This window comes from Sphingopyxis sp. SCN 67-31 (genome assembly GCF_001725095.1).
On sequence record NZ_MEFH01000055.1, the window covers coordinates 54,944 to 109,184 of the forward strand.

The following is a 54,241-nucleotide window of genomic DNA, read 5'->3' on the forward strand; positions in this document are numbered from 1 at the left end:
GGGCTCAATCCCGATTCGCTGCTCGTGCCCGTCGCGCGGCTGGGCGGCATCACCCGTGCGATCGCCACCCCCGCCTATGACGACAAGGGGGACCGCGAACTGCCGTTCGCCGGGCAGGCGGCGGCGGTCGTGCTCGACGGCCGCCCGATGCTGATGCGGCGCGGGGTCGCGATGGTGCTCGAAATGGGCGAGGGCGGCGCCGAGCGAACGGGCGGCGCACGCGGTGGAGAGTTGGCCCTGCTGCACGCGCTCTTTGCGGAGGTGCGCGATTTCAAGGCGCGCCGCGCCGCCTATGACCGCGGCGAAACGCGCGCCTACATGCTGTCGCGCGCCGATATGGAGGCGTTGATCCCCGTCGTCGACGGCCGGATGCCGCTGCTCGTCACCGTCAACCGCGCCTCCGACATCCGCGACGCGCTTGCGATGGCCCGCGCCGAAGGCGTGAAGCTGATCCTCGAGGGCGTCGCCGAGGGCTGGCGCGTGGCGGGCGAGATCGCCGCGGCGGGCGTCCCGGTCCTCGTCACTCCGGTCCAGAACAGCCCGGCGTCGTTCGAAGCGCTCGGCGCGACGCTCGCCAACGCTCGCCGTCTCGCCGAAGCCGGCGTGCTGGTCGCGATCGAAGGCAATGGCAATCATCGGGAGCGCGAATTGCGCTACAATGCCGGCAACGCGGTCGCCAGCGGCCTCGACTGGCGCGCCGGACTGGCCGCGATCACGATCAATCCGGCGCGCATCTTCGGGCTCGCCGACCGCGTCGGCTCGCTCGAATCGGGCAAGGACGGCGACGTCGTCGTCTGGGACGGCGATCCGCTCGACACGCTGACGCGGCCCGTCGCCGTGCTGATCCGCGGCGCCCGCCAGCCCATGACGTCGCGCGCCACCGAATTGCGCGACCGCTATCTTCCGACCGTCCGGTCTTCCGCCGAAGGAGAAATCCCATGAACGTGAACAAGCTGCTTTTGCTGTATTCGGGTATATTGACCGCGGCCTTCGCGTTCGCGGTGGTGAGCGAGGCGGGGGCCGACACGCGGCCGGGCAAGGCGGCGTTCGAAGAGATCGACGTCAAGCGGATCAACGTGCGAGAGGACGACGGGACGATCCGCATGATCGTGTCGAACAGCAGCCACGCGCCGGGCATCATCATGCACGGCAAGGAACGTCCGCATCCCGCCGGCAATCGCGGCGCCGGGATCATCTTCTACAATGAGGAAGGGTCCGAAAACGGCGGCCTGACCTTTGCGGGCAAGACCGGTCCCGACGGCAAGGTGTCGGGCGGCGGGCATCTCAGCTTCGACCAATATGAGCAGGATCAGGTGATCCAGCTGACCCAGAGCGAATATGACGGGCGGCGCTGGGCGGGGATGATCATCAACGACCGGCCCGATCAGCCGCTCGACTTCGATCTCGCCGAACGCATCTCGAAGATGCCCGACGGTCCGGAACGCACCGCGCTGCTGGAGAAGGTGCAGGCAGAGGGCAGTTTCGGGCGCCAGCGCCTCTATGTCGGCAAGACGCGCGATCGCGATTCGGCGGTGATGCTCAGCGACGCGATGGGGCGGCCGCGCATCCGGATGCAGGTGACGTCCGACGGCAAGGCGTCGATCGACTTCCTCGACGAAAAGGGCGCCCTCATCCGGTCCGTCGCCCCCAACACGCCGTGATGGGGCACGCGATGGCAGCGCGTCCGCTCCTCGTCGCGGCGGCGGCCTTCGCGCTCGCCGGCTGCGCCGCGTCGGGTGGGGCGGGGCCGCAGGCGGCATCCGCCGGGCCGGCTGCGCCTACCGTCCATTCGGCCCCTTTCCCGAGCACCTATCGTCCGCCGGCAACCCGGCCGGTCGCTCTGGTCGGCGCCACCGTGCTCACCGCGACGGGGGAGGAGATCGCCAACGGCACGGTGCTGATGGAGAATGGAAAGATTGCCGCGGTCGGCGCCGGGCTGCCGGTTCCGGCGGGCTATCGGGCGATCGACGCGCGCGGCAAGTGGGTGACGCCGGGGGTGATCGACGCCCATTCGCATCTCGGCGCCTGGTCGCAGCCCGACAGCGTCGGCGCGCTCAACGACGTCAACGAGATGACCGACCCCAATACGGCGCAGATGTGGGTCGAACATTCGATCTGGCCGCAGGACCCCGGTTTCGACACGGCGCGCGAGGCGGGCGTGACGACGCTGATGGTGCTTCCGGGCTCCGCGAACCTGTTCGGCGGCCGCACCGTCACGCTCAAGAACGTGCCGTCGGCCACCGTCCAGGGCATGAAATTTCCCGATGCCCCCTATGGCATCAAGATCGCCTGCGGCGAGAATCCCAAGCGCGTCTATGGCGCGCGCGGCCGGTCGCCGGCGACGCGGATGGGTAATGTCGCGGGCTATCGCAAGGCGTGGATCGACGCCGCCGACTATGCGCGCAAATGGGACCGGTGGGAAAGCGGCGACCGCACCGGCGAGCCGCCGAAGCGCGACCTGCAGCTCGAAACGCTCGCCGGGGTGCTGAAGGGCGAGATATTCGTCCAGAACCATTGCTACCGTTCCGACGAGATGGCGAACATGATCGACATCGCGCACGAATTCGGCTTTCGCATCCGCGCCTTCCATCACGCGAACGAGGCGTACAAGATCGCGCCCCTGCTGGTGAAGGAGGACATCTGCGTCGCCACCTGGGCCAACTGGTGGGGCTACAAGATGGAGGTGTTCGACGCGATCGAGGAGAATGCCGCGCTCGTCGAGGCGGCGGGCGGCTGCGCGATCATCCATTCCGACGACCCGGTCCTGATCCAGCGCTTGAATCAGGAGGCGGCGGTGGCGCTGTCGGCTGCCTGGCGCGCCGGGCTGAAGATCGAAAAGGCCCGGGCGATCCGCTGGTTCACCGCCAACCCGGCCCGGGCACTCGGCATCGCCGACCGGGTCGGCACGCTCGAACCGGGCAAGAATGCCGACGTCGTGCTGTGGAGCGCCGATCCCTTCAGTATCTATGCGCGCGCCGACAAGGTCTGGATCGACGGCGGTCTCGTCTTCGATCGCGACGATCCAACCTATCGGCGCCATTCCGACTTTCTGGTCGGACAAGCGGGAGAAAGGCCATGATCCGCTTCCTCGCCGCCTGCGCGGCGCTCGCTCTCGCGGCGCCCGCGGCCGCCGAAACCATCGCCATCGTCGACGCGACGCTGCTGACGATGACCGAGGCCGGGACGATCGGGAAGGGGACGGTCCTGATCCGCGACGGACGCATCGCGTCGATCGGCGCAAATGTCGCGGTCCCGCCCGATGCGCGCATCGTCGACGGACGCAGCGGCGTCGTCACGCCGGGCTTCATCCAGGCCGACAGCACCCTAGGCGCGGTCGAGGTCAGCCAGGTGCCGGCGAGCGCCGACCGCGCGACGCACAGCCGGACGATCAGCGCCGGCTTCGACATTTCGCTGGGGCTCAATCCCGATTCGATCCTGCTGCCGGTCTCGCGGCTTGCGGGAATCACGCACGCGGTCACCACGCCGCTCTACGACGACCGGTCCGGGCGCGACCTGCAATTCTCGGGACAGGCCGCGGTGATCGATCTGGCGCAGCGCCCCGACATGGTCACGCGGCCGCGCGTGGCGATGGTGCTCGAAATGGGGGAGGGTGGTGCCGAACGCGCGGGCGGCGCGCGCGGATCGGCGATCGTGGCGCTGCGCGCGACGCTCGCCGACGTCCGCCATTTCGCGCGTCACCGCGCCGCCTACGACCGTGGGGAAGGGCGGCCGCAGACGCTGTCGCGCATCGACCTCGAAGCGCTGGTGCCGGTGGCGGAAGGCCGCATGCCGCTGATCGTCAAGGTCGATCGTGCGTCGGACATCGTCGAGATGATCGCGCTGGCCCGCGAGGAGGGACTGCGCATCATCCTCGACGGCGCCGAAGAGGGCTGGCGGGTGGCCGATGCCATCGCGGCGGCGAAGGTGCCGGTCATCGTCGACCCGCTGGCCAATCTGCCGCACAGCTTCTCGCAGGTCGGCGCGTCGATGGACAACGCCGCGCGGCTGCACGCCGCCGGGGTCGCCGTCGTCCTCAAGGCCGGCAGCGGCGTCGCGCATCGCGCGCGCGAACTGCGCTACAGCGCCGGCAACGCTGTGGCCTGGGGCCTGCCGCACGATGCCGCGGTGGCCGCCATCACCATCAACCCGGCGCGCGTTTTCGGGGTCGCCGACCGCATCGGGTCGCTGGCCGTCGGGCGCGCGGCCGACCTGATATTGTGGAGCGGCGATCCGCTCGAGCCGCTGTCGCAGCCCCGCCTGATCTTCGTCGAGGGGCTCGAAAAGCCGCTGACCGCCCGGCCGCTAGACCTGCGCGACCGCTATTTGCCCTGAGCTTCGGCTCAGGGCAGCGGCTTGCCGTCGACGTCGATCAGCTTCACGGCCGGATAGCGCTCGCGCAGCGCCGCGATCCACTGCTTCGAATCGCCGGCAAGGATCAGCGTCGCCCGATCGCTCCGGATATGTCCGGCGACCGTTGCGGCGATGTCTTCGGGGGATGGCGGCGCCTTCGCGGACACTTCGGATGCGAGCACGTCGAGCGACGCATCGCTGGCAACCAGCGTCGAGAGATAGTTGGCGAGACCCGCCGCGCGCTCGGTCTGGCTCGACAGTCCGTTGGCGACGAACGTCGCGCGGTCGGCGATCCGGGCGGCGTCCATGGGTTCGCTGCGCAGGCGCGGGGATCAGGCGGCGCATCGGAATCTCCCTGAATAGCGCAAGGGCTTCGGGCAAAGAGGGGGTCAGCGGAGCAGCGAAATGCCGTCGCGTCGCACCACGCGGCCGCGCTGCATGACGAACAGCGGCCGCTCGGTCGTGCGGATGTCGGTGAGCGGGTTGCCGGGGACGGCGACGATGTCGGCCCATTTGCCGGGCGTCAGCGTGCCCATCTCGGCTTCGAGGCCGATCAGCCGCGCCGCATTGCTGGTGCCCGCGAGCAGCGCCGCGCCGGGACGCATTCCCGCCTCGACCATCAGCGCGAACTCCATCGCATTGCGGCCGTGGCCATCGGGACGGACCGTCGCGTCGGTCCCGAGCGCGATCGGGACTCCGATGCGCAGCGCGGCGCGGAACATGTCCGCGTGCGCGGCGGCGGCGACGTGCGCCTTTTCGGCAATATTGGGGGGATAGCCGTCGGCGTGGCTCTCGACCCAGTCGAGCGCCATGAAGGTCGGAACCAGATACACGCCTTTCGCGCGCATCAGTTTCAGCGTGTCCTCGGACAGGAAACTGCCATGCTCGATCGAATCGATGCCTGCCTCGACCGCCAGCCGCGAAGCCGCGTCGCCGTGCGAGTGCGCGGCGACCTTGCGTCCCCATTTATGGGCCTCGCCGATCACCGCCTCCAGCTCCTCGCGCGTCAGCTGCGGCACGTCGACGGGGTCGTAGGACAGCACGCCGCCGGAGGCGCAGACCTTGATTGCGTCGGCGCCCCACTTGATCTGGTCGCGCACCGCCTCGCGGCACTGGTCGGCGCCGGTGCAGACGCCCTCGCGCGGGGTCAGGGGCGCGACGCGCTGCGCCGGAAAGGGTGGCCGGTCGCAGCTGCCGCCGGTCGCGGTGATCGCATTGCCGGCGGCTAGGATGCGGGGCCCCGGCGTCAGGTCCGCCGCGATCGCGTTGCGGAGTCCCACATCGATGAACTCGCGGCCGCCGACATGGCGCACCGCCGTGAAACCGGCCTCGAGCGTCCGGCGCGCGTTGGCGGCGGCATAGAAGGCCATTTCGGTCGGGTTGCGCATCAGCTCGTTGAGCGTCTTGCGATAGTAATTCTCGTCGGGTTCGAGCGTCAGGTGCGAGTGGACGTCGATGAAGCCCGGCAGCAGCGTCGCGTCGCCCAGGTCGATGACCTCGGCGCCTTCGGGAATCGCCGCATCGCCGCCCACCGCGACGATCCGGCCGGCCCGCACGACGACGACGGCATCGCTGCGCAGTCGTTCGCTCGTCGCGTCGAACAGGTGCGCGGCGCGAAGCACGACCGTTTTTTCGCCATCCTGCGCCGATCCGGTCGCGCCGGCGCAGAGCAGAAGGGCGCCCGCCAGTCCCGCGCGCGCGATGCGTTGAATGGCTTTCAGCATGGCATGTCCCCCGACCCCTTCGGCAAAGACGCGAACGCCCTATCGCATAGGAGCGACGAGTGCGCCGAATCCGCCAGCGCGATAGCGGATTTCGCGTCGCCATCCATCCTGTTCATGCGCGGCAGCAACAGGGGAGCAGCATGTCCAAGAGCCGGATCGAGGGATCGTTCGTCGCCACCGTCACACCGTTCGACAGCCGCGGAGAGATCGATTTCGGCGCCTGGCGGACGCTGATCGACCATCAGCATCGCCACGGCACCGCGGCGATGCTGTTCCTGGGATCGACCGGCGAACCGTCGCTGCTGTCGCCCGAGGAAAAGCAGCGGGTGATCGTCGAGACCGCGAAGATGCGGCCGCCGGGGATGCTCTTCTATTACGGCTGCACCGGAGCCTCGACGGCGCAGGTGATCGACAATGTGCGCTTTGCCGCCGCCAACGGCGCCGACGGCGCGATCATCGCCGCGCCTCCCTATATCTGCGCGCCGGAGACCGATATCGAGCAATTCTATCTCGACGTCGCCGATGCGGCGGACTTGCCGCTCGGCATCTACAACAACCCGCCGCGCGTGAAGACCGACCTTCATTGGGACCAGCTGCTGCGGCTTTTCCGCCATCCCAATATCGTCGTGCACAAGGAATCGACGGGGCGCGTCGGGCAGGTGGCGCAGATATTGGCGGCCGCACCCGACGTTTCGGTGATGTGCTGCGATTCCCCCAATCTCGGGCTGGTCGTGCCGACGATGGCGTTGGGCGGGCACGGGACCGCGAACATGAGCGGCAATCTGGCTCCGGCCGAAATGGCGGCGATCTCGAAACCCTGGACGGGTGCCGACGATGCCGCCGCTTTTCGCGAGCGCTATCTGGAGCTGCTGCCGCTGCTGCATTTTCATTACTCGGCGATCAACCCGGTCGCCATCAAGTCGCTGATGCGTGCCTGCGGGTTGCCGGTCGGCGAATTGCGCCGGCCGCTTCGCGGTCTGTCGCCGGCGCAGGTCGAGACGGGGCTGGAATTCATCCGCACGAGCGGAATGGGGGCTCGCTACGGCTATACCACTGGGACGTCGTGAACAGGGCGCGGCGTTCGCGCGATCCCTGGAGCGTCCGGGAACGGCCGGATTTTCGGTCAGGCGCGGGAAACCCACGGTCCGGCTCGCACGGTTATTGACCTGGCCTCGCCCTTTACCCATGCGGACGGCTTGCTTGGGCAAGCGTGGGCCGGGGGGCGGGGCGCTTGATTCGGGCGCGACAAGGATCAAAGGTTTCGTCCCCGTTCATGACCATATTCCAGCGCTTCGCGCCGCACGCGCATGACATCGCCATCGACCTCGGGACGGTGAACACCGTCATTTACGTTCGCGGTCGGGGGATCGTGCTCAACGAACCGTCGGTCATCGCGCTCGAAACGCGCGACGGGATTCGCCACGTCAAGGTCGTCGGCAACGACGCCAAGCCGATGATGGGCAAGACGCCCGCCAATATCGAGGCGATCCGGCCGCTCCGCGACGGGGTGATCGCCGACATCGACGTCGCCGAACAGATGATCAAGCATTTCATCGACAAGGCGCTCGGCGGGCCGAGCCGCCTGCGCCGCCGCAGCCATGTCGTCGTCTGCGTCCCCTCCTGCTCGACGCATGTCGAGCGCCGCGCGATCCGCGACGCGGCCTCCAACGCCGGCGCCGTCAGCGTCCAGCTGATCGAGGAACCGCTGGCCGCGGCGATCGGCGCCGGGCTGCCCGTGACCGAACCGCGCGGAACGATGGTCGTCGACATCGGCGGCGGCACGACGGAGGTCGCGGTGCTGTCGCTCGGCGGCGTCGCCCACAGCAGTTCGGTGCGCGTCGGCGGCGACAAGATGGACGACATGATCGCCTCGTCGATCCGCCGCAAGCACAACATGATGATCGGCGAAATGACCGCCGAGCGCGTCAAGCTCGCGATCGGCTCGGCCGTCGCGCCGCAGGGCGAGGGCATCGTCATGGCTGTCAAGGGACGCGACCTCGTCACCGGCCGGCCGTCCGAAGTCCAGGTGTCCGAGGCGGAGATCGCGGAGGCGCTCGCCGAACCCGTCGGCCAGATCGTCAGCGCGGTGAAGGCGGCGCTCGAACGCACGCCCCCCGAACTGTCGGCCGACATCATCGATGAAGGCATCACGCTGACCGGCGGCGGGGCGCTGCTGCGCCGCATGGACCAGGCGATCGCCAAGGCGACCGGCCTGCCCGTCCGGGTAGCGGAAGACGCGCTGATCTGCGTCGCGATGGGCGCGGGCCTGACCTTCGACGATCAAAGCTATCGCGGTATATTGATGGCCGCCTGACGGCCGCGCAGGGCCGATGGGAATAGCCTTTCGGCCGCCGAACCCTCATCCCCCGCCCGCCACCGTTGGCGGCTGCGACGGGGGAATAGGTTGGTTGTGCACGGAAAGAACATTAAGAGAACAAATGGCGGCTGTCAAGCTGCGCATGCACGCGATGGCGACACAGTTTGAAATGCGTCGCGTGACTTTGCTTGGAAGGGAGGCGCCCGCCGCCGCCCCACGCTCCCCTCGGTTGACGTAAACGGTAACTTGTCTAACGGTCGCTGCATCGGAACGGGAGACATCTATGAGCAAGGAACCGCAATTCGATCTTTCGGGGCGCGTCGCGCTGGTGACGGGGGCGTCGTCGGGGCTCGGTGCCGGGTTCGCGCGGGCGCTGGCCGCGGCGGGCGCGAAAGTCGTGCTGGCCGCGCGGCGCGCCGACCGGCTCGCCGAACAGGTCGCCGCGATCGAGGCGGCGGGCGGGCAGGCGGTCGCGGTGTCGCTCGACGTGACCGACGAGGCATCGACGAAGGCCGCCTATGATGCCGCGGAGGCGGCGTTCGGCACCGTCGATACGATCATCGCCAACGCCGGCGTGGCGACCGAGAAGGTGGCACTGGGGCTAGCGGTCGAAGAGGTCGACGGCCTGCTCGCCGCCAATATCCGCGGCGTCTTCCTGACCGTGACCGAGGGCGCGCGGCGGCTCGAAGCCGCGGGCAGCCGCGAGCGGCAGCACGGCCGCGTCGTCATCATCGGCTCGATCACCGCCGACAAGGTGTTCCCGGCGACCTCGGTCTATGGCGCGACCAAGGCGGCGGCGCGCCACATGGGCAAGGCCTTCGCGCGCGAATGGGCGCGGCGCGGGATCAACGTGAACGTCATCCAGCCCGGCTATTTCGAATCCGAGATGACCGCCGAACTGTTCAGCAGCGAGGCGGGCCGCAAGTTCGTCGCCAGCTTCCCGCGCCAGCGGCTGCGCCCGGCCAGCGACCTCCATGCGCCGCTGCTCTTCCTCGCCTCCGACGCGTCGGCGGGGGTGACCGGCAGCGTCATCACCGTCGACGACGGGCAGACCTTGTGACGGACGAAGCGAAGCGCGAACTGATCGTCGAGCGGCGCGGCGCGGTCGAGATCGCGACGCTCAACCGGCCCGAGCGGCTGAATGCGCTGAACGAAGGGCTGGTCGAGGCGCTGAACGCCTATTTCGGCGGGCTCGCCGAACGCAAGGATGTGCGCGTCGTGCTGCTGCGCGGCGCCGGTCGCGGTTTCTGCGCCGGGCTCGACATCCAGGAGGACCGGGCCGGCGACGAAACGCCGGTGTTGCGCACGCTGCGGACCCAGACCGATATCGGCAATATCTATCGCAGGATGCGCGCCTGTCCGCAGCCGATCATCGCGCTCGGCCACGGCGCCGCGGCGGGCGGGGGGCTGTCGCTGCTGCTCGCGTCGGACGTGCGCTACGGCGCGCCCAGTTTTCGTTGCAACGCCGCCTACATCCGCATCGGGCTCGGCGGCTGCGACATGGCGTCGAGCTATTTCCTGCCGCGCCTCGTCGGGGCGAGCCTCGCGTCGGAGATGATCCTGACCGGGCGCTTCGTCGGCGCGGAGCGGGCGCTCGCGGCGGGGCTGATCAGCGAGATCGTCGACGAGGACAAGCTGCTCGACCGCGGGCTCGCGCTCGCCGAAGAGATGCTCGCGACCAGCCCATGGGGCTTGCGTCTGTCCAAGCAGGCGCTGAACCTCAACATCGACGCGCCGAGCCTGGAAGCGGCGATGGCGATCGAGGACCGGCAGCAGGTGATTCTGTCGGCGACCGAGGATTACAAGGAAGCGCTCACCGCTTTCCTCGACAAGCGCCCGCCCGAATATCGCGAGCGATAGCGGGCCTTCGGAAGAAAGGACGGCGTTCGGGCGCCCCGGCCCCGGAAAGGCGAGCCGGATTCGAGCAGAACAGGAACGGAAGCGGGCGGCGGCCGTTTCGGGAACGACCCGAACGGAAACGGAACGACCCGCGTGCCCGAAGATCAGCCATCCGCCGATGCCTCCGACGCTCCCGCAACGCTATCCGCGCTGGCGGCGGCGGTCGATCGCTGCACGCGCTGCCCACTCTATCGCCACGCGACGCAGGGCGTGGCGGGCGAGGGGCCAAAGAGCGCGCGCATCATGCTGATCGGCGAACAGCCGGGCGATCAGGAGGACCGGCAGGGCCGGCCGTTCGTCGGCCCGGCGGGACGGCTTCTCGACGCCGCGCTGGACGAGGCCGGGCTCGACCGCCGGCGGCTTTTCCTCACCAATGCGGTCAAGCATTTCAAGTTCACGCCGCGCGGCAAGCGGCGGCTGCACCAGACCCCGACCACCGGAGAGGTCGACATCTGCCGCTGGTGGCTCGACAGGGAGCGCGCATTGGTGCAGCCCGATCTCATCGTCACGCTGGGCGCCACCGCGCTGCGCGGGGTGACGGGAAAGAGCGCGAGCATCCGGTCGATGCGCGGGCACGCGGTGGAACTGGAAGGAGGCGCAAGACTGGTCGCGACGGTCCATCCGTCCTTCCTGCTTCGCATGCCCGATCGCGAGCGCGCGGCGCAGGAGCGCGCCGCCTTCGTCGCCGACCTCGTCCGGGCGCGGACGCTGCTGGCGTGACGGGGGTGGTCTGATGGCGCGCACGGCGGCCTGGCTCGAACCGCATCCGCATGGCCTCTACGTGCGGCCGGCCGATCTGTGGATCGACCCGTCGCGCCCGGTCGAGCGCGCAGCGGTGACGCACGGCCATGCCGACCATGCGCGCAGCGGCCATCACGCGGTTTTCGCGACGCCGGAGACGCTGGCGATCATGGCGCTGCGCTATGGCGTCGATACCGCGGCGAGCCGCAATGCCGCCTTCGCCTACGGCGACGGGTTCGAACGCGGCGGGGTGCGCTTTTCCTTCCACCCCGCCGGCCATGTCCTCGGCAGCGCGCAGATCGCGATGGAATATCGCGGCGAGCGGATTGTCGTCACCGGCGATTACAAGCGCCGCGCCGACCCGACCTGTGCGCCGTTCGAAATCGTCCCCTGCGATATCTTCATCACCGAGGCGACCTTCGGCCTCCCGGTGTTCCGCCATCCGCCGACCGACGGAGAAATTGCGAAGCTGCTCGCTGCGGTGCGCGCCGAGCCTGACCGCTGCGTGCTCGTCGGCGCCTATGCGCTGGGCAAGGCGCAGCGCGTGATCGCCGAACTGCGCCGCGCGGGATGGGATGCGCCGATCTTCATCCACGGCGCGCTCGAACGCATGTGCGCGCTCTACGCCGACCATGGCGTCGCGCTCGGCGAGCTGCGGCTGGTCGGCGAGACCGCGAAGGCGGAAATGGCGGGGCAGGTCGTGCTCGCGCCGCCCTCCGCCCTGCACGACCGCTGGTCGCGGCGGCTGCCCGATCCGATCACCGCGATGGCCTCGGGCTGGATGCGGGTGCGCCAGCGCGCGCGGGCGCGCATGGTCGAACTGCCGCTCGTTATCTCCGACCATGCCGACTGGGATGAACTCACCGCGACGATCGCCGAGGTCGAACCGCGCGAAAGCTGGATCACCCACGGCAGCGAAGAAGGGCTGCTGCGCTGGTGCGAGCTGACGCAGCGCCGGGCGCGCGCGCTGCATCTCGTCGGGCGCGATCTGGAGGAAGAGGCGTGAAGCGCTTCGCGGCCCTGATCGACCGGCTGGTCTACACGCGTTCGCGCAACAGCAAGCTGGCGCTGATCGTCGATTATCTTCGGCACACGCCTGATCCCGATCGCGGCTGGGCGCTCGCGGCGCTGACCGACGCGCTCGATTTCCCGGCGGTGAAGGCGGGGACGGTCCGAGCGCTGCTCGCGACGCGGATCGATGAGGAGTTGTTCCGCCTGTCGCGCCATTTCGTCGGCGACACGGCGGAGACCGCGGCGCTGCTGTGGCCGGACGGTTCAGGGAAAAAGGGCGATATCAGCGTTTCCGCCGCCGTCGACGCCTTGTCCGCCGCGACGCGCAGCGATGCGCCCGCGGTCCTTGCTTCACTGCTCGACCGGCTCGACGCCGACGGCCGCTATGCGCTGCTCAAGCTGGCGCTCGGCGGGATGCGGGTCGGGGTGTCGGCGCGACTCGCGAAGCAGGCCTTCGCGCAGGCGTTCGATGTGCCGGTCGATGACGTCGAGGAATTGTGGCACGCGATCCCGCCGCCCTATGCGCCGCTCTTCGCGTGGGGCGAGGGGCGCGCTGCCCGGCCCGACCTCGCCGACGTCGCCTTCTTTCGCCCCTTCATGCTCGCGCACCCGCTGGGCGAGGACGAGGCGATCGATTTCGCCGCCTTTGCCGCCGAATGGAAATGGGACGGTATCCGCGTCCAGATCGCGCGCGGCGGCAGCGCGGGCGGTGGCGAGACGCGCCTCTACAGCCGCGGCGGCGAGGATATCGGCGCCGCCTTTCCGGAACTGCTCGCCGCCTTCGACCAAGATGCGGTGATCGACGGCGAACTGCTGGTACGCGGCGAGGCGCAGGGCGGGGTCGAGGGCGGCGCCGCCAGCTTCAACGCGCTCCAGCAGCGGCTCGGGCGCAAGACGGTGACGAAACGGATGCTCGCCGACTATCCCGCCTTCGTGCGCGTCTACGACCTGCTCGGCGTTGACGGCAACGACCTGCGCCTGCTGCCGTGGACCGAGCGGCGGCGGCAGCTGGAAGCGTTCGTGCCGCGGCTCGCGATCAGCCATTTCGACCTGTCGCAGGTCATCGAGGCGCGTGATTTCGCGCATCTGGCGGAACTGCGCGCGGGCGCGCGCGACGCGGCGATCGAGGGGGTGATGCTCAAGCGGCGCGATGCGCCTTATGTTGCCGGTCGCCGCGCCGGGCTGTGGTACAAGTGGAAGCGCGATCCGCTAACCGCCGACTGCGTGATGATGTATGCGCAGCGCGGCAACGGGCGGCGCGCCAGCTTCTATTCGGACTACACTTTCGGGTGCTGGTCCGACGCGGGCGAGTTGCTGCCCGTCGGCAAGGCCTATTCGGGCTTCACCGACCAGGAGCTGAAATGGCTCGACCAGTTCGTGCGCGACCACACCACCGATCGCTTCGGCCCGGTGCGCGAGGTCGAAAAGACGCTGGTGCTGGAGGTCGCCTTCGATTCGATCCATCCGTCGAAGCGGCACAAGTCGGGGCTCGCGATGCGCTTCCCGCGCATCGCCCGCATCCGGCGCGACAAACCGGCGGAAGAGGCCGACCGCATCGCGACACTGAAGGCGATGACGACATGACTGGCCGGGCAGGAAAATTTGCCTTCGCAGGGTTGTAAGCGCTAAGCGCGATACCGAGTTAGAAACCCTATCCGTTCAAGCAAAAAATGGAGACTGCCATGACGATCGCCTTCCCGCCCCTGCCCTATGCGCAGGATGCCCTCGCGCCGCATATCTCGGCCGACACGCTCGCGACGCATCATGGCAAGCATCACAAGACTTATGTCGATAAGGTCAACGCCGCGATCGAGGGCACCGACCTTGCGGACAAGAGCCTCGAGGACATCGTTCGCCACGCCGAAAGTACCGGCAACAAGGGGCTGTTCAACAACTCTGCCCAATCTTGGAACCACGCGTTCTACTGGAACAGCCTGGCTCCGGTAAAGACCGCGCCGGCGGGCGATCTCGCCGCAGCGATTGATCGCGATTTCGGCTCGCTCGACGAACTTAAGCAGAAACTCAAGGACACCGCGGTCAACCACTTCGCCTCGGGCTGGGCCTGGCTCGTCGCCAAGGACGGCAAGCTGTCGGTCACCGACACGCACGACGCGGGGACCGAGGCAACCGGCGGCGCCAAGCCGCTGCTCGTCATCGACGTGTGGGAGCATGCCTATTACATCGACCGCAAGAACGTCCGCCCCGATTATGTGAACGCGGTGGTCGACGAGCTGCTCAACTGGGATTTCGCGGCCGAGAATCTGGCGCGCGACGGCGCCTGGACCTACCCAGCGGCGTGACGAAGGCCCGTCGTCCGGTAAGCGCCGGATGACGACGGGCGATACGGGGCGCGGACCGGCGGCGACCGGTCCGCGCACCCCTATCGTCCCCGCGGGGCTTGGCCTATAGCGCCGCCATGACGATCAGCCTTTTCGAACTGTTCAAGATCGGCGTCGGTCCGTCGAGTTCGCACACCGTCGGGCCGATGGTCGCGGGCCGCCGCTTCGGCGAGTGGCTCGATGCGCATGGCCTGCTGGACCGCACGGCGCATGTCGAGGCCGACCTCTATGGCTCGCTGGCGCTGACCGGCAAGGGACACGCCTCCGATACCGCGCTCGTCGCGGGCCTGGCGGGGGAGGTGCCCGCGACGACCGACCTTGCCGCGATCCAGGCGCACTGGGCGCGCGCCGAGTGCGAAGGCCGTCTCGACCTGCTCGGGCGGGTTCCGGTGCGCTTCGAACCGAAGCGCGACCTGCATTTCCAGATGCGCCAGCGCCAACCCTTCCACACCAACGCGCTCAGCTTCACCGCGCGCGACGCGGACGGCGAGATACTGGCGAAGCGCATGTATTTCTCGATCGGCGGCGGCTTCGTCGTCGACGAGGAAGAGGCGGGACGCAACAGCCGCGGTGCCGAGGACGAGGTCGAGCTGCCCTTTCCCTTCACCTCGGGCGCCGACCTGATGGCGATGGGCGCGGCGTCGGGGAAGAGCTTCGCCGCGATGATGCTCGACAACGAACTCGTGCACCGCGACGCGGAGCAGGTGGAAGCGGGGCTCGACGCGATCGCGGCGGCGATGGATGCATCGATCGACGCGGGCTGCGCGAGCACCGGCATCCTGCCCGGCGGCCTCAAGGTCCGGCGCCGCGCGCCGCAGATCGCCGCCGACATCCGCGAGCGGCACGAAGCGAACCTGTCCGAACCGCTCGCGATGATGGACTGGATCAACCTGTGGGCGATGGCGGTGAACGAGGAGAATGCCGCCGGCGGCCGCGTCGTCACCGCGCCGACCAACGGCGCCGCGGGGATCATCCCGGCGGTGATCCGCTATTACCGGCGCGGCTGCCGCGGCGATGCGGCGGGGGTGCGGACCTTCCTGCTGACGGCGGGGGCCATCGGCGCGCTCTACAAGCGCAACGCCAGCATCTCGGGCGCGGAGGTCGGCTGCCAGGGAGAGGTCGGCGTCGCCTGCTCGATGGCGGCGGCGGGGCTGACCGCCGCGCTCGGCGGCACCAACGCGCAGATCGAGAACGCCGCCGAGATCGGCATGGAGCACAACCTCGGTCTCACCTGCGATCCGATCGGCGGCCTCGTCCAGATCCCCTGCATCGAGCGCAACGCGATGGGCGCCATCAAGGCCATCGACGCCAGCCGCATCGCGATGATCGGCGACGGCACCCATGTCGTCAGCCTCGACACGGTGATCGCGACGATGCTGCAAACCGGCCGCGACATGCGCGACAAATACAAGGAAACGTCGAAGGGCGGGCTGGCAGTCAGCGTGGTGGAGTGTTGAGCGACCTATAATCACCAATTGCGGAAGTAGATTCGCAGGTTAAGGTGATTGTTATGACAATCGAACTCATGCTCGTTTTTGGTATGGTTGCCGGGCTTGCTGTTGGGTTGGCGTTCGCGCGACCAAGAGTTGGCTGTTCGATCTTGTTAATTATCCCTGTCGCGATGTTGTTTTACGTAGCATGGTGGCAAAGCGGGCATCCAGCAGATCTCCGCTCAACAAGCGGGCTGGATTATCTTTTCGGTCCGCTTTGGCCAAGCCTTGGTGCATTGGTTGGATATTATTTCGGTAAGTGGTTGAAGGCACTTACTCAAAAGCTGTAGCTGCTCGTTCTTTAAGCTACGTCAATCCGCTTCGGCCCCGGCAATTCCCCGCGCAGCATGTGCATCTTCGGCTGCAGGTGGCGGCGCCGCGGACAGATGACTCTTTCTGCAGGCAGGGTGGGGGCGACTCGAATCGCCTGACGGTCCGCCGGACGCTTGCATTGCGTCGGTGATTGCGTGATGGGGACCTGCGAGAAGGAGACCGCCCCATGAAAACCCGCGCCGCCGTCGCGTTCGAAGCGAAGAAACCGCTCGAAATCGTCGAACTCGACCTCGAAGGCCCGAAGGCGGGCGAGGTGCTGGTGGAGATCATGGCGACGGGCATCTGCCATACCGACGCCTATACGCTCGACGGTTTCGACAGCGAGGGCATCTTTCCGTCGGTGCTCGGCCACGAAGGCGCGGGCATCGTGCGAGAGGTCGGCGCGGGCGTGACGTCGGTGAAGCCCGGCGACCATGTGATTCCGCTCTACACCCCCGAATGCCGCCAGTGCAAAAGCTGTCTTTCGGGCAAGACCAACCTGTGCACCGCGATCCGCGCGACGCAGGGCAAGGGGCTGATGCCCGACGGCACGACGCGCTTTTCCTACAAGGGGCAGCCGATCTTCCATTATATGGGCTGCTCGACCTTCTCCAACTTCACCGTGCTGCCCGAGATCGCGGTCGCGAAGATTCGCGAGGATGCGCCGTTCCAGACGAGCTGCTACATCGGCTGCGGCGTCACCACCGGCGTCGGCGCGGTCGTCAACACCGCGAAGGTGCAGGCGGGCGAGAATGTCGTCGTCTTCGGTCTCGGCGGCATCGGGCTCAACGTGATCCAGGGTGCAAAGATGGTCGGTGCCGACAAGATCATCGGCATCGACATCAACCCCGATCGCGAGGAATGGGGCCGCAAGTTCGGCATGACGCACTTCATCAACTCGAAGGGCCTTTCGCGCGACGAGACGGTGGCGAAGGTCGTCGAGGCCACCGACGGCGGCGCCGACTACAGCTTCGACGCCACCGGCAATACCGAGGTGATGCGCACCGCGCTCGAATGCTGCCACCGCGGCTGGGGCGAGAGCATCGTCATCGGCGTCGCCGAGGCGGGCAAGGAAATCGCGACACGCCCGTTCCAGCTCGTCACCGGCCGCGTGTGGAAGGGCACGGCCTTCGGCGGCGCCAGGGGCCGCACCGACGTGCCGAAGATCGTTGACTGGTACATGAACGGCAAGATCGCGATCGATCCGATGATCACCCACGTCCTGACGCTGGAGGAGATCAACAAGGGCTTCGACCTGATGCACGCGGGCGAAAGCATCCGCTGCGTCGTGGTGTATTAAAGCACCAGGGGCAGCAAAAAAACTGTTGTGTCCCCGCGAAGGCGGGGACCCATGCCCATCGGTGCGATCCGATACCACCGGAGATGGGTCCCCGCCTTCGCGGGGACACACGGAATTGAGGAAGGGGAGCGATACAGTGACCGGACCCTATGTCCTGACCTTCAGTTGCAACGATGCCGTCGGCATCGTCGCGGCCGTGACGGGGTTGCTCGCCGAAGCCGACGGCTTCATCCTCGACAGCCAGCAATATGCCAATCTCGAATCGGGGCGCTTCTTCATGCGGGTCGCGTTCCGCGCCGCGGGACCCCGCTTTCCCGAAGGGCTCGCCGCAGTGCAGGCGGCGTTCGCGCCGATCGTCGAACGCTTCGCGATGGATGCGCGCATTCGCGACGCGGCGCAAAAGCCGCGCTTCGTCATCGCCGTATCGCAGGGCAGCCACTGCCTCAACGACCTGCTCCACCGCTGGTCGACGGGGAATCTGGCGATCGACGTCGTCGGGGTCGTGTCGAATCACGAGCATCTGCGGCGGCTTTCCGAATGGCATGGCGTGCCCTTTCATCATCTGTCCGTCAGCGACGCCAACCGCGCCGAACAGGAGGCCGCGATCCTCGACGTCATGGCGCGCGGCAAGGCCGATTATCTGGTGCTCGCGCGCTATATGCAGGTGTTGTCGACCGACCTGTCGGCGCGGCTCATCGGCCGCTGCATCAATATCCATCACAGCTTCCTGCCGGGTTTCAAGGGCGCGCGGCCCTATCACCGCGCGCACGAGCGCGGGGTGAAGCTGATCGGCGCGACCGCGCATTTCGTGACCGGCGACCTCGACGAAGGCCCGATCATCGAACAGGCGGTCGAGCGTGTCGATCATCGCCATTCGGTCGACGACCTGATCCGCACCGGCCGCGATATCGAGGCGCAGGTGCTCGCGCGCGCGGTGCGCTGGGTCGCCGAACAGCGCGTGCTGATCGATGGGTGCAAGACGGTGGTCTTCCGCTAGGCAACGCTATAGGTATCGATTCGCAACCAGAATCAGGAGGAGCGGACATATGTACAGCCACAATATGGTCGGGTCGAACGACCTCGATGCATCGCGGAAATTCTATGATGCGACCTTCCAGGCGATCGGCGGCAAGCCGGGGATCCAGGACGACAAGGGGCGCCTGATCTATATGCACAACGGCGGTCTGTTCCTGGTGACGGCGCCGATCGACGGGCAGCCGGCGACCGCGGGCAACGGCTGCACCATCGGTATCGCGATGGCCAATCCCGAACAGGCCGACGCGTGGCATCGCGCCGGGGTCGAAGCGGGCGGCACCGCGATCGAAGACCCGCCGGGCGTGCGCGAAGGCAATGGCATGAAGATGTATCTCGCCTATCTGCGCGATCCGTCGGGCAACAAGCTCTGCGCCCTGCACCGGATGTGAGGACGGTCGTGCGCGGCGAAGCGGGATTGCTGGCGGATCTGGATGCGCTCGCGATTCCCTTTGCCGCGCACGAACATGTCGCGGTGTTCACCGTCGCCGAGAGCGAGAAGGTCAGCGCCGCGATCCCCGGTGCGCACAGCAAGAACCTGTTCCTCAAGGATGCCGGCGGCGCCTTCTGGCTCGTCACCGTGCCGGCCGCGGCGCGCGTCGACCTGAAGGCGTTGCCCGATGCGATCGGCTGCAAGCGCGTGAGCTTCGGCAAGCCGGAGGATATGGAGCGGCTGCTCGGCATCCAGCCGGGATCGGTGACGCCGCTCGCCGCGATCAACGCGCCGCCGGGCAGCATCGCCGTCGTGCTCGATGCGGGCCTGGCCGCCGCGAGCCGCGTCAACGTCCATCCGCTGCGCAATACCGCGACGCTGGGGCTCGCCGGGGCGGCGATCCTCGACCTTCTGCGCCATTGGGGGCATGATCCGCTGGTGGCGCCCATTCCCGTTCAGGCCATCGCATGACCATCGAAACCCTTTCGACGACCCGCAGCCATGGCGGCACGCAAAGCGTCTGCCGCCATGCGAGCGACACGACCGCGACCGACATGAGCTTCGCGATCTTTGTGCCCGACCATGCGGAAGGCGCGAAACTGCCGGTGCTCTGGTATCTGTCGGGGCTGACCTGCACCCATGCCAATGTGATGGAGAAGGGCGAGTATCGCGCCGCCTGTGCGGCGCACGGCATCATCTTCGTCGCGCCCGACACCTCGCCGCGGGGGGAGGGCGTTCCCGGCGACCCCGATGCAGCCTGGGATTTCGGCCTCGGCGCGGGCTTCTATGTCGACGCGACCGTCGAACCATGGGCGAAGAACTACCGGATGCGCTCCTATATCGAGGACGAACTGCCCTCGCTGCTGCTGCGCCATTTCCCGATGGCCGACATGACGCGGCAGGGGATCAGCGGCCATTCGATGGGCGGCCATGGCGCGCTGACCGTGGCGCTGCGCACCCCCGACCGTTTCCGCTCGGTCTCGGCCTTCGCGCCGATCGTCGCGCCGACGCAGTGCCCATGGGGCGAAAAGGCGCTGGGCGGCTATCTGGGCCCCGACCGCGCGCTATGGACCGCCTATGATGCCTGCGCGCTGATCGACGGCGGCGCCCGGCTGCCCGACCTGCTGGTCGACCAGGGCGATGCGGACACATTCCTCGCCGAGCAGTTGAAGACGCCGCTTCTCGAAGAGGCGTGCCGAAAGGCCGGGCAGAAGGCGACGATCCGCATGCAGCCGGGTTACGATCACAGCTATTATTTCATCTCGACCTTCATGGCCGAGCATGTCGCATGGCATGCGGAGCGGTTGAAGGAGTAGGATTTAGGCGTAGGCTTTCCCCCCCCTCCCGCAAGCGGGAGGGGCAGCGAGGCTTGCGAACTTGTTCGCTAGCCGCAGCGGGGTGGGCTGGTCGCACCGTTGCTGCCCACCCCGACCCCTCCCGCAAGCGGGAGGGGAGATTATGGAATCAGCAAGCTGGATCCGGTCGTCCGCCCCGCTTCCAGATCGGCATGCGCGCGCGCCGCGTCCTGCAACCCATAGCGCTGGCCGACGGTAATCGCGACCGCCCCGCTTTCGATCATCTCGAACACGCGCGCGGCGCCCGCCGCGCGTTCGCCGGGGTCGAGATAATAGTCGAACAGCGTCGGCCGCGTGACGAACTGCGATCCATGCTGCGCGAGGACGCCCAGATTGACCCCGGTCACCGGTCCGCCGGCATTGCCGTAGCTGACGATCAACCCGCGCCGTGCGGTCGCCTTCAGCGACACGGTCCATGTCGCCATGCCGATGCCGTCGAAGGTCACGGGGACGCCCTGGCCGTCGGTGATCTCGCGAACATGCGCGGCGACATCGTCCTGCTTGTAGCGGATGACATGGTCGGCGCCGGCGTCGCGGGCCGTCTGCGCCTTGGCTTCGGTGCTGACGGTGCCGATCACCGTCGCGCCGACCGCCTTCAGCCATTGGACGAGGATCAGACCGACGCCGCCCGCCGCGGCATGGACCAGCACCGGCCAGCCCGCCTCGATCTTCGCGCAGCGCTCGACCAGCGCCTCGACGGTGCAGGCCTTGAGCAGCGCGGCGGCGGCGGTGTCGTCGTCGATGCCGGCCGGCAGTTTCATCAGCGATGCGGCGGGAACGATCCGCGCGCTCGCATAGGCGCCCCGCTGCGGGCCGAAGGTCGCGACGCGGTCGCCGGGCTGCAGGCCGTGGACGTCGAGGCCGGTCGCGACCACCTCGCCCGCCGCTTCGACGCCCAGTCCGCCGGGAAGCTCGATCGGATAGGTGCCGTCGCGATGATAGGTGTCGATATAGTTGAGCCCGATGGCGGTTTGGCGCACCAGCACCTGTCCGGCAGCGGGCGCGCCGAGCGTCACCTCGCGCCACTGGATAACCTCGGGACCGCCCTGCTCCGCGATGAACGCCTCGATTGCCTGCATGGCTGCTCTCCTGCTGGTCCGCTTCATCTGGAGCGAGCGGACAGGCAGCGCAAGGGTCGATGCGATCTAGGGTCCTGACCCTAAGCCCTCCTCTTCCGAGGAGGGGGTGAGTCAGCGGGGCGCGCGCGGCTTGCCCTTGCCGAAGGGCTTGGCCTTGAACCCGCCGGGCTTGCCATGGGGCTTGCGCGGCCCGTCCTTGCGCGGACCCCCTTCGCGTCGCGGCGGCCAGGTCGCGCCGCCGGGCGCCGGCGTGATCGCGACGCCATTGTCGTCTTCGCCATCCTTGTTGGCGCTGCGCTCGACCGCCTCGGCGAAGCGGTCGGCGATGGCGAGCGGAATGTTGAACAGCGTTTCGTTCGGGCCGATGCGGATCGCGCCGATTTCGTGCTTGGTGACATGGCCGCGGCGGCAGAGCAGCGGCAATATCCAGCGTGGGTCGGCATTGTGGCGGCGACCGATGTTGAGCCGGAACCAGACGCTGTCGTCGAAACCGTCGCGGTGCCCGCCGCGCTCGCGCGGTTCGCGTTCGGCGCGTTCGCCCCGCTCGCGGCGCGGCGGCGGGCCGTTGTCGATCAGTTCCTCGGGCAGCGGCATGGTGGCGCGGTGCGCGCGGACAAGCGCGGCGGCGATGTCCTCCGGCGCGCGCTCGGCGAGCAGGCGGCGGCCGAGCTCGATATCCTCCTCGTCATGCTCGATGGGGGCGAGCAGCGCCTCGATCAGCCGTTCGCGGTCGCGTGCCCGTACGTCGTCGGCGGTCGGGGCGCCGGTCCATTCGGCGTCGATCCGGGCGCCGCGCAGCATGGCGTCGACACGGCGGCGGCGCGGATAGGGCACGATCAGCACCGCCGTCCCCTTCTTCCCCGCGCGCCCGGTGCGACCCGAACGGTGCTGGAGCGTTTCGGCATCGCGCGGGATTTCGACATGGACGACCAGGCTCAGGCTGGGCAGATCGATGCCGCGCGCCGCGACGTCGGTCGCGACGCACACCCGGGCCCGGCGGTCGCGCAGCGCCTGCAGCGCCTGGTTGCGCTCGTTCTGGCTATGCTCGCCCGACAGCGCGACGGCGGCGAAGCCGCGGTTGACCAGCCGCGCGTGCAGGCGGCGGACATTGTCGCGCGTGGCGCAGAACAGCATCGCGGTTTCGGCGTCGTGAAGGCGCAGCAGGTTGATCACCGCGCTTTCGATATCGGCGGGCGCGACGGTCACGACCTGATAGGCGATATCGCCGTGGCCGCGATCCTCGCCGACCGTCGAGATGCGAAGTGCATCGCGCTGATAGCGTTTGGCGAGCTGGGCGATCGGCTTGGGGATCGTCGCCGAGAACAGCAGCGTGCGCCGCGTTTCGGGCGTCGCGTCGAGGATTTCCTCCAGATCCTCGCGAAAGCCCATGTCGAGCATTTCGTCGGCCTCGTCGAGCACCGCGACGCGCAACGCGGCGAGGTCGAGCGCGCCGCGCTCGAGATGGTCGCGCAATCGGCCGGGCGTTCCGACGACGATGTGCACGCCCTGATTCAGCGCCCGGCGCTCGCGGCTCGCGTCCATCCCCCCGACGCAGGTCGCGATGCGCGCGCCGGTGGCGGCATAGAGCCAGCCCAGTTCGCGGCTGACCTGCAGGGCCAGTTCGCGCGTCGGCGCGACGATCAGCGCAAGCGGTGCCGAGGCGAAGGGAAGGCGGCCGTCCGCCAGCAGTTCGTCGGCCATCGCAAGACCGAAGGCGACCGTCTTGCCCGAACCCGTCTGCGCCGAAACGAGCAGGTCGCGGCCGTGGGCCCCGGCCTCGATGACCTGCGATTGCACCGGGGTCAGCGTCTGATAATCGCGCGCGCCGAGAGCGTCCGCGAGGGCGGGGGGAAGATGATCGAAGGCCATATTTCTCTTCTTTTCCGTAACGGGCCGCGCCGCCGATTCTTTAATTCGTCATACCGGACCCGATCCGGCATCCATTCGCCCCTTGCCACGAAGCGCTGAAGGGACCCCGGATCAAATCCGGGGTGACGAAGGGACGCAAGCTTTTCCTAAAGCGCCTGGCCCGCTGCGTATCCGCTGGCCCACGCCCATTGAAAATTATAGCCGCCCAGCCACCCGGTGACATCCACGGCTTCGCCGACCGCATAGAGCCCCGGAACGCTTTTGGCCATCATTGTTTGCGACGACAGCCCGGCGGTCGCGATGCCGCCCACGGTGACCTCTGCCTTGGCGAAACCCTCGGTGCCGTTGGGTTGGAAGGCCCAGCGCTTCAGGCGCGTCTCGGCCTCTACGAGCTTGCGGTCGGTCTGCGCTCCCAGTTCGCCGGGTAGCGCAAGACGGTCGGCGAGCGTCTGGGCGAGCCGGGCGGGGAGCAGGGGCGCGAGGGTCGAGGCCAGCGTCGCCCGCGGCCGCGCGCGCTTCGCCTCGACCAGCCAGCCCGGCGCGGCATCGGGCAGGAAGTCGATCGTCACCGGATCGCCGCGCTGCCAATAGCTGCTGACCTGGAGGATCGCGGGCCCCGACAGGCCGCGATGGGTGAACAGCGCCGCTTCGCGGAAAGCCGCCTTGCCCGCGCGCGCCTCGACCGGTGCCGCGACACCCGACAGCTCGCGGAACAGCAGATCGTCGCCGCCGAGCGTCAGCGGGACGAGCGCGGGACGCGGCTCGACGACCTTCAGGCCGAAGCGCCGCGCGAGGTCGTAGGCGAAGCCTGTCGCGCCCATCTTCGGAATCGACGGACCCCCCGTTGCGACGACCAGCGCCGGGGCGGTGAAGCGCCGCTCGCCGAAGGTCACCGCGAACCCTTCCGCGCCGTGCGCGACCTCGCGGACCGGCTGGCCGTGCAATATGGTGACGCCGCCCTTCGCCGCCTCTTCCATCAGCATCGCGACGATCTGCTTCGCCGATCCGTCGCAGAACAGCTGGCCGAGCGTCTTTTCGTGCCACGCGATGCCATGTGCTTCGACCAGCGCCAGGAAATCGGCGGGGGTGTAGCGGGCGAGCGCCGATTTGGCGAAATGGGGGTTCGCCGAAATATAGCGGTCGGGGGCCGTGTGAATATTGGTGAAGTTGCAGCGCCCGCCGCCGGAGATCAGGATCTTCTTTCCGATCGCGTCGGCATGATCGAGCAGCAGCACCCGCCGTCCGCGTTGCCCGGCGACCGCCGCACACATCAGCCCGGCCGCGCCGGCGCCCAGCACGATGGCATCATAAGGGGCAGCGGTCATCGGCGGTCAGCGCAGCTTTGCGATCGACAGCCCGTCCTGCTTGGCGCGCGCCTTCACCGACTCCTCGCTGCGCGTCAGCGCCTTGGCGATCGCCTTCAGCGCCACGCCCTTCCTTGCGAGCGTATGAAGCTTGTCGATTTCCGCCGCCGTCCATGGCTGCTTGTGGCGTTCGAACTTGTCCTTCATGCCTGCGCCTCGGGGTTGGGAGCGGCGGCCAGGACCGTGATCGCGTCTTCGCGTCCCTGGAATTCGACCATATCCTCGACCTCGGCGCCGAGCAGCGCGCGGCCGAGCGGGGCGGTGAAGGCGATGCGCCCGACGGTCGGGTCCGCCTCGTCATGGCCGACGATCGTCACTTCGCGGTCGGCGCCGTTCAGCCGGTAGCGCACCCGGCTGCCGATACCGACCGACCCTTCCGCGGGCGGTTCCTGCACCTCGGCGGTCGCCTTGCGCGTGCCGAGATAGCGGAGCTGGCGTTGCAGCTTTGCCTTCGCTTCGGCATCCGTTTCCGCCTCGATCGCCGCGTCGAGCGCCGCCACGCCTTCGCCGAGCAGGCGCAACCCGCGCGGCGTCACCAGATTCGGTCCCGGCGGAATCGGCCATTCGAAGGTCGGTTCCTTATGTTCGTCGTCGCTCTCGCGCCGAAAGGCTACGCTCATCGTCCATACTCTCGGGGAAGGGAAGCCATCCCTTTGCACCGCGAAGGTGGCGACAAGATGGCGCGGCGCCGGTCGTGCTGGACAGTCCCTCCTTCGTGTATTATAACCATAACACACGAAGGAGATATGCGATGCGCAACTGGACGATGGCCTTCCTCCCGCTGGCGCTGGCGATGACCGCGACGGGCTGCAGCGGCGCCGATCGCGGCGATCGCGGCGACCGCAGCGAGACCCGCGGCGATGCCGACCGCGCCGCCGATGCGGGACCGCAAACGACGCAGAATTTCACCCTCACCGGCTTCACCGGCGTCCAGGTCGCAGGCCCTGACGACGTCACGATCCGTCAGGGCGACAATTTTTCGATCGCAGCCAGGGGGCCGCAGGCGGAGATCGACGAACTCGACATCACGCTCGACGGAGCGCTGCTGTCGATCGGCCGCAAGCGCGAGGGCTTCAGTCTCGGCGGTGGCCGCCATCGCGGTGTCGAGATCGCGATCACCATGCCGAAACTCGACACCGTGCGGCTGACCGGGTCGGGTTCGATCGACGCCGACGCGGTCGCGGGCGATAAGGTCGCGGCGGTGCTGACCGGGTCGGGCGACCTCAAGATCGCGAAGCTTACCGGCAAGCGCGCCGACATCACCGTGTCGGGGTCCGGCGATATCGATATCGACAATGGCACGATCGACGCGGGCGACATCAGCGTGACCGGATCGGGCGACGTCGATGCCGACGGGCTGGTCGCGACGACGCTGGCCGTCTCGGTCACGGGGTCGGGCAATGTCGAGACGCAGGCGACCGGCAAGGCCGACGTCCGCGTCCTCGGTTCGGGCGACGTGACGCTGACCGGCGGCGCGACCTGTTCGACGCGCAAGATGGGATCGGGCACCGTCACCTGCAGGTGACGCGCCCGCTGGCGCGGCCCGCGCGGAACGGTTAAGGCGGCGGTATGACCAGCGCCTCGCGATGGGCCGCGCTTGCGGCTGCCGCCATCCTCTTCGCCGGACCCGCGGCAAGCGCGGAGAAGCGCTTTGGCCTCACCAGTTTCGAGGCGATAGAGGTCGATGCCGATTTCATCGTCGAGGTGACGACGCGGGCGCCGGTCGGCGCGGTCGCGATCGGGACGCCCGAGGCGCTCGATCGCGTCAGCCTCGAAACGCGTGACGGGCGCCTGGTGATCGGCGAGCGCCGGTTCGCGGGCGACGAGCGCCGGACGAAACCGCAGGCGCCGGTGACGGTCCGCGTCAATGCCGTCAATTTGCGGTCGGCCATGCTGGGCGGCGCGGGCGCGCTGCACATCGACCGGCTGAAGGGAACGCGCGTGAGCATCGGTCTGCGCGGCCCCGGCGAGATCCGGGTGGGCGAGGTGGTCGGCGACCGGCTGTCGGTTGCGATGATCGGCAACGGCGCGATGACGCTCGCGGGTTCTGTCAAACAGGCGCAGGCGACGCTGTCGGGGGCCGGCAGCCTCGACGCCGGGGCGCTGGTGGCGGGCGAATGGACCAGCGACAGCGAAGGGGCGGGGGACCATGTCCTGCGGGCCGAAAAATCCGCGACGATCACGGCACGCGGGATCGGGCGGACCGTCGTGCTTGGCCGACCGACCTGCACGGTGCGCAATATCGGCAGCGGTTCCGTCACCTGCGGGCAGGCGCGATAGAGTGTTTTCAAGTCAGGTGGAATCACCTGACGACTCGGAAAACACGGTAAAACAAGAATCCAGAGTGCCGGTTTTGATTCCATCAAAACCGAATCCACTCTAGGCGCAGCGACCGCGTTCAGCCTTCGATGCGGGGGCGATATCGGCGGCTGCCGCGCAGCATCTCGCCGTCCGCCAGTTCGACGTCGAAATCGCCGCTCCTGTGGGTGACGACGCGGCGCACCGCGTCCTTGCGGACGAGGCGGCTCCTGTGGATGCGCACGAAGCCGGCGCCGGCCAATTCGGTCTCGACCGCACTCAGCGCCGCGCGATGGAGCAGGCGGCGCCCGCGCCATGCGATCTCGACATAATTGCCCGCGGCGGCGATATGGCCGATCTCGGCGACCGGAAGGCGGTGCGCGACCGATCCATCGCTCACGGTCAGCGTCCGCGATGCTTCGACCGGCGTGGAGGGCGCGGCGTGGCGCGCGATCAGCCACTGCATCAGAAAGATGAGCAGGATCAGTTCGGCATAGGTCGCCGCGTCCTTGCGCAGTTCATAGAGGATCGGCGATCCATCGGGCGATTCGAACGCATAGCTGCTACCGGCAAGCCACCAGACGACCATGCGCAGCCCCACCATCAGCGCGATATGGGCGAGCGAAACGGGCAGAGCGAGCGCGGCGTGGATCGCGATCGTCGCGATCCAGCCGAAGCGCGGCGGACGGATGAAGCGGACACCGAACCAGCAGAGCAGGATCATCATCGTCCAGGCGACGAGGCTGGTGCCCTCATAGGCCCAGGCCGTCGATGCCGGCACGTCGCGGCCGAAGGCATGGCGCTCGGCGAGATAGGAATAGACGTTCGAGGTGATGCGGATGAGGCCGTAAGCGAAAAGCGCGCCGACGAGCAGGATCGTCAACCGACGCGGGCTGATGCGATTCGTCCCGGCTCCGCCGCCGTTGGTCCCAGGCGCTGTTCCTTCGGTCACGCTCCCTCCGCCGCTGGTCCCGCGCCGGTCGCGGCTCTGTCCGGCCCTGACGTAGCCGTCCTCGCGAAACCGGGCAAAGGAGATTCGGCGTGGCCGGAGCGATACGGCATCTTGGCATGGACTGGCTGCGGATCGGGGCGTTCGCGCTGCTGATCCTCTATCATATCGGCATGGTCTTCGTGCCATGGGGTTGGCACGTCAAGAGCGAGCCGACGATCGATTGGGTTGCGATTCCCATGCTTGCCACCAACGGCTGGCGGCTGCCGCTGCTGTTCCTCGTTTCGGGATATGCCAGCGCGGCGCTGCTGGTGAAGCTTGGCGGGGCGGGGGACTTTGCACGGGCACGAAGCGCGCGCCTGTTGATCCCGCTCGCGTTCGGCATCCTCGTCGTCATACCGCCGCAGCCGTGGATCGAACTGATCGGGCAGCATGGCTATGCGCACGGCCTGCTCCATTTCTGGCTGCACGATTATTTTCGCTTCGGAACGCTGGACGGCATCGTCCTGCCGACGTGGCAGCATCTGTGGTTCGTCGTCTATCTGTGGGTCTATACGATGCTCGCCGACCTGTTGTTTGCCATCGTGCCGTCCTGGCTATGGGTGCTGGTCGCCGATGGCGCGGCGAGGCGGCTCGGCGGCTGGAATATCCTGCTGCTGCCGATGGCCGGCTGGCTCCTTGTCTACGCCGCCTTTCCGGACCATCGCGAAACCCACGCGCTCGTCGATGACGGGCCGGTGCATCTCCATTACCTGATCGCGTTCGCGGTCGGGTGGCTGCTTCGCGCGCGTCCGGTCCTGTTCGACGCGATCGCCTGTTGTCGGACCGGAGCGGCGATACTGGCCGTCTTCGCCTTCGTACCGATCGTCTGGATCGCATGCGCGTGGCCGGAGGGCGGGCCCGCATGGGCGGACATGGCGTTCCATGGCGCGCGGCAGGCGCAGGGTTGGGCCGCGATCGTCGCGCTGGTCGGCATCGCGGACCGCTGGTGGAACCGCGACCATCGCTGGCGCGCGCCGCTCGCCGAGGCGGTCTTTCCCTTCTACATCATCCATCAGACGATCATCGTCGTCGCGGGCTGGTATCTGATCCGGGCCGGTGTCGCGGCGCTCCCGCTCTTCATGCTGCTGGTCGCGGCGACCGTCGCCGGCTGCTGGGCCTTCTATCTCGGCGGGCGGCGCGTCGGCTGGCTGCGGCCGCTGATCGGACTGCAGCGCGGCGCGTGACAGCGGCGCGATCTTGTGCAACCTTCTTCTCCGAAACATGACGGGAAGAAGGTGAAGCATGGCGACCAAGGGACCGCAGGACTTCATGGATGCCTATCGCGACATGCTGGGCAATTGGGAAAAGATGGCGAACGAGTTCGGCGCCAAGTTCCTCCAGCAGAAAGAGGCGGCGCAGGCGATGAACGGCCTGAACAACGCCAAGGTCGCGATGCAGGCGCAGATGAAGGACGGCATGCTGAAGGCGCTCGACGCGATCCAGATGCCGAGCAAGGCCGATATCGAGGATCTGGGCGCGCGGATCGGCGCGATCGAGGCGGCGGTGGCGCGCATCGAGACGCTGCTCGCAAGCGGCGGCCAGCCTGCCGACGGGACGCTGAAGCCCGCCCGGACGCGCAAGCCCGGTAAGACGAAATGACCGGCGGGGCCGCGGCGCAGGCCGACGCGGACCCCTTTGCCGCCGCGCGGCGCGAGTTCGAGCGCGCGATGCTGCGCAATATCAAGGGAGTCGAATATCTTGGCTCCCCCGCGCCGGTCGTGGGGAGCAGCGGCAAGGACGTGCTGATTTCGCGTGGCACCTTTCGCCTCTATCACTACCGCCCATTGGTCGACGAGATCTACCGCATGCCGCTGATGCTGGTGATGGCGCCGACCAACCGCGGCTATATCTTCGACATGGCGCCGGGGCAGAGCTTCGTCGAGTTCCTGCTGAAGGCGGGTTACGACGTCTTCATGGTCGACTGGGACGCCCCGCGTCCCGAGGAGAAAACGGTCGGGATCGCCGACTATGTGCTCGATTTCCTGCCGAGTGCGGTGCAGCGCGTCCGCGCGGTGACGGGCGAATCGGACGTCAGCGTCGTCGGCTATTGCGCCGGCGGGCTGTTGTCGCTGCTGTGGGCGGCAACCGCCGGGGCGGCGGGTCCGGCGAACCTCGTCACCTTCACGACGCCGGTCGACTTTCGCCATATGCCGCAGTTCCAGGCGTGGTCCGACAAGAGCTTCTTCGACGTCGACCGGCTGGTCGATACGGTCGGCAACGTGCCGAGCGACCTGATCATGACCAGTTTCGAGATGCTGCGCCCGGCGCAGCGGGTCGCGGGCAATATCCGGCTCTACGACAATCTGTGGGACGATGAATTCGTCAAGGCGCACCGGATGTTCGACCGCTGGGGCATGGATGCGCTGCCGCTTCCCGGCGAATATTTCCGCGACATGACCAAGAAGCTGATGTGGGACAATGCGCTGATGGCGGGGACGATGACGGTCGCGGGGCGGCCGGTCGACCTCGGCGCGATCGCCGCGCCCTATCTGCACATCACCGCGCAGCACGATCATATCGTGCCGCCGCCGGCATCGGCGCCGCTGATCGAGATGGTAGGTTCGCAGGAGAAGAACCAGGTGGAATTGAAGGGCGGGCATGTCAGCCTGATCGCCGGCGCCAATGCGGTGCGCCGCATGTGGCCGATGGTCGACGAATGGCTGGGCGAGAAAAGCGTATGAGCGAAGCGACGATCCGCGAACTGGAGCCCGGCGACGGCCCGGCCATCCTGCGCTTCGCCGCGGCGGTGCCCGCGCACGACCTGCTGTTCCTGGCACGCGACATCCGCAACGAGCGGGTCGTGTCGGCGTGGCTGGCGGCGGCGGCGGGCGACACGATGCCAAGCCTCGTCGCGACCGACGGGGAACAGGTGGTCGCGACGGCGGCGCTGCTCGCCGATCCGCTCGGCTGGTCGCCGCACGTCGCCGAGGTGCGGCTGCTCGTCGCGCCCGAATGGCGCGGACGCGGGTTGGGGCGGCAGCTTCTCGACCGCTGCATCGTGCTGGCCGGCGAGCGCGGCGCGGCCAAGCTGGTCGCCTACATGACCCCCGATCAGCGCGGTGCGATCACCCTGTTCGAGGAAGCGGGCTTTCGCGCCGAGGCGTTGCTGCGCGATCATGTCCGCGACGCCGACGGCGCGCTGCACGACCTGGTGCTGCTGTCGCTCGACCGCGGCCGCGCCGAGCGGATGGCCGAGGCCTATCGGTAGGGCGCCCGCGCCGACTCCGGCCTCACGCCGCCGCGAGTGCCGGGAGCGCGGCGCCGTCGACGCGCATCACCGTCCATTCGTCCATCATCCGCGCGCCGAGGCTTTCGTAAAAGCCGATGGCCGGTGCGTTCCAGTCGAGCACCGACCATTCGAGCCGTGCGCAGCCGCGCGCGACGCAAAGCTTTGCCAGATGCGCGAGCAGCGCCTTGCCGAGCCCCGCTCCGCGCGCCTCCGGGCGGACGAACAGGTCTTCGAGATAAAGGCCGGGCTTTCCTTCGAAAGTCGAGAAATTGTGGAAGAAAAGCGCAAAACCCTGCGGCTGTCCGTCGACTTCGCCGATCACCACCTCGGCATGCGGATGCGGGCCGAAGAGATGCTCGCCGAGCGTCGCCTCGTCGAAGCGCACTTCGTCGGCGAGCTTTTCATAATCGGCGAGCGCGCGGATGAGCGCGGCGATCAGCGGCAGGTCCGCGGGTTTTGCGGGACGGATCGAAAGGGTCATAGGTTACCGGATCGTGTCGATTTGAAGATCGGCGGCCGGGGCCGCGTCTGCCATGCGGCGGTCCGAGGTCAGAACCGGAACCCCGAGGCGCTGAGCCAATGCAAGGCAGGCGCGGTCGCCGAGCGACAGGCCGAACGGCTTCGTGAGCGGCCGCAGTGCGGCTGCACGTTCGGCCTGATCGGCGTCGAAATCATGGATATGAAGCTCCAGCCGTTCGATTTGCCGGCGCACTTGCCCGGTCCCGATTCCGCGTTCGGCCAGTTTGGCGATCGCTTCGCTCATGTTGACGGTCGACAGGTGGGCATCGGCGAGTTGATCCAGCACGATATTGCTGCCCGTCTCGTCCAGAAGAAGCGCGAGGATGGCCGATGCATCGAGGACGGTGGTCATGGCCGGCGATCTTCGGCCGCCGCCTCCGCTCGCCGATCGGCGATCAATTCGTCGACCAGCGATCCCTCATAGGGGCCGACCAGCCGCTTGATCTCCGCCTGCACCTCGCGCACCATCTGTGCATAGGTCTTGATCGTCAGGCTGCCGCCCATCCGCTCGATGACCAGTTGATCGCCGTCCTTCAATCCCAGTTCGCGGCGCAGTTCCGCGGGAATGACGATCTTGCCGCCCTTGATCAGCTTGGCATGATAGGACATGATGTGCTCCTTGGGTATATCAAGGTATCACGGGACCCAAATAGCAACAAGAGACCTACGCCGCCTTGCCGTGCAGCTTGTCCATGCTCACCGAGCTGCCCGCCTCGATCTCCGCCGCCTTCGCTTCGACGAGCTGGACGATGTGCGCGATCATGTCGGCGTCTTCGACATGGTGGTCGGTGACGCCCGACAGGTAGACCATATGTTTGCCGTGGCCGCCGCCGGTGATGCCGATGTCGGTCTCGCGCGCCTCTCCCGGCCCGTTGACGACGCAGCCGAGGACCGACAGCGACATCGGGGTCTTGATGTGCTGGAGCGCCTCTTCGAGCTTCTGCACGGTGCGGATGACGTCGAAGCCCTGCCGCGCGCAGCTGGGACAGGACACGACGCGCACGCCGCGGGTGCGCAGGCCCAGCGATTTCAGGATTTCATAGCCGACGCGCACCTCTTCCTCGGGTTCGGCCGACAGGCTGACGCGGATCGTGTCGCCGATGCCCGCCCACAGCAGGTTGCCGATCCCGAGCGCGCTTTTCACCGTGCCACCGATCAGCCCGCCCGCCTCGGTGATGCCGAGGTGCAGCGGACAGTCGACCGCTTCGGCAAGCTGCATATAGGATGCGACGGCAAGGAAGACGTCGCTTGCCTTCACCGCGACCTTATATTCGTGGAAATCATGGTCCTGGAGCAGCTTGATATGGTCGAGCGCGCTTTCGACGAGCGCCTCGGGGCAGGGCTCGCCATATTTTTCGAGCAGGTCCTTTTCCAGGCTGCCGGCGTTGACGCCGATGCGGATCGCGCAGCCGTTCGCCTTGGCGGCGCGCACGACCTCGCCGACGCGTTCCGACGATCCGATGTTGCCGGGGTTGATGCGCAGACACGCCGCGCCCGCGTCGGCGGCCTCGAGCGCGCGCTTGTAGTGGAAATGGATGTCGGCGACGATCGGGATGCGCGAGGCGCGGACGATCTGGCCCAGCGCCGCGGTCGAGTCGGTGTCGGGGCAGGACACGCGGATCAGGTCGGCGCCCGCCTCTTCGCAGCGGCGGATCTGGTCGATCGTCGCCACCGCGTCGCTGGTCAGCGTGTTGGTCATCGTCTGCACGGTGATCGGCGCGTCGCCCCCGACGGGGACGGTGCCGACCATGATCTGCCGACACGCGCGCCGCGCGATGTCGCGCCAGGGACGCAGGCCGGGATTATGATCGCTCATGGCTGTTGCTCGATAGTGGAGGGGCTGCCGCTCCTTAGCCCTCCGGCGCCCGCTTGGCAAAGGCTCGTGGAAGAGGACGGCGCTGTGACGCGAAAGACACAGCCGGGCGCGATCCGCGACCGGCGCGGCCGGTTGCACCTTGTGCCGCGCCGGAAAAGCGGCTCTTTCGGCGCCGCCGAAGGGACGGAACAGGCGATAATCGAAAAAAAGGGACATCCATGACACGACACCGCACAGCAGGCCTGGCCGCGTTCGGCGCTACTGCGTTCATCGCTCTGGCCGCCTTCGCGACGCCGGCTCTCGCGCAGGACCGCGGTATCGGTGTCGGCCCGATCGCCGTTTCGGGCAGCGTCGATCTCGTCTCCGATTATCGGTTTCGCGGCCTGTCGGAATCGGGCGGCGACGTCGCGATCCAGCCGAGCGTCACGATCAGCCACGACAGCGGCCTCTATATCGGCGCCTGGGGATCGAATATCGAGGACACGCCGACCTATGGCGAGATCGAGGCCAATATCTACGGCGGCTATGCGACCGAGATCGCGTCGGGGACCGAAGTCGACGTCGGGCTGACCTATTACTGGTATCCCGACGGACGCAAGGCGGCGGGGCCGTCGGACTATGTGGAGGCGATCGGCCGGTTGTCGCACACGCTGGGGCCGGTCGAGGCGACGGGCACGCTCGGCTATGCGTGGAGCCAGGCCGCGCTCGGCAACGACGACAATCTCTATCTGCGGTTCGACCTCGCGGCGGGCATCCCGACGACGCCGGTCACGCTGTCGGGATCGGTCGGCTATACCGACGGCGCGCTCGGGGCATTCGCGCCGGGGGGGCATTATTGGGACTGGTCGATCGGTGCATCGGCGAGCTTCGGCCCGATCACCGCGGGGATCAAATATGTCGATACCGACATTCCCAAGACCGGGGTGAAGGCGATCGACAAATATTATGACGCGGGCGTGGTGCTGTCGCTGGGGGTATCCTTTTAGCGATGGCATGATGCGGAACCGCCGCTCATGGGCTGGCGGCGTCGCATCTGCCCGCCTGTTGCGGCTAGACCGTGATGACATCGAATGGAATCGTCATTGCGAGCGGCGAAGCCGCGCGGCAATCCAGAGCAGGCATAAACCGCTCTGGATTGCTTCGCTCCGCTCGCAATGACCTCGCTGCTCCTCCCGCAAGCGGGAGGGGGCAGATTTGTTCAGCGAAGGATATGGGGAGAGGCTGGCGCGCGGCGATACAATAGGAAAGCCTTTTTGCGGAGGGCGCACGGCCTCCGCTCCGACTCTTCTCTTCGGGGCCTCTCTCGCAACTCCGGTGTCGGCAACTGTTGCCGATTTGTCGCATGGCAAAGCCAAGCGCGCGCCGATGCATTTTTTGTTTGTGCGCCGCAGCATTTTGACCGACACAAAGCCTGTGCGGAAGGACCGGCCCTGACAGAGGCCGGCCGCCGCGCAGCAGGCAGGGACGATCCATTCAACTTTCGAGGATCAACCCATGACAAATCTCTCTCGCGCATGCGCCTGCATGCTCCTTGTCCTGTCCGCCGTGCCGGCCACCGCTTTCGCGCAGGAGGCTTCGGACGACGGCATCACCATTTCGGGCAATGCCACCGTCGTCAGCGACTATCGCTTCCGCGGCTTCAGCCAGTCGAACGAAGAGGCGGCGATCCAGGGCGGTTTCAGCATCGGCCACGACAGCGGCCTCTATGTCGGCACCTGGGGGTCGAGCATCGGCTTCGCGAACGGGACCGAGATCGACGTCTTCGCCGGCTATGCGAAGGAGGTGGCGCCGGGGCTGACCGCCGATATCGGCGCGACGCTCTATCTGTATCCCGGCACCTCGAACACGTCGGTGATCGAGCCCTATTTCGCGGTGTCGGGCGACCTTGGCCACGCATCGATCAAGACCGGAATCGCGTGGGCGCCGGGCGGCCAGGACTCGCTGGGCGATGCCAGCGGCGTCTATCTCTACACCGACGCCGGGCTCGCCATCCCGAACACGCCCTTCACGTTGAAAGGCCATGTCGGTTACGCGAAGAGCGACAGCTTCCTGGGCGGCGCCGACGGCGATGTCGTCGATTATTCGGTCGGCATCGAAGCGAGCTGGAAGGCGCTGACGGGCAGCATCGCCTATGTCAACACCGACGCGCCCAAGGCGCTGGGGTTCAAGGAGGCGGTGGGCGCCGACGGCGCGGTGATCTTCACGCTCGGCGTGTCGTTCTGAGATGCGGCGGGGCGGCTTCCGGCGGCCGCCCCGTTCGCTGGATTCAGCGCCAGCGCAGGTTGCCGCGCGACAGGTCGGCGAGGCTTTTCGCGCCCATCAGCTTCATCCCGCGCTCGATCTCGGCGCGGAGCAGCGCGACCGCGCGCGTCACCCCGGTCTCGCCCGCGGCGGCGAGCGCATAGAGATAGAGGCGGCCGCCCGAACAGGCTTTCGCCCCGACCGATAGCGCCTTCAGCACGTGGGTGCCGCGGGTAATGCCGCCGTCGCAGATCACCTCGACCTTGTCGCCGACCGCGTCGACGATGTCGGCGAGCGCGTCGAAGGGCGCAATGCTGCCGTCGAGCTGGCGCCCGCCATGGTTCGACACCATGATCGCGGTGGCGCCGATGTCGACCGCGCGCCGGGCATCCTCGACCGCGACGATGCCCTTCAGGCAGAAGGGACCGTCCCATTGCTTGCGGATCGCCTCGGCGCGCCGCCAGTCGAGGCTCTGGTCGAGCATCGTGGTGAAATATTCGGCGACCGACCGGGGAACGCTCGACCCTTCGGAGACGTGCGTGGCGAGGTTGGGCAGGCTGAACTTCTCGCGGCAGACATAGTTGAGGCCCCAGCCCGGCTTGATCGCATAGCTGAGCATGTTGCGCGCGGTGAAGCGCGGGGGAGAGGTGAAGCCCGAGCGCAGGCAGCGCTCGCGATTGCCGCCGACGATCGTGTCGACCGTCAGCGCGACCGCGTCGAAGCGCGCCGCGCGCGCCGCGTCGAGCATCGCGCGGTTCAGCCCCTCATCATGATGGACATAAAGCTGGAACAGCTTGGGGCCGCCGGTCAGCGCGCCCGCCTCCGCGAGGCCGATCGTCGCGAGGCTGGAGATGCCCGCGACGGTGCCCGCGTCGGCGGCAGCGCGCAGCACCGCGCGCTCGCCCTGCCAGTGGAACAGCCGCTGGAGCGCGGTCGGCGACAGGAACAGCGGCATCGCGACCTCGCGCCCGAACAATGTCGTGCGCATGTCGACGGTCTCCACGCCGGTCAGCACGCGGGGGATCAGGTCGCAGCGATCGAAGGCATCGCGGTTGCGGCGGCGCGTCACCTCGTCGTCGGCGGCGCCGTCGATGTAATCGAACACCGGCCACGGCAGGCGCCGCTTCGCCAGCGCGCGGAAATCGTCGATATTGTGGCAGTCGGTGAGGCGCACCCTATCCCCCGTTCGTCCTGAGCCTGTCGAAGGACAGTCCTTCCTTGCAACCTATGAAGGAAAATACGGCCCTTCGACAAGCTCAGGACAAACGGAAAAGACCTATCCTGTGAGCCCACCCGTCAGCCGCGTCAGCGCCCAGCGTGGTTCGATAGGGCGCGCGGCATCCCCGACATGCGCGGCGACGCGCGCGCCGATCGCCGGGGCGAGCGCGAAAGCGCGGCCGGCGCCGCCGCCGACCAGCCACGCGCGCGGCTGGTCCGGCAGCCGGTCGAGCAGCAGGTCGCCGGTCAGGGTGCGGCAATCGTGCGCCGCCGCGCTCGCGACGACCGGCGCGTCGGCCAGCCGCGGCAGGCGGCCGGTCAGCCATTGCCGGACCTCCGCCAGCGCGCGTTCATCGGCGCGGCGGTCGAAGCTGTCGGGGTCGACGGTGGCGTCGGGCATCCCCTTCCAGCAGCGCAGCCCCACCCCCTCGACGTCGGGGAGCAGGGTGAAGCCATAGGCGCGGTCGACCAGCGCGGGCATCGCGGGCGGACGGAACTGCGTGTCGCCCTGGCCGGCGCCGAAATGGAAAAGCTGATGCCGGACTGCCGACAGCCGCTGCGGGGTCAGGATCTGGGGGAACAGCTCGGTCAGCCAGGCGCCGCTCGCATAGACGATGCTTTCGGCGGTGCCGCCGTCGGGCAGCACATAGAGGTCGCGCCGTTTGTCGCGCAGCGGCGCGGGCATGACGACGGTCTCGGGCTCGACCTGCGCGTCGAGGATGGTTTCGAACACCCCGCGCCGCCCGGCGATCATCGCCGCCTTTTCGGCGAGCAGCGCGCTTTCGTCCGCGCGCCACGCGATCTGGGTGAAGCGGTGGCGCAGCCGGTCGCCGGCGAGCCGGTCGGCCCCGCGCGGTTCGCCGGCCGCCTCGGCCGCGGCGGCCTGCGTCGTCACGGTTTCGCATCGCGTCACGATCGGCAGGCTGGCGCTGTCGGACAGGCGCTGCCACGCCTCGATGCTGTCCTCGACCAGCCCGGCATAGAGCGCGTCGCCGTTCTGCACCGGGTCGAGCAGCATCGTCGGCAGGTTCGACGCGGCCCGGCCGTTGCCCGCGCCATAGGCGTCGAACAGGCGGACGCTGCGTCCCTGCCGCACGAGGTGCCACGCGGTCCAGGCGCCGATCGCGCCGGCGCCGACGACCGCGACATCGACATGCTTTTCGGGCGCCTTCGCACCCTTGCGCCGGCGCGACGCGCGCGGCTCCTTCTTCGCCGCCGCGCCGAGCGCGAGCGCCGTCGGAACCGCGGCGAGCGCGCCGAGCAGGCGGCGGCGATCCATCAGCCGCCCTTCTTCCGGTAATAGCGCGACCCGCCGATCCAGGTTTCGAGCGGGGTCATGCGGCGGATCTCGTCGGGACTGGCGAGCAGCGGATCGCTGTCGACGATCAGGAAATCGGCGCGCATTCCGGGCATCAACGTCCCCAGCCGGTCCTCGGCGAAGGCGGCATAGGCGGCGGTACGGGTGAAGCCGTCGAGCGCGCTCTCGCGGCTCACCGCTTCCTCGGGGTGCCAGCCGCCGAAGGGCTGGCCCGCGACATCGGTGCGCGAGATGGCGGCGGCGATGCCGGGGAAGGGGTTCGCGCTTTCGACCGGCACGTCGGACCCGAAGGCGAGGCGGACCCCGGCATTCTCCAGGCTGCGCCAGGCATAGGCGCCCTTCAGCCGTTCGGGCCCCAGCCGCGCCTCGGCCATCAGCCGGTCCGACGGCTGGTGGATCGGCTGCATCGAGGCGATGACGCCGAGCTGCTTGAAGCGCGGGATATCGGCGGGATCGACGATCTGCGCATGCTCGATGCGCCAGCGGCGCTCGCCGGGCAGGTCGGCGTTGAGGTCGGCGATCGCGTCGAGCGCCTCGGCATTGGCGGCGTCGCCGATCGCGTGGATCGCGACCTGGAACCGGTCCATCGAGGCGCGCACCATCTTGTTGCGGAGCTGCGCGGGGGTGAGCAGCGGCAGCCCCTTCTGCCCCGGCGCGTCGACATAGGGCGCCTTGAGCCACGCCCCGCGCGAGCCGAGCGCGCCGTCGAGATACAGCTTCACCCCGACCATGCGCAGCCGGTCGTCATAGAGCCACGGCGTCGGTTCGGGCCCCGCGATCAGCGCCATGTCGCCGACATCATGGCCATAGGAGAGGATGCGAACCGTCAGCTGTCTGCGGTCGCCGGCGCGGCGATAGGCCTGCCAGTCCTCGATCGTCGTGCCCATGTCGGCGATCGCGGTGATCCCCTGTTCGATCAGCTTCGCCTGCGCGAGCAGGAAGGCGCGGTCGAGGTCGCGCGCCAGCGGCTTCGGCCGCGCGGCGTCGATCAGCGCCGCCGCCGCGTCGACGAACACGCCGCTCGGCTTGCCGCCCGCCATCTCGATGCGCCCGCCCTCGGGCGCTTTCGTGGCGGCGGTGATCTTCGCCGCCGCCATCGCGGCGCTGTTCGCCCAGCCGGCATGGCCGTCGACGCGTTCGAGCCAGACCGGGCGGGCAGCTTCCACCGCGTCGATGTCGGCGGCGGTCGGAAAGCGGCCGAGACCCCATTTCTCCTGATTCCACCCGCGCCCGATGATCCACGGCATGTCGGGATTGGCGGCGGCATATTTGCGGATCGCGGCAAGCGCTTCGTCGAGCGAGCGCGTTTCCGACAGGTCGAGCGTCATCAGCGAAAGGCCGAGCCCCATGACATGGCCGTGCGCGTCGATCAGCCCGGGAATCAGCGTGCGGCCCTTGCCGTCCTCCTTGAAATCGGGTCGCTCGGGCCGCTTGTCCTTGCGGTCGAGCAACTGCTTCACCTTGCCGTCATTGTCGATGACGAGCCCGGTGAAGTGCACGACCTTGCCCTGCTGGTCGAGTGTGATGCCGTTGACATTGTCGACCAGCGTGTCGGCGTGGGCCGGGGCGGCGAGAGTCGAAGCGGCGAGCATCAGTAACCCCCTCCCGCAAGCGGGAGGGGCAGCGAGACTTGCGAGCTTGCTCGCTAGTCGCAGCGGGGTGGGCAGGCGGCGCAGCCGGCCGGCAACCGGACCCGGCTTCGCCGGACCGAGTTTGGCCGCCCCTTCCGCTTGCGGGAGAGGATGTTTCCCTTGACCTCTCACTTCGGCAACCGCGTCACCAGCGAACTGGTGTCCTTTCGCCCGCCACCGGCCTTTTGCACATCGGCATAGAATTGATCGACCAGGCTGGCGACCGGCAGGGTCGCGCCATTGGCGCGCGCCTCTTCCAGCGCGAGGCCGAGGTCCTTGCGCATCCAGTCGACCGCGAAGCCGAAATCGAATTCGTCCTTCGCCATCGTGCCCCAGCGATTGAGCATCTGCCAGCTTGCCGCCGCGCCGCCCGATACCGCCTCGAACACCTTGTCGGTGTCGAGCTGTGACGCCTGCGCGAAGCGCAGCGCCTCCGACACGCCCTGGATGGCGCCGGCGATCGCGATCTGGTTGACCATTTTCGTCGTCTGCCCCGCGCCGGGACCGCCGATGTGGACGATGCGCCCGGCATAGGCGCGCATCACCGGCTCGGCGGCGGCAAAGGCCTCGGGCGATCCGCCGCACATGATCGACAGCGTTCCCGCCTGCGCGCCCGACTCGCCGCCCGACACCGGGGCGTCAAGGCTCATCAACCCGAGTCCCTCGGCCTCCGCGGCAAGCCGGCGGGCAATGCGTGCCGAAACGGTGGTGTGGTCGACGAACAGTGCGCCCCGGCGCATCGCCGCGAAGGCGCCGTCGCTGCCGAGCGTCACCTGCGCGAGGTCGTCGTCGTTGCCGACGCAGGACAGGACGACGTCGGCATCGCGCGCCGCCTCGGCGGGAGTCGCCGCCGCGGTGCCGCCGTAATGCGCCGCCCATGCATCGGCCTTGGCCCTTGTCCGGTTGTAGACGGTGACGCTGTGCCCCGCCCTGACGAGATGCCCCGCCATCGGTCCGCCCATGACGCCGGTGCCGATGAATGTGACGCGCAATGTCCGTTCGCTCATGCACCGGTCCATAACCATGGTTTGCGTGGCGCGCCAGATGGGGTTAGGGCGCAGCGCTATGACCGATCAACTCACCCTGACCTCCGCAGCCGATTTCTCGGCGATCACGCTCGACGACGTGCGCGCGGCGGCGGGGCGAATTATGGGGGCGGTCGTTCGCACGCCGACGCTGAAGTCGCAGACGCTGTCGGAACTGGTCGGCGCCGATGTGTGGCTGAAGTTCGAGAATCTGCAATTCACCGCCGCCTACAAGGAACGCGGCGCGCTGAACGCGCTGCTGCTGCTCAGCGAAGAGGCGAAGGCGCGCGGGGTGATCGCGGCGTCGGCGGGCAATCATGCGCAAGGTCTGGCCTATCATGGCAAGCGGCTGGGTGTCCCCGTGACCATCGTCATGCCGAAGACGACGCCGCAGGTGAAGGTGTCGCAGACCGCGAGCCACGGCGCGCAGATCGTGCTGTTCGGCGAGAAGTTCGACGACGCCTATGCCCATGCGCGCGAGCTGGAAAAGGAACGCGGGCTGACCTTCGTCCACCCGTTCGACCATCCGCACACCGCGGCGGGGCAGGGGACGGTGGCGCTCGAAATGCTCGAGGACGTGCCCGAGCTCGATACGCTGATCGTGCCGATCGGCGGCGGCGGACTGCTCAGCGGCATGGGAACCGCGGCGCGCGGGATCAAGAACGACATCCGCCTCGTCGGGGTGCAGGCCGAGCTTTATCCCTCGATGTACGCCGAACTCAACGGCGTCGACATGGCGTGCGAGGGCGACACGCTGGCCGAAGGGATCGCGGTCAAGGAGCCGGGGACCTATACCCGTCGCCTCGTCGCCGAGCTCAACGACGATATCGTGCTCGTCGCCGAACGGCATCTGGAGCGTGCGGTCAGCCTGCTGCTCCAGATCGAGAAGACGGTGGTCGAGGGCGCGGGCGCGGCGGGCCTCGCGGCGATGCTTGCGCATCCGGAGGAGTTCACCGGGCGCAAGGTCGGACTCGTCCTGACCGGCGGCAATATCGACACGCGGCTGCTCGCCAACGTGCTGCTGCGCGACCTTGCGCGGTCGGGCCGCATCGCGCGGCTGCGCATCCGGTTGCAGGACCGCCCGGGGGCGCTGTTCAAGGTGATGGAGGTGTTCAACGCCGAGCAGGTGAACATCATCGAAATCTATCACCAGCGCATCTTCACGACGCTGCCCGCCAAGGGCTTGATCACCGACATCGAGTGCGAGGCGCGCGACCGCGAACATCTCGACAAGCTGGTCCGGGCGCTGCGCGACGCGGGCTATATGGTGACGACGGTCGAGCTGGCGTAAATCGCCCCCCTTCTGCCTGTGGAAGGAGGCCTTTCCCGCCTCGTCACCCTGAACTTGTTTCAGGGTCCATGGCCCTGACTTTGAACGAAACGCCGCGTTTGTCGAAAGCGCAGGCCATGGATGCTGAAACAAGTTCAGCATGACGATTGGGGGATGCCCTTTCATGCGAGGATCGAGATGAAAGACTTCACCCTCTCCCTCACTGCCACGCCCGACACGATCGACGAACTCGGCCATGTCAACAATGCGGTCTGGGTCCAGTGGATTCAGCAGGTCGCGACCGCGCATTGGGATGCCGCGGCGCCGCAGAGCCACAAGGATGCCTATGTCTGGGTCGTGGTGCGGCACGAGATCGACTATCTGCGCGCGCTGGGGCCGGGCGAGAGCGTCACCGCGCGGACGTGGGTCGCCGATGCGCCGCAGGGCGCGAAGTTCGATCGTTTCATGGAATTCACCGGCGCGGATGGGCGGGTCCATGTTCGCGCGCGGACGGTGTGGGCGCTGCTCGACAAGGCGAGCGGGCGGCCGCTGCGGGTGACGGCCGCTGTCGTCGCGCCCTTTCTGGACGCGCCATGAGCGGCGGCACGGCGACGTGGCGCCCGATGCGTGCCGACGACCTGCCTGCGGTCGCCGCGATGTCCGATGCCGTGCACGGCGCCTTCACCGAACCGCTGGCGACCTATGCCGAGCGGCTCGCCCTCTATCCGCAGGGGTGCCATATCCTCGAAAGCAGGGGGTTCGAGGGCGAAGGGACGGCGATCGGCTATCTCGTCACCCATCCGTGGCGGCTCGGAGCGCCGCCGAAGCTCGGGGCCGCGCTCGGTGCTCTCCCGGCGGACCCCGACAGCTATTATCTCCACGACATCGCGCTTCTGCCCGCGGCGCGCGGCCAGCGGGCAGGGGAGGCGGCGGTCGCGCTGGTCCTGAACCTCGCGCGGGCGGCGGGTCTGCCGGTGATCGAACTGGTCGCGGTGGGCGGTGCCGACGCCTATTGGCAGCGCCTGGGTTTCGCCTATGCCGCGCCGGGCGCCGACGGTCCTTACGGTCCCGGCACCTTCGTCATGCGGCGGCCGGTGGACGCGTAGCGTCCCAGCGCTATTGGGCGAGGCTTTCCGAAAAGACGTTCATCACGATCACCCCGGCGATGATCAGCGCCATGCCGACGATCGCGGGCGTGTCGAGCTTCTGCCCCTGGAACAGCCAGGCGACGGTCGCGATCAGCACGATGCCGACCCCCGACCAGATCGCATAGGCGACGCCGGTGGGCATCGCGCGCAGCGTCAGCGACAGGCAATAGAAGGCGACGGCATAGCCGACGATCGTGACGAGCGACGGGCCGAGCCGGGTGAAGCCGTGCGATTCCTTCAGAAAGGAGGTTGCGACGACCTCCGACACGATCGCGATGAAAAGATAGACATAGCTCATGGCAGGCGCTCCTCGCCCCACGGGGATATGCCGCCCGGCTGGGCGCGTCCAGCCGTCGCGGCGCTTGCTGGCGCGGCGGCGGCGCGATAGGCACGGCGGCCATGCAGATACGATCCGCCACCCCGGCCGACGCGGCCGCCATCTGGGCGATCATCGGGCCGACGATCCGGGCCGGCGATACCTATGCGCTCGATCGCGACATGGGGGAGGAACAGGCCCTCGCCTATTGGTTCGGGGCCGACAAGGAAGTGTTCGTCGCCGAGGTCGAAGGGGCGGTGCTCGGCACCTATTATCTGCGCGCCAACCAGGCCGGCGGCGGCGCCCATGTGTGCAATTGCGGCTATATGACCGCCGCCGCCGCCACGGGGCGCGGCATCGCGCGGGCGATGTGCGATCATTCGGTCGAGCGCGCCAGGGCGCGCGGCTTTCGCGCGATGCAGTTCAATTTCGTCGTCTCCTCCAACGACCGCGCGGTCCGGCTCTGGCAAAGGCTGGGGTTCGAGGTGGTGGGACGCCTGCCGGGCGCGTTCGACCACCCGGCGCACGGGTTCGTCGACGCGCTGGTCCTGTATCGGACGCTCTGACCGTCAGGCATAAGCGACCCAGCCGCGCCAGGTGAAGGCGGCATAGAACAGCGCGACGCCGGAAAAGCCTGCGGCGCGCAGGACCGCCTCATCCTCTTCGGGCGACAGCATGGCGACGTGGCGGGCCACCGCATCGCGTCCTTTCGCCGTCGCATCGGGGTCGGCACCCGAAGCGACGGCATAGGCGGCATACGGCATAGGCGGCATAGCGGTCGAGCCAGCGGTCGCGCTCTCCGGGTTCCTGGGGGAAGCTGCCGTGCGCGACGACGAAGGGCGCCCCGGGGCGCAGGCGTTCGCGGACCGCCGCCGCCGTGCGTATCCGTTCGTCGCGGTCGAGGAAATGCAGGGTGAGGAGGCAGGTGGCGCCGTCGAAGGGACCGGCGGGGGCATCGTCGATGACACCCTCGACCAGATTCGCACGCGCCGCGTTCGGCCCGAGCATCTGCGCGGCCATCGCCAGCATCGGCCCGGCCGGATCGACGCCGGTGAAGCGCCAGCCGGGGTGAGCCTCCGCCATCGCCTTGAGCTCCAGTCCGCCGCCCGCTCCCAGCGCCAGCACATGCCCGCGCTCGGGAACATGCTCGGCCAGCAGCAGCCCGGTCATGCGATGGAGGCCGTCCATACCGGGCACGAAGCGGCGCGGGCCGTCGGCATAGTGCGCGACCGTTTCGGGGTCTTTGAAATGGTCGAGGAAATACTGGATGGCTTCAGCCATGAACAGGGTCCTTGCAGGCAGTGGGGAGCGCGGCGAGGCGCGCGTGGAATTCGTCGGCGAGCGCGGCCAGCGTCACCCGTTCGAACCGTGCGAGCAGCAACGCCTCTGCCTCGCGAAAGCCTGCCTCGAGGGCTGCGTTCACGGCCTGTTCGACGAGGCAGTCGGGCGCATCGTCGCGATTCCCCATTGCGATCAGCGCCGGACGGCCGATCGCACGATAGATGTCGGCCAGGCTGATCGCAGCCAGGTTTCGCGCGACCGTCCATCCCCCGCCATGCCCTTTCTCCGAATGCACCAGCCCCGCGTCGCGCAGCCCGCCCAGCAGGCGGCGAACGACGACGGGGTTGGTCCGCATCGCCTTTGCCAGCTGGTCGGACGTTCGCGGTTCCCCTGCGTCCGCCATGTGGAGCAAGATGTGGAGAACGCCCGAAAGACGGCTGTCGCGTTTCATGTAACTTCAATTAGTGCGTGATTGACACGAGTCAAGCCGACTTGATCGGCGCGCGCGGCGGTGGTAGACGCGCCGCCGTGATGACCAGCGACCGATCTCCACGTTTCAAGGCCTATTGGCGCTCCTTTACCTAAGGAGCGGCATGGCATCACCTATCATGACCATCGCCGCCGTGTCGGAAGGCGCCTGGTCATCATCCCGAAACCACACCCTCTCTGCCACGGCGCGCCTTTTCGGAAAGCCGCAAGATGACAGAGACATTGATCCGCCTGACCACCGCGCGCTGCCGCATCGACCGGCTCGACGCCGCCGACGCGCCCGCGCTCGCCGCGATCACCGATGCGTCGGTGACCGAGCAGGTGCATTTCCTCTCGACCCCGTTCACCGAGACCGATGCCCACGCGCTGATCGCGCGTTCGGGCGGCGATGACGTCTTTCACGCCGTGCGCGAAGGCGCGGCGCTGATCGGCGTGATCGGGGTGCATCGCCGCGGCCGCGATCACGAGGTCGGATACTGGTTCGCCGCCGCGGCGCGCGGCCGGGGCCTGGCGCGCGAGGCGGTCGCGGCGGTGGTGCGCGATCTGGCGGCGGCGTGGCCCGGCGGCACGATCGTCGCCGAATGCCGTCCGGGCAATGCGCGCTCCGAAGCGCTGCTGCGCCGGATCGGCTTCGTGCCGACGGGGCAGGCGGGCCGGCGGCCGGGGCGTATGCTGTTCGCGTGGCGCGCGGGCGCCGACTACCGGATCGACGTCTGCTGATCGCGCGCCGCGACCTCTTCGGTCAGCGCTGCGGCGATCGCGGCGACCGAAGTGGCGGCATAGGCAAAGCCCATATGGCCGCAATCGACCTCGACCTGCCGGTCGCTTTCGTGCGGCAGGCCGCGCGCGCTCGCCGCCGCGACCACCCCGTCGTGCGCCGACCACAGGGCGAAGGTCGGCATCGCCGGGCGTGGGGCGGGGTGGAAGTCGATCGGCGGATTGTCGACCGGGTGGCGCGCGATCAGGTGATAGAGCCGCCACGCGCGATTGGCGCGGCGGCTGCCCGAAAAGGGCGATCCCAGCGTGACGACGCGCGCCACCCGGCCGGGGTGATGCTTCGCATATTCGCGGGCATAGATGCCGCCGAGGCTCCAGCCGACGAGCGCGGGCGCGCGGCCGGTGCGGTCGATGATCCACTGGACGCGCGTGTCGATCCGCTCGATGATGTCGGCGGTGGCGCCGCGATTGAAACCGAGGCCCCAGGCATAGCAGCGAAAACCCGCGCGGCGCAGGTCGGCGCGCAGCCCCTTGGTCGACCAGTCGCCGGAGAGGAAGCCGGGAAGGATCATCACCGGCGGCCACGGGCTGTCGGGGTTGGGTTCCGGCGGCATCGGGCGGACGCGCCCGCCCAGCGCGCGCAGCAGCGCCGCGACCTCGCGCCACAACAGGCCGAGCGGCGGCGGCGCGTCGGGATCGGGAACGCGGGCCGGCCATTCGGCGCGGCGCGAGAGCAGGGTGCGGATCATGGCATGCGCCCGCGCGGGGATCAGCCCTTCGGGACCAGCTTCAGCAGTTTGCCGTCCTTGCCGTCGCTGAGCAGCCAGACGCTGCCGTCCTCGCGCACCTCGACCTCGCGGATGCGGGTGCCGAAATCCCAGCGGTCGGCCTTGTGCAGCCGGTCGCCGTCGACGCGCATGCGGATCAGGCCCTGCCCCGACAGTGCGCCCATCAGCAGGCTGTTCTGCCAGCCGGGATAGAGGTCGCCGCCGTACCAGGCGAGCCCGCCCGGCGAAACCGACGGATTCCACCACAGCTTCGGCGCGGCGAATTCGGGGCGGGTCGGATGGTCGGGGATCGGCTTGCCGTCATAATGGTCGCCGTTCGACACGATCGGATAACCGTAGTTGGCGCCGCGTTCGACCAGATTGACCTCGTCGCCGCCCTTCGGCCCCATTTCCTGATTCCACAGCCGCCCGGCGCCGTCGAAGGTCAGCCCCAGCAGGTTGCGGTGGCCGAGCGACCAGATCTGCGCGGTGACGCCGCCCTGCGCGGCAAAGGGATTGTCGGCGGGAATGCTGCCGTCGGGGTTCAGCCGGACGACCTTGCCGAGATTGGCCTTCATGTCCTGCGCCGGGTCGAACTTCTGCCGCTCGCCGGAGGTGATGAAGAGATGCTTGCCGTCGGGCGAAAAGGCGAGGCGGTGCGAGAAATGGCCGCGGCCCGGCACCTTGGGGTCCTGTCTCCAGATGATGCGGAGACCGTCGAGCCGCGGTGCGTCGCCCTGAACCAGCTTCGCCGTGCCGACGACCGCGCCGAAATTGTCGCCGTCGCCCGCCTCGACCCAGCTCAGATAGATGATGCCGGTGGTCGCGAAATCGGGCGCGAGGATCACGTCGCCGAATCCGCCCTGCCCGCCGTAGGCGACCGGCGGAACGCCCGCGACGTCCAGCACCGGCCCATCCTCCTGCCACAGCTTCAGCTTGCCCGCGCGTTCGGTGACGAGCGCCTGCCGTCCGCCGGGAAAGAAGGTCATCGCCCAGGGCTCGTCGAAGGCCGCCGCCGTCTCGACGGTGAAGGGCGCGTCGGCAAGCGGCGCCGCGGGCTGCTCGCCCGAGGCGTCGAGCCGCGCATTGTCGGCGGCGTTGCTCGCCGGGCCGGTCGAACAGGCCGCGACGATCATCGCGGCGGAAAGGGCGAGGGCTGGAAGCTTCATCATCGCAAATACTCGCTTGGCTGGGGAGACGGATGCAGTCTGGCGCGCGATCGGCCGAATGTCGAGCGGGAGAGAGTGGAGGGGGCTCCGTGGCCTGGCTCTCTGGCGCCGAAGTCGTCGAAAAGCCGCGCTTCCGGAAGGCGGAGGCCAGAGTGTCCTCGCATGGCTCCGGGTCCCCGTCTTCGCGGGGACCCGGCGTCCGTCAGCGCCGCGATTCCTCGCGGCGCGCGGCGATGATTTCGACGCTGTCCATGATCGCATCCATCGCCTCGCTCGCCGGGGGCGCGTCGGCGCGCTTCTGCGAGAACTGGCCGCGCGTCATGATCTCCTCGAGCGCGCCGCGCGCCCGCGAAACCCGGCTCTTCATCGTGCCGAGCGCGCAGTCGCAGATGCTCGCCGCTTCCTCATAGGACAGGCCGCCCGCGCCGACGAGGATCAGCGCCTCGCGCTGGTCCTGCGGCAATTCCATCAGCGCGCGCTGCAGATCGGCCATCTCGCTCGCCTCTTCCTGCGAGGCGGGGGTGGACAATGTGCGCTCGACCGCCAGTTCGTCGTAATCGCCGCGAAACTTGTTGCGGCGCATCTGCGACAGAAAGGTGTTGCGCAGGATGACGAAGGTCCACGCCTTGATCGAGGTGCCGCGCTCGAACCGGTCGCGCGAGGCCCAGGCCTTGACCATCGTGTCCTGCGTCAGGTCGTCGGCGAGGTCGGGATTGCCCGACAGGCTGCGGCCATAGGCGCGCAGGTGCGGAATGACGCCGGCGAGCAGCGTCTTGAATTCGCCATCGGTCAAACGCTTGTCGTCCTGCGATGGCGCCGCAGCTTGGGTTCGGGTCATTCCTTGGTCGGGCTTTTCTGATCGAGCTGGGACAAGAGATCGAGCATCCCGTCGGGCAGTCTTTCCGCGACGATGTTGCCATAGATCATGCGCAGCCTGGCGCTGACTGGCTCGGGCGACTGGCGGCCCGTCAGCGTCCGGTGCCACTGGTCGCTTCCCGTGCCCGGAAAGCCACCGTGCATCCGGCGCGGCGCGTCGACCGCGCGGCCGGGCGCATGTGCGCCGTTGATCCTGTTTTCTCCGTGCGTTGCCATTCCGAAGCAACGACAGAGGGGGCCGCAGGTTCCCCGCGTCCGATTTTTTGCGACGAGATGCGTTGCCCTAAAACCACAGTGAGCGGGCACGGGCCCGCGTGGGCGCGGCCCCGACCTTAGGGTCAGGGCCCCTTAATGGCACGTTCGAGGCGTCGAAATGGCGAAGATCTCGGGCTTGGGCGGGTGCAGCGGGTAGCATCGCTACCCGCAAGGCCGCGCGGGCCCGAGATCGAAGCCATTTCGGCGTCGCTTCGCGATTGCGCCTTGCCTCCTCGCCCTGAGCAAAATCGCTTCAAACCTCGAACGCGCCATTAAGGGGCCCTGACCCTAGGTATTTGCCACCGGCGCGATAGGCTTTGCATCGGCGTCGCCACCCGCTAAGTAACGACGGAATGCATGATTTTTCTTCCGCGCGGTTCTTGCGTCCCGATCGGCGCCGACCATGAGCCGCACCTCCGACATCGCCGCTACCGGTCCGCTCGACGACGCCAGTTTCAAGCGCGAGCTGGCGGCGCTGCTGCCGCATCTGCGCGCCTTCGGCCGCAGCCTGTGCGGCAACGCCGACCTCGCCGACGACCTGGTGCAGGAAACGATGCTGAAGGCGTGGAAGGCGCGCGCGCAATATGTCCCGGGCCCGTCGAGCATGAAGAGCTGGGCCTTCGTCATCCTGCGCAATTGCTTCCTGTCGCAGATGCGGCGCCGGAAATTCACCGCCGACTATGACGAGCTTGCGGCCGAGCGGATGCTGGTCGCGCCCGACGATCAGGACGACAGCCTGCACCTGGCCGACGTGCAGCGCGCGCTGATGCTGCTGCCGGTCGATCAGCGCGAGGCGCTGGTGCTGATCGGCGCGGGGGGACTGTCCTATGACGAGGGCGCCGAAATCTGCGGCGTGGCGGTGGGCACGATGAAGAGCCGCGTGTCGCGCGCGCGCGCCGCGCTGCACGCGATTCTCGACAGCGGGCAGATGCCGCTGCGCAGTACCGACGAACTGCCGGCGAGCGAGGCCTTCGCCGCCATCATGGGCACGGTCGACGATCTGACCGCGAACGGACCCGCCGGGGGCTGAACCCTCCTAGGGCGGATCGACATTCAGAAGATGGCGAGGCGAAAATGGTGGTTTTTCGCGACCCGGAGCGCAGCGTGCTGATGGCACGTGAGCACCGGAAGCGCGAAAAGCCGCCATTTGCAGGCCGCCAGAGCTGAATGTCGATCCGCCCTAGGCCGCGAGTTGCGGCGTGAAGAGCAGGCTCTGGCTGATCGCGGCGCGCACCGTATTCTCGCGGAAGGGCTTGGAGATCAGGAAGGTCGGTTCGATGCGGTTGCCGGTGAGCAGCCGTTCGGGAAAGGCGGTGATGAAAATCGCCGGAACCGGCGCGATCGCCAATATGTCCTGCACCGCATCGATCCCCGAGGACCCGTCGGCAAGCTGGATGTCGGCAAGCACCAGCCCCGCCTCGCTGCGCTCGAACGCCGCGACGGCGTCGTCGTGGGTCGTCGCGATCCCGGCGACCCGATGGCCGAGGTCGCGGACGATCTGCTCCAGCTCCATCGCGATCAGCGGTTCGTCCTCGATGATCAGGACCGAGGTGCGCGATTCGCGGTCGAGGTCGGCGACCGCTTCGTCGAGCAGGCTTTCGACCGTCGCGACGTCGGTGCCGGTGACGATCGCCGCCTCTTCGACCGAAAATCCCTCGAGCGCCGTCAGCAGCAGAATCTGGCGCCCCAGCGGCGTGATGCGCGCGAGGCGGCGATTGGCGGCGCGAACGAGCGGGTCCTCCGCGGCGTCGCCGTCGACCTCGCCATCCTCGATGAAGGCGCTTTCCCAGATGCGGTGGAAGCAGCGATAGAGGTCGATGCGGATGCCCTGGCCCGACCGGATTTCGTCGGGCGCGGCGACGATGACTTCCAGCAAGGTATGGACGAAATGGTCGCCATGCGACTGGCTGCCGGTGAGCGCGCGCGCATAGCGGCGCAGGAAGGGCAGGTGCCCACGGATTTCTTCGCCCAATGGCATGTTGGAAGCTCCCTCTTTGAGCGAGTCATACGCGGCTCGCCCGCGCAGGTTCCGCTTTTCGCGCGCAAAAAAGCATGGCGCCGCGCTGCAACTTGTCGCGTCGCGATGCGTAGACATAGCCGGGACGCGACATGGGTTCGGCGCAAGCGGGTGAATTTGCGACCTTTTTGCGATTTCGGACCCCCAGGCTTTGATTTGGGAACCGGATTCATGGCAAAGCGGCCCGGGGTGACAAACGGCGCGGACACGCCGGATCGCAGCAAGGGACAGGCATTGGCCGACGGTGGGGACAGCGAGGCAGTGCGCGACGAACGTCGCCGGCTCGATACATTGCGCGAATATCACATTCTCGATAGCGGCCCCGACCCCGCTTTCGACCGGGTGACGAAGCTGGTCGCCGACCTGTTCGACGCGCCGATCGCGCTGGTCGCGCTGCTCGACGACCGCCGGCAATGGTTCAAGTCGGCGCACGGGCTCGACCTCGCCGAAATCCCGAGCGACATCGGCTTCTGCCGTCATGTCGTCGCCGACCAGCAGGCGCTGATTGTTCCCGACGCGGCGCTCGACCCGCGCTTCCGCGACGATCCGCTCGTCACCGGCGAGCCCGGCATCCGCTTCTATGCCGGTGTGCCGTTGCTGGCCCATAACGGCGTCGCGCTTGGTACGCTTTGCATCGTCGATCGCAAGTCGCGTCCTGCGCTCGACGCGCGTTTGCTCGGCCGGCTGCGCGATTTCGCGGCGATCATCATGGCCGAGGCCGAACTGCGCCGCACCGCCGCCGAGCGCGACGCGGCGCGCCGCATGCTCGAACGCGCGCTCGATTTCTCGTGCATTGCCACCTGGCAGCTCGATGCGCGCACCGACCAGCTGCGCTGGCGCGGCGCGACCGCCGAGCTGTGGGGGGCCGATTTCCAGACCGCGCTGTCGACCGGCGAGGGATTCTTCGCCCGGGTCCATCCCGACGACCGCGCGGCGGCGCGCCGCGTTCTCGACGAATCGATCGACACCGGCGATCCCTATGCGACCGAATATCGTATCTGCCATCCCGAGCGCGGGGTGCGCTGGATCGCGGCGCGCGGCGACTGGGACGTGCGGGCGGACGATGCGATGCTGACCGGGATCAGCGTCGACATCACCGAACAGAAAAGCCGGCAGGAAAACGCCAACCTGCTGATGCGCGAGCTTCATCACCGGATGCGGAACCTGTTCGCGACGGTCGGGGCGATCATCTCGCTGACGCGCCAGTCGGCGCGCGACGTCGACGATTATGTCGACCGGATCAGCAGCCGGCTCGACGCGCTCAACCGGGCGCAGAACGTGCTGCTGGGCGCCAATTTCATGACCGGGTCGATGCATGCGCTGCTGCGCGAGGTGGAGGCATCCTTTCCGCGCATCCGCTGGTCCGGACCCGATCTGCTTCTCCCCGAAAATGCGCTGGTGGCGATGGCGCTGCTGTTCAACGAACTGGCGACGAACGCCGCAAAACACGGCGCGCTGTCGGCCGAAAAGGGCCGCGTCGATATCGAATGGACGCAGGACGACGAGGACGCCGACCCGCGCCTGCTGCGCCTGACCTGGACCGAATCGGGCGGCGTGGGCGCCGTCGCCCCGCCCGAACGGACGAGCTTCGGCACGCTGCTTATGGAACGCAGCGTGCGCAACAATCTGGGCGGCACGATCGAGCGTCGCTGGGAACCCGGCGGCCTGATATGCGAGATCACGCTGCCGGCGCGGTGGCGCGAGGCATAGAAATCGTCGGCTGAATTACCGACTTTCCCCGTCCGGAATGGAAGTAACGCGTTTGCTCTCTATGTTTTGTCACCCTGAACTTGTTTCAGGGTCCGCGGTCTGCCCTTGAATAGAAGGCAGCGCAGTAGGGAAGGCCGGGCCATGGATGCTGAAACAAGTTCAGCATGACGACGGGAGGATAAGCGTGCGGAAACCGAATCTCCGCTAGCCCTAACCCACGTCGCTCCATCTGCACCTCCATCTTGCGACGCCCCCTTGCGCATGCGTCGATATATTGGCATGGATAGTGCCAATATAACAGCAGGGAGGGAGCGATGGCTGTGCGCGTGGAAACCGGCGGGGGGCCGGACCGCATGGCCGTCGTTCGCCGCGCCGGACTTTTGGCTGCCGGCGCCCTGCTCGCGGCGGTGCCGGCTGCGGCGCAGCGCGCCCCGGCACCGCCGCGCCATCCCAATATCGTCATCCTGCTCGCCGACGACTGGGGCTTTTCGGACGTCGGATCGTTCGGCGCCGGCTATGCGACGCCGAACATCGATGCGCTCGCGAAGGCGGGGGTGCGCTTTTCCAACTTCCATGCCGCGGGCTCCTGTTCGCCGACGCGCGCGATGCTCCAGACCGGGGTGATGAATCACCGCGCCGGGCTCGGCAATATGCCCGAGACGATCCCCGACGCGCATCGCGGCAAGCCCGGATACGACACGGTGATGAATCACAGCGTCGTCACCATCGCGCAGATGCTGAAGGCGGCGGGCTATCGCACGTACCTGACCGGCAAATGGCATTTGGGCAGCGACGCGACGCGGCTGCCCGAGGCACGCGGGTACGACCGCGCCTTCAGTCTCGCCGATGCGGGTGCCGACAATTTCGACCAGCGCCCGATCGAGGGAATGTACGACAAGGCGAACTGGACCGACAACGGCAAGCCCGGCAAGCTGCCCAAGGATTATTATTCGTCGCGTTTCGTCGTGCAGACGATGATCGATTATATCGAGGCCGACCGCGTGAGCGGCAAGCCCTTCCTCGCCTCGGTCAACTTCCTGGCCAACCATATCCCGGTGCAGGCGCCCGACAGCGACATCGCGCGCTATGCGGGTCTGTATCGCGACGGCTGGACGGCGCTGCGCGAGGCGCGGGCCCGGCGTGCCGCCGCACTCGGCATCGTGCCCGCGGGCGCGCCGATGGTGACGATGGCGACCACCCGCGACTGGAAGGCGCTCGACGCCGACGAGCGCAGGGCGGCGACGCGCGCGATGCAGGCCTATGCCGGCATGGCGACCGCGATGGACCGCGAGATCGGTCGCCTCGTCGCGCATCTGAAGGCGAGC

The 54,241-nt window shown here is 68.1% G+C and carries 60 protein-coding genes (2 of these 60 cut by a window edge); 35 read left to right on the plus strand and 25 right to left on the minus strand.

Annotated features, from left to right (window positions below; all coding sequences use genetic code 11):
- The 4 genes in view from ABS88_RS08950 to ABS88_RS08965 are tightly spaced (at most 11 nt apart) and all read left to right on the plus strand, a layout consistent with a single transcriptional unit that may run on beyond the window.
- Positions 1-942, plus strand: the 3' portion of a protein-coding gene (locus ABS88_RS08950; RefSeq protein ID WP_104959334.1) for an amidohydrolase family protein. The gene continues 345 nt to the left of window position 1, outside the view; only the last 942 of its 1,287 coding nucleotides appear in the window; its start codon lies off the left edge, out of view; its stop codon occupies positions 940-942.
- Complete coding sequence (locus ABS88_RS08955; protein WP_067113779.1) at positions 939-1,661, plus strand: hypothetical protein; 723 nt, start codon at positions 939-941, stop codon at positions 1,659-1,661. Before ABS88_RS08950 ends, ABS88_RS08955 begins: the two co-directional genes overlap by 4 nt.
- Positions 1,662-1,672: 11 nt before the next feature.
- The gene (locus ABS88_RS08960; RefSeq protein ID WP_104960283.1) at positions 1,673-3,079 is read left to right on the plus strand and encodes an amidohydrolase; all 1,407 of its coding nucleotides are present in this window, start codon (positions 1,673-1,675) and stop codon (positions 3,077-3,079) included.
- Positions 3,076-4,332: an amidohydrolase family protein gene (locus ABS88_RS08965; protein WP_076074115.1), complete on the plus strand. Its 1,257-nt coding sequence runs from the start codon at positions 3,076-3,078 to the stop codon at positions 4,330-4,332. Before ABS88_RS08960 ends, ABS88_RS08965 begins: the two co-directional genes overlap by 4 nt.
- 8 nt (positions 4,333-4,340) lie before the next feature.
- On the opposite strand, the gene ABS88_RS08970 is transcribed toward ABS88_RS08965, so the two are convergent.
- Entirely contained in the window at positions 4,341-4,658 is a 318-nt protein-coding gene (locus ABS88_RS08970) for a hypothetical protein (protein WP_104959335.1), read from the minus strand.
- Between the two features lie 81 nt (positions 4,659-4,739).
- Positions 4,740-6,074 carry an amidohydrolase family protein gene (locus ABS88_RS08975; RefSeq protein WP_076074118.1) on the minus strand — a complete coding sequence of 445 codons (1,335 nt, stop codon included), beginning with the start codon at positions 6,072-6,074 and terminating at the stop codon, positions 4,740-4,742.
- A gap of 140 nt (positions 6,075-6,214) precedes the next feature.
- Here ABS88_RS08975 and ABS88_RS08980 point away from each other — a divergent pair, with 140 nt between their 5' ends.
- The 15 genes from ABS88_RS08980 to fghA all read left to right on the plus strand — a co-directional run bounded on the left by ABS88_RS08980 (position 6,215) and on the right by fghA (position 20,264).
- Complete coding sequence (locus ABS88_RS08980; RefSeq protein WP_076074119.1) at positions 6,215-7,141, plus strand: 4-hydroxy-tetrahydrodipicolinate synthase family protein; 927 nt, start codon at positions 6,215-6,217, stop codon at positions 7,139-7,141.
- A gap of 206 nt (positions 7,142-7,347) precedes the next feature.
- Positions 7,348-8,388: a rod shape-determining protein gene (locus tag ABS88_RS08985; RefSeq protein WP_286749628.1), complete on the plus strand. Its 1,041-nt coding sequence runs from the start codon at positions 7,348-7,350 to the stop codon at positions 8,386-8,388.
- Positions 8,389-8,674: 286 nt separating this feature from the next.
- Positions 8,675-9,451: an SDR family NAD(P)-dependent oxidoreductase gene (locus ABS88_RS08990; RefSeq protein WP_076074122.1), complete on the plus strand. Its 777-nt coding sequence runs from the start codon at positions 8,675-8,677 to the stop codon at positions 9,449-9,451.
- Entirely contained in the window at positions 9,448-10,251 is an 804-nt protein-coding gene (locus ABS88_RS08995; protein WP_286749629.1) for an enoyl-CoA hydratase/isomerase family protein, read from the plus strand. The genes ABS88_RS08990 and ABS88_RS08995 overlap by 4 nt, the downstream gene beginning before the upstream one ends.
- Before the next feature lie 132 nt (positions 10,252-10,383).
- Positions 10,384-11,010 carry a UdgX family uracil-DNA binding protein gene (locus ABS88_RS09000; protein WP_067109225.1) on the plus strand — a complete coding sequence of 209 codons (627 nt, stop codon included), beginning with the start codon at positions 10,384-10,386 and terminating at the stop codon, positions 11,008-11,010.
- 13 nt (positions 11,011-11,023) lie between these two features.
- On the plus strand, positions 11,024-12,037 hold the full coding sequence (locus tag ABS88_RS09005; protein WP_286749630.1) for a ligase-associated DNA damage response exonuclease: 1,014 nt from the start codon (positions 11,024-11,026) through the stop codon (positions 12,035-12,037).
- Entirely contained in the window at positions 12,034-13,626 is a 1,593-nt protein-coding gene (locus ABS88_RS09010) for a cisplatin damage response ATP-dependent DNA ligase (protein ID WP_076074127.1), read from the plus strand. The genes ABS88_RS09005 and ABS88_RS09010 overlap by 4 nt, the downstream gene beginning before the upstream one ends.
- A 98-nt stretch (positions 13,627-13,724) precedes the next feature.
- A complete protein-coding gene (locus tag ABS88_RS09015; RefSeq protein ID WP_104959336.1) occupies positions 13,725-14,342 on the plus strand; it encodes a superoxide dismutase in 618 nt (205 codons plus the stop codon).
- Between the two features lie 116 nt (positions 14,343-14,458).
- On the plus strand, positions 14,459-15,838 hold the full coding sequence (locus tag ABS88_RS09020) for an L-serine ammonia-lyase (protein WP_076074130.1): 1,380 nt from the start codon (positions 14,459-14,461) through the stop codon (positions 15,836-15,838).
- 53 nt (positions 15,839-15,891) lie between these two features.
- Positions 15,892-16,161 carry a hypothetical protein gene (locus ABS88_RS09025; protein WP_082797089.1) on the plus strand — a complete coding sequence of 90 codons (270 nt, stop codon included), beginning with the start codon at positions 15,892-15,894 and terminating at the stop codon, positions 16,159-16,161.
- A 209-nt stretch (positions 16,162-16,370) separates the two neighbouring features.
- Positions 16,371-17,483: an S-(hydroxymethyl)glutathione dehydrogenase/class III alcohol dehydrogenase gene (locus ABS88_RS09030; RefSeq protein WP_104959337.1), complete on the plus strand. Its 1,113-nt coding sequence runs from the start codon at positions 16,371-16,373 to the stop codon at positions 17,481-17,483.
- Between the two features lie 136 nt (positions 17,484-17,619).
- Positions 17,620-18,480 (plus strand): formyltetrahydrofolate deformylase, encoded by an 861-nt coding sequence (gene purU / locus ABS88_RS09035; RefSeq protein WP_104959338.1) that lies wholly within the window; start codon positions 17,620-17,622, stop codon positions 18,478-18,480.
- 49 nt (positions 18,481-18,529) lie between these two features.
- A complete protein-coding gene (locus tag ABS88_RS09040) occupies positions 18,530-18,907 on the plus strand; it encodes a VOC family protein (RefSeq protein ID WP_076074133.1) in 378 nt (125 codons plus the stop codon).
- A gap of 8 nt (positions 18,908-18,915) precedes the next feature.
- Positions 18,916-19,419: a prolyl-tRNA synthetase associated domain-containing protein gene (locus tag ABS88_RS09045; RefSeq protein ID WP_076077569.1), complete on the plus strand. Its 504-nt coding sequence runs from the start codon at positions 18,916-18,918 to the stop codon at positions 19,417-19,419.
- Complete coding sequence (gene fghA, locus ABS88_RS09050; protein ID WP_104959339.1) at positions 19,416-20,264, plus strand: S-formylglutathione hydrolase; 849 nt, start codon at positions 19,416-19,418, stop codon at positions 20,262-20,264. The genes ABS88_RS09045 and fghA overlap by 4 nt, the downstream gene beginning before the upstream one ends.
- 140 nt (positions 20,265-20,404) lie before the next feature.
- On the opposite strand, the gene ABS88_RS09055 is transcribed toward fghA, so the two are convergent.
- From ABS88_RS09055 to ABS88_RS09075, 5 genes are all read right to left on the minus strand, one after another.
- Complete coding sequence (locus ABS88_RS09055) at positions 20,405-21,382, minus strand: quinone oxidoreductase family protein (protein ID WP_076074137.1); 978 nt, start codon at positions 21,380-21,382, stop codon at positions 20,405-20,407.
- Between the two features lie 111 nt (positions 21,383-21,493).
- Entirely contained in the window at positions 21,494-23,251 is a 1,758-nt protein-coding gene (locus ABS88_RS09060; protein ID WP_286749631.1) for a DEAD/DEAH box helicase, read from the minus strand.
- A 146-nt stretch (positions 23,252-23,397) separates the two neighbouring features.
- Complete coding sequence (locus ABS88_RS09065) at positions 23,398-24,576, minus strand: BaiN/RdsA family NAD(P)/FAD-dependent oxidoreductase (RefSeq protein WP_076074143.1); 1,179 nt, start codon at positions 24,574-24,576, stop codon at positions 23,398-23,400.
- 6 nt (positions 24,577-24,582) lie between these two features.
- Positions 24,583-24,762, minus strand: coding sequence for a hypothetical protein (locus tag ABS88_RS09070; RefSeq protein WP_076074145.1), 180 nt, complete (start codon positions 24,760-24,762; stop codon positions 24,583-24,585).
- Positions 24,759-25,235, minus strand: coding sequence for a GreA/GreB family elongation factor (locus ABS88_RS09075; RefSeq protein ID WP_067109187.1), 477 nt, complete (start codon positions 25,233-25,235; stop codon positions 24,759-24,761). The genes ABS88_RS09070 and ABS88_RS09075 overlap by 4 nt, the downstream gene beginning before the upstream one ends.
- A 131-nt stretch (positions 25,236-25,366) precedes the next feature.
- Between ABS88_RS09075 and ABS88_RS09080 the strand changes: the two genes are divergently transcribed.
- Positions 25,367-26,140, plus strand: coding sequence for a head GIN domain-containing protein (locus ABS88_RS09080; protein ID WP_104959340.1), 774 nt, complete (start codon positions 25,367-25,369; stop codon positions 26,138-26,140).
- Between the two features lie 44 nt (positions 26,141-26,184).
- Entirely contained in the window at positions 26,185-26,895 is a 711-nt protein-coding gene (locus ABS88_RS09085; protein ID WP_076074148.1) for a head GIN domain-containing protein, read from the plus strand.
- A 118-nt stretch (positions 26,896-27,013) separates the two neighbouring features.
- On the opposite strand, the gene ABS88_RS09090 is transcribed toward ABS88_RS09085, so the two are convergent.
- Entirely contained in the window at positions 27,014-27,865 is an 852-nt protein-coding gene (locus ABS88_RS09090) for a LytR/AlgR family response regulator transcription factor (protein WP_286749633.1), read from the minus strand.
- An 89-nt stretch (positions 27,866-27,954) separates the two neighbouring features.
- Between ABS88_RS09090 and ABS88_RS09095 the strand changes: the two genes are divergently transcribed.
- From ABS88_RS09095 to ABS88_RS09110, 4 genes are read left to right on the plus strand one after another with little or no spacing between them, the layout of a single operon-like run.
- Positions 27,955-29,088: an acyltransferase family protein gene (locus ABS88_RS09095; protein ID WP_324787700.1), complete on the plus strand. Its 1,134-nt coding sequence runs from the start codon at positions 27,955-27,957 to the stop codon at positions 29,086-29,088.
- A 58-nt stretch (positions 29,089-29,146) separates the two neighbouring features.
- On the plus strand, positions 29,147-29,503 hold the full coding sequence (locus tag ABS88_RS09100) for a hypothetical protein (RefSeq protein WP_076074155.1): 357 nt from the start codon (positions 29,147-29,149) through the stop codon (positions 29,501-29,503).
- Positions 29,500-30,585, plus strand: a complete 1,086-nt coding sequence (locus ABS88_RS09105) for an alpha/beta fold hydrolase (RefSeq protein ID WP_076074158.1) — start codon at positions 29,500-29,502, stop codon at positions 30,583-30,585. The genes ABS88_RS09100 and ABS88_RS09105 overlap by 4 nt, the downstream gene beginning before the upstream one ends.
- Positions 30,582-31,112: a GNAT family N-acetyltransferase gene (locus ABS88_RS09110; protein ID WP_067109165.1), complete on the plus strand. Its 531-nt coding sequence runs from the start codon at positions 30,582-30,584 to the stop codon at positions 31,110-31,112. Before ABS88_RS09105 ends, ABS88_RS09110 begins: the two co-directional genes overlap by 4 nt.
- Positions 31,113-31,134: 22 nt before the next feature.
- Here ABS88_RS09110 and ABS88_RS09115 read toward each other — a convergent pair whose 3' ends face one another.
- The 4 genes from ABS88_RS09115 to ispG are packed head-to-tail and all read right to left on the minus strand — an operon-like array spanning position 31,135 to position 33,468.
- Positions 31,135-31,614, minus strand: a complete 480-nt coding sequence (locus ABS88_RS09115; RefSeq protein WP_067109162.1) for a GNAT family N-acetyltransferase — start codon at positions 31,612-31,614, stop codon at positions 31,135-31,137.
- A gap of 3 nt (positions 31,615-31,617) precedes the next feature.
- On the minus strand, positions 31,618-32,004 hold the full coding sequence (locus ABS88_RS09120) for a type II toxin-antitoxin system VapC family toxin (protein WP_067109159.1): 387 nt from the start codon (positions 32,002-32,004) through the stop codon (positions 31,618-31,620).
- On the minus strand, positions 32,001-32,261 hold the full coding sequence (locus ABS88_RS09125) for an AbrB/MazE/SpoVT family DNA-binding domain-containing protein (protein WP_067109155.1): 261 nt from the start codon (positions 32,259-32,261) through the stop codon (positions 32,001-32,003). The genes ABS88_RS09120 and ABS88_RS09125 overlap by 4 nt, the downstream gene beginning before the upstream one ends.
- Positions 32,262-32,316: 55 nt before the next feature.
- Complete coding sequence (ispG, locus tag ABS88_RS09130; RefSeq protein ID WP_067109151.1) at positions 32,317-33,468, minus strand: flavodoxin-dependent (E)-4-hydroxy-3-methylbut-2-enyl-diphosphate synthase; 1,152 nt, start codon at positions 33,466-33,468, stop codon at positions 32,317-32,319.
- A 218-nt stretch (positions 33,469-33,686) separates the two neighbouring features.
- Here ispG and ABS88_RS09135 point away from each other — a divergent pair, with 218 nt between their 5' ends.
- Positions 33,687-34,454, plus strand: a complete 768-nt coding sequence (locus ABS88_RS09135) for a TorF family putative porin (protein WP_067109147.1) — start codon at positions 33,687-33,689, stop codon at positions 34,452-34,454.
- A gap of 508 nt (positions 34,455-34,962) precedes the next feature.
- Positions 34,963-35,691: a TorF family putative porin gene (locus ABS88_RS09140; RefSeq protein WP_104959341.1), complete on the plus strand. Its 729-nt coding sequence runs from the start codon at positions 34,963-34,965 to the stop codon at positions 35,689-35,691.
- 43 nt (positions 35,692-35,734) lie between these two features.
- Here the strand turns inward: ABS88_RS09140 and ABS88_RS09145 are convergent, their stop codons facing one another.
- The 4 genes from ABS88_RS09145 to ABS88_RS09160 form a co-directional block, all read right to left on the minus strand.
- Positions 35,735-36,883: an alpha-hydroxy acid oxidase gene (locus ABS88_RS09145; protein WP_076074163.1), complete on the minus strand. Its 1,149-nt coding sequence runs from the start codon at positions 36,881-36,883 to the stop codon at positions 35,735-35,737.
- A gap of 102 nt (positions 36,884-36,985) precedes the next feature.
- On the minus strand, positions 36,986-38,206 hold the full coding sequence (locus tag ABS88_RS09150; protein ID WP_286749634.1) for an NAD(P)/FAD-dependent oxidoreductase: 1,221 nt from the start codon (positions 38,204-38,206) through the stop codon (positions 36,986-36,988).
- Positions 38,206-39,837 (minus strand): amidohydrolase, encoded by a 1,632-nt coding sequence (locus ABS88_RS09155; protein WP_286749636.1) that lies wholly within the window; start codon positions 39,835-39,837, stop codon positions 38,206-38,208. The genes ABS88_RS09150 and ABS88_RS09155 overlap by 1 nt, the downstream gene beginning before the upstream one ends.
- Before the next feature lie 167 nt (positions 39,838-40,004).
- Positions 40,005-40,883, minus strand: a complete 879-nt coding sequence (locus ABS88_RS09160) for an NAD(P)-dependent oxidoreductase (RefSeq protein WP_083675005.1) — start codon at positions 40,881-40,883, stop codon at positions 40,005-40,007.
- Positions 40,884-40,941: 58 nt separating this feature from the next.
- Here ABS88_RS09160 and ABS88_RS09165 point away from each other — a divergent pair, with 58 nt between their 5' ends.
- The 3 genes from ABS88_RS09165 to ABS88_RS09175 all read left to right on the plus strand — a co-directional run bounded on the left by ABS88_RS09165 (position 40,942) and on the right by ABS88_RS09175 (position 43,277).
- Positions 40,942-42,192, plus strand: a complete 1,251-nt coding sequence (locus ABS88_RS09165; protein ID WP_104959343.1) for a threonine ammonia-lyase — start codon at positions 40,942-40,944, stop codon at positions 42,190-42,192.
- 177 nt (positions 42,193-42,369) lie between these two features.
- Positions 42,370-42,768 carry an acyl-CoA thioesterase gene (locus tag ABS88_RS09170; RefSeq protein WP_083675198.1) on the plus strand — a complete coding sequence of 133 codons (399 nt, stop codon included), beginning with the start codon at positions 42,370-42,372 and terminating at the stop codon, positions 42,766-42,768.
- Positions 42,765-43,277, plus strand: coding sequence for a GNAT family N-acetyltransferase (locus ABS88_RS09175; RefSeq protein ID WP_076074179.1), 513 nt, complete (start codon positions 42,765-42,767; stop codon positions 43,275-43,277). The genes ABS88_RS09170 and ABS88_RS09175 overlap by 4 nt, the downstream gene beginning before the upstream one ends.
- Before the next feature lie 10 nt (positions 43,278-43,287).
- On the opposite strand, the gene ABS88_RS09180 is transcribed toward ABS88_RS09175, so the two are convergent.
- The gene (locus ABS88_RS09180; RefSeq protein WP_067112112.1) at positions 43,288-43,617 is read right to left on the minus strand and encodes a DMT family transporter; all 330 of its coding nucleotides are present in this window, start codon (positions 43,615-43,617) and stop codon (positions 43,288-43,290) included.
- Positions 43,618-43,718: 101 nt separating this feature from the next.
- On the opposite strand from ABS88_RS09180, the gene ABS88_RS09185 reads away from it, so the two are divergent.
- Positions 43,719-44,201, plus strand: coding sequence for a GNAT family N-acetyltransferase (locus ABS88_RS09185; RefSeq protein WP_076074181.1), 483 nt, complete (start codon positions 43,719-43,721; stop codon positions 44,199-44,201).
- 3 nt (positions 44,202-44,204) lie between these two features.
- Here ABS88_RS09185 and ABS88_RS09190 read toward each other — a convergent pair whose 3' ends face one another.
- Genes ABS88_RS09190 through ABS88_RS09200 form a run of 3 tightly spaced genes read right to left on the minus strand, consistent with a single transcriptional unit; the run spans position 44,205 to position 45,367 of the window.
- Positions 44,205-44,330, minus strand: coding sequence for a hypothetical protein (locus ABS88_RS09190; protein WP_286749638.1), 126 nt, complete (start codon positions 44,328-44,330; stop codon positions 44,205-44,207).
- Positions 44,290-44,916 (minus strand): class I SAM-dependent methyltransferase, encoded by a 627-nt coding sequence (locus ABS88_RS09195; RefSeq protein WP_286749639.1) that lies wholly within the window; start codon positions 44,914-44,916, stop codon positions 44,290-44,292. The genes ABS88_RS09190 and ABS88_RS09195 overlap by 41 nt, the downstream gene beginning before the upstream one ends.
- Positions 44,909-45,367 (minus strand): Rrf2 family transcriptional regulator, encoded by a 459-nt coding sequence (locus ABS88_RS09200; protein ID WP_076074187.1) that lies wholly within the window; start codon positions 45,365-45,367, stop codon positions 44,909-44,911. The genes ABS88_RS09195 and ABS88_RS09200 overlap by 8 nt, the downstream gene beginning before the upstream one ends.
- A 248-nt stretch (positions 45,368-45,615) precedes the next feature.
- Between ABS88_RS09200 and ABS88_RS09205 the strand changes: the two genes are divergently transcribed.
- Positions 45,616-46,125, plus strand: coding sequence for a GNAT family N-acetyltransferase (locus ABS88_RS09205; RefSeq protein ID WP_076074189.1), 510 nt, complete (start codon positions 45,616-45,618; stop codon positions 46,123-46,125).
- On the opposite strand, the gene ABS88_RS09210 is transcribed toward ABS88_RS09205, so the two are convergent.
- The 4 genes from ABS88_RS09210 to ABS88_RS09225 form a co-directional block, all read right to left on the minus strand.
- Complete coding sequence (locus ABS88_RS09210; protein WP_076074192.1) at positions 46,104-46,871, minus strand: esterase/lipase family protein; 768 nt, start codon at positions 46,869-46,871, stop codon at positions 46,104-46,106. The genes ABS88_RS09205 and ABS88_RS09210 overlap by 22 nt on opposite strands.
- Before the next feature lie 20 nt (positions 46,872-46,891).
- Complete coding sequence (locus tag ABS88_RS09215; RefSeq protein WP_076074194.1) at positions 46,892-48,061, minus strand: PQQ-dependent sugar dehydrogenase; 1,170 nt, start codon at positions 48,059-48,061, stop codon at positions 46,892-46,894.
- A gap of 199 nt (positions 48,062-48,260) precedes the next feature.
- A complete protein-coding gene (locus ABS88_RS09220) occupies positions 48,261-48,896 on the minus strand; it encodes a sigma-70 family RNA polymerase sigma factor (RefSeq protein ID WP_067112092.1) in 636 nt (211 codons plus the stop codon).
- Complete coding sequence (locus ABS88_RS09225; RefSeq protein ID WP_067112089.1) at positions 48,893-49,150, minus strand: NepR family anti-sigma factor; 258 nt, start codon at positions 49,148-49,150, stop codon at positions 48,893-48,895. The genes ABS88_RS09220 and ABS88_RS09225 overlap by 4 nt, the downstream gene beginning before the upstream one ends.
- 442 nt (positions 49,151-49,592) lie before the next feature.
- On the opposite strand from ABS88_RS09225, the gene ABS88_RS09230 reads away from it, so the two are divergent.
- Positions 49,593-50,219, plus strand: a complete 627-nt coding sequence (locus ABS88_RS09230) for a sigma-70 family RNA polymerase sigma factor (protein ID WP_067112087.1) — start codon at positions 49,593-49,595, stop codon at positions 50,217-50,219.
- 150 nt (positions 50,220-50,369) lie between these two features.
- On the opposite strand, the gene ABS88_RS09235 is transcribed toward ABS88_RS09230, so the two are convergent.
- The gene (locus ABS88_RS09235; protein ID WP_067108234.1) at positions 50,370-51,167 is read right to left on the minus strand and encodes a response regulator; all 798 of its coding nucleotides are present in this window, start codon (positions 51,165-51,167) and stop codon (positions 50,370-50,372) included.
- 228 nt (positions 51,168-51,395) lie between these two features.
- On the opposite strand from ABS88_RS09235, the gene ABS88_RS09240 reads away from it, so the two are divergent.
- On the plus strand, positions 51,396-52,916 hold the full coding sequence (locus ABS88_RS09240) for a sensor histidine kinase (protein ID WP_243469478.1): 1,521 nt from the start codon (positions 51,396-51,398) through the stop codon (positions 52,914-52,916).
- A 314-nt stretch (positions 52,917-53,230) separates the two neighbouring features.
- A protein-coding gene (locus tag ABS88_RS09245) for an arylsulfatase (RefSeq protein WP_286749642.1) crosses the window boundary here: on the plus strand, positions 53,231-54,241 show its 5' portion. Its footprint extends 858 nt past the window's final position; the window shows 1,011 of its 1,869 coding nt (coding positions 1-1,011); it begins with the start codon at positions 53,231-53,233; the stop codon falls past the right edge of the window.

Bases quoted from the DNA above. Each gene is read 5' to 3' on its own strand.
- ABS88_RS08955 (WP_067113779.1), top strand. From the start codon at position 939: ATGAACGTGAACAAGCTGCTTTTGCTGTATTCGGGTATATTGACCGCG.
- ABS88_RS08960 (WP_104960283.1), top strand. From the start codon at position 1,673: ATGGCAGCGCGTCCGCTCCTCGTCGCGGCGGCGGCCTTCGCGCTCGCC.
- ABS88_RS08965 (WP_076074115.1), top strand. From the start codon at position 3,076: ATGATCCGCTTCCTCGCCGCCTGCGCGGCGCTCGCTCTCGCGGCGCCC.
- ABS88_RS08970 (WP_104959335.1), bottom strand. From the start codon at position 4,658: ATGGACGCCGCCCGGATCGCCGACCGCGCGACGTTCGTCGCCAACGGA.
- ABS88_RS08975 (WP_076074118.1), bottom strand. From the start codon at position 6,074: ATGCTGAAAGCCATTCAACGCATCGCGCGCGCGGGACTGGCGGGCGCC.
- ABS88_RS08980 (WP_076074119.1), top strand. From the start codon at position 6,215: ATGTCCAAGAGCCGGATCGAGGGATCGTTCGTCGCCACCGTCACACCG.
- ABS88_RS08985 (WP_286749628.1), top strand. From the start codon at position 7,348: ATGACCATATTCCAGCGCTTCGCGCCGCACGCGCATGACATCGCCATC.
- ABS88_RS08990 (WP_076074122.1), top strand. From the start codon at position 8,675: ATGAGCAAGGAACCGCAATTCGATCTTTCGGGGCGCGTCGCGCTGGTG.
- ABS88_RS09005 (WP_286749630.1), top strand. From the start codon at position 11,024: ATGGCGCGCACGGCGGCCTGGCTCGAACCGCATCCGCATGGCCTCTAC.
- ABS88_RS09015 (WP_104959336.1), top strand. From the start codon at position 13,725: ATGACGATCGCCTTCCCGCCCCTGCCCTATGCGCAGGATGCCCTCGCG.
- ABS88_RS09020 (WP_076074130.1), top strand. From the start codon at position 14,459: ATGACGATCAGCCTTTTCGAACTGTTCAAGATCGGCGTCGGTCCGTCG.
- ABS88_RS09025 (WP_082797089.1), top strand. From the start codon at position 15,892: ATGACAATCGAACTCATGCTCGTTTTTGGTATGGTTGCCGGGCTTGCT.
- ABS88_RS09030 (WP_104959337.1), top strand. From the start codon at position 16,371: ATGAAAACCCGCGCCGCCGTCGCGTTCGAAGCGAAGAAACCGCTCGAA.
- ABS88_RS09040 (WP_076074133.1), top strand. From the start codon at position 18,530: ATGTACAGCCACAATATGGTCGGGTCGAACGACCTCGATGCATCGCGG.
- fghA (WP_104959339.1), top strand. From the start codon at position 19,416: ATGACCATCGAAACCCTTTCGACGACCCGCAGCCATGGCGGCACGCAA.
- ABS88_RS09055 (WP_076074137.1), bottom strand. From the start codon at position 21,382: ATGCAGGCAATCGAGGCGTTCATCGCGGAGCAGGGCGGTCCCGAGGTT.
- ABS88_RS09060 (WP_286749631.1), bottom strand. From the start codon at position 23,251: ATGGCCTTCGATCATCTTCCCCCCGCCCTCGCGGACGCTCTCGGCGCG.
- ABS88_RS09065 (WP_076074143.1), bottom strand. From the start codon at position 24,576: ATGACCGCTGCCCCTTATGATGCCATCGTGCTGGGCGCCGGCGCGGCC.
- ABS88_RS09070 (WP_076074145.1), bottom strand. From the start codon at position 24,762: ATGAAGGACAAGTTCGAACGCCACAAGCAGCCATGGACGGCGGCGGAA.
- ABS88_RS09075 (WP_067109187.1), bottom strand. From the start codon at position 25,235: ATGAGCGTAGCCTTTCGGCGCGAGAGCGACGACGAACATAAGGAACCG.
- ABS88_RS09080 (WP_104959340.1), top strand. From the start codon at position 25,367: ATGCGCAACTGGACGATGGCCTTCCTCCCGCTGGCGCTGGCGATGACC.
- ABS88_RS09085 (WP_076074148.1), top strand. From the start codon at position 26,185: ATGACCAGCGCCTCGCGATGGGCCGCGCTTGCGGCTGCCGCCATCCTC.
- ABS88_RS09100 (WP_076074155.1), top strand. From the start codon at position 29,147: ATGGCGACCAAGGGACCGCAGGACTTCATGGATGCCTATCGCGACATG.
- ABS88_RS09105 (WP_076074158.1), top strand. From the start codon at position 29,500: ATGACCGGCGGGGCCGCGGCGCAGGCCGACGCGGACCCCTTTGCCGCC.
- ABS88_RS09110 (WP_067109165.1), top strand. From the start codon at position 30,582: ATGAGCGAAGCGACGATCCGCGAACTGGAGCCCGGCGACGGCCCGGCC.
- ABS88_RS09115 (WP_067109162.1), bottom strand. From the start codon at position 31,614: ATGACCCTTTCGATCCGTCCCGCAAAACCCGCGGACCTGCCGCTGATC.
- ABS88_RS09120 (WP_067109159.1), bottom strand. From the start codon at position 32,004: ATGACCACCGTCCTCGATGCATCGGCCATCCTCGCGCTTCTTCTGGAC.
- ABS88_RS09125 (WP_067109155.1), bottom strand. From the start codon at position 32,261: ATGTCCTATCATGCCAAGCTGATCAAGGGCGGCAAGATCGTCATTCCC.
- ispG (WP_067109151.1), bottom strand. From the start codon at position 33,468: ATGAGCGATCATAATCCCGGCCTGCGTCCCTGGCGCGACATCGCGCGG.
- ABS88_RS09135 (WP_067109147.1), top strand. From the start codon at position 33,687: ATGACACGACACCGCACAGCAGGCCTGGCCGCGTTCGGCGCTACTGCG.
- ABS88_RS09140 (WP_104959341.1), top strand. From the start codon at position 34,963: ATGACAAATCTCTCTCGCGCATGCGCCTGCATGCTCCTTGTCCTGTCC.
- ABS88_RS09150 (WP_286749634.1), bottom strand. From the start codon at position 38,206: ATGGATCGCCGCCGCCTGCTCGGCGCGCTCGCCGCGGTTCCGACGGCG.
- ABS88_RS09155 (WP_286749636.1), bottom strand. From the start codon at position 39,837: ATGCTCGCCGCTTCGACTCTCGCCGCCCCGGCCCACGCCGACACGCTG.
- ABS88_RS09160 (WP_083675005.1), bottom strand. From the start codon at position 40,883: ATGAGCGAACGGACATTGCGCGTCACATTCATCGGCACCGGCGTCATG.
- ABS88_RS09165 (WP_104959343.1), top strand. From the start codon at position 40,942: ATGACCGATCAACTCACCCTGACCTCCGCAGCCGATTTCTCGGCGATC.
- ABS88_RS09170 (WP_083675198.1), top strand. From the start codon at position 42,370: ATGAAAGACTTCACCCTCTCCCTCACTGCCACGCCCGACACGATCGAC.
- ABS88_RS09175 (WP_076074179.1), top strand. From the start codon at position 42,765: ATGAGCGGCGGCACGGCGACGTGGCGCCCGATGCGTGCCGACGACCTG.
- ABS88_RS09180 (WP_067112112.1), bottom strand. From the start codon at position 43,617: ATGAGCTATGTCTATCTTTTCATCGCGATCGTGTCGGAGGTCGTCGCA.
- ABS88_RS09185 (WP_076074181.1), top strand. From the start codon at position 43,719: ATGCAGATACGATCCGCCACCCCGGCCGACGCGGCCGCCATCTGGGCG.
- ABS88_RS09195 (WP_286749639.1), bottom strand. From the start codon at position 44,916: ATGGCTGAAGCCATCCAGTATTTCCTCGACCATTTCAAAGACCCCGAA.
- ABS88_RS09200 (WP_076074187.1), bottom strand. From the start codon at position 45,367: ATGAAACGCGACAGCCGTCTTTCGGGCGTTCTCCACATCTTGCTCCAC.
- ABS88_RS09205 (WP_076074189.1), top strand. From the start codon at position 45,616: ATGACAGAGACATTGATCCGCCTGACCACCGCGCGCTGCCGCATCGAC.
- ABS88_RS09210 (WP_076074192.1), bottom strand. From the start codon at position 46,871: ATGATCCGCACCCTGCTCTCGCGCCGCGCCGAATGGCCGGCCCGCGTT.
- ABS88_RS09215 (WP_076074194.1), bottom strand. From the start codon at position 48,061: ATGATGAAGCTTCCAGCCCTCGCCCTTTCCGCCGCGATGATCGTCGCG.
- ABS88_RS09220 (WP_067112092.1), bottom strand. From the start codon at position 48,896: ATGACCCGAACCCAAGCTGCGGCGCCATCGCAGGACGACAAGCGTTTG.
- ABS88_RS09225 (WP_067112089.1), bottom strand. From the start codon at position 49,150: ATGGCAACGCACGGAGAAAACAGGATCAACGGCGCACATGCGCCCGGC.
- ABS88_RS09230 (WP_067112087.1), top strand. From the start codon at position 49,593: ATGAGCCGCACCTCCGACATCGCCGCTACCGGTCCGCTCGACGACGCC.
- ABS88_RS09235 (WP_067108234.1), bottom strand. From the start codon at position 51,167: ATGCCATTGGGCGAAGAAATCCGTGGGCACCTGCCCTTCCTGCGCCGC.